The sequence below is a fragment of the Inquilinus limosus genome (genome assembly GCF_002195995.1).
GTDB lineage: Bacteria > Pseudomonadota > Alphaproteobacteria > DSM-16000 > Inquilinaceae > Inquilinus > Inquilinus limosus_C.
The window spans coordinates 1-57,671 of record NZ_NHON01000020.1; the positions used below are offsets into that span (position 1 = coordinate 1).

Below are 57,671 nucleotides of genomic sequence, written 5' to 3' on the forward strand. Positions count from 1 at the left end.
CGTTCAGGCCTGGGGCGGGGTGCGGTAGTAGGGCGGCACCTCCGACCGGTCGATCTCGAGCACGATCACCTGCGGCCGCCGGTACGCCTCGGCCTGGCTGATCGCCTTGGTCAGCGCGGCCCGCAGCCCCTGCGGGTCCTGCACGGTGTAGGTGGTCGCGCCCAGCCCGGTGGCGAAGGCGACCAGATCCGGGGCACCGAGCTTGTAATAGTCGGTCCAGGATGGCACCGGCGGCGTCGGGAAGAAATGCGCGTTGCCCTGGCTGACCATGGCCAGGTCGTTGTTGTCCATGACGATCCAGATCGCGCCGATGCCGTAGCGCGCGGCGGTCGACACCTCGCTGCCATGCATCAGGAAGGCGCCGTCGCCGGTGATGGCGATGCAGGCCCGGTCCGGCGCGCCGAGCTTGCCGCCGACCACGGCGCAGGTGCCGAAGCCGAGCGGGCCGGTGTCGAGCGACAGGTGCAGCTGGGTCGGCGGGTCGATCGCCAGGTCGTTCAGGGTCCAGCCGACGCAGTTGGCGCAGTCGATGAAGATGTGGCTGCCCTTCGGCACCACCTCGTTGATCACCCGCATCGCCGATTGCGGCAGGATCGGGGTGGCCTGGGACTCGCGCTTTTCCGGGTCATACCACGGCGCGTGGTTGTCGCGGATCCAGCTGACATACTTCTTCCGCTCGGCCACCGCCGCCTCGTCCGGCTGGCGCAGCGCCGCCAGCGCGCACAGGTCGTCGATGAACTGGCCGAGCTCGCAGACGATGCCGAGCTCGATCGGATAGGCGCGGCCGATCACCGACTGGTCGGCATCGACCTGGATGAAGGGTCCGTTCGGCAGCAGGGCGGTGTTCCAGTTGCTGGTGGCCAGGTTGCCCAGCACCGACCCCATCACCATCAGCGCGTCATAGGCCGGGCCGCCGCCGGCGGCGGCGATGTACAGGCTGGGCCAGATGCAGCCGGCCATGCCGTAGTTGCGCAGCGACAGCGGATGGTTTTCCGGGAACAGCGCCTTGCCGTCGGGCGAGGTCATCACCGGGATGCCGAAGCGCTCGACGAAGGCGGTGAACTTCTCCAGGCGCTCACCCTGCAAGGCGAAGCGGTTGCCGTTGCCCAGCATGATCAGCGGCCGCTTCGCCGCCAGCAGCCGGTCCAGCGCCTGGTTGGTGCGGGCGATGTCGGCGGCCTTCGGCACGGTGCGGTAATGCTCCCAGCTGGTCGGGAACGGCACGGGCTTGCTGGGCGGCTCGTTCGAGACGTCGACCGGCAGGCTGATATGGGTGGCGCGGAACGGGATCGACAGCGCGTCGCGCAGCGCCTGGGTGAACAGGGTGCCGAAATCGTCCGGGCTTGCGATCATGGCGCTGTACTGCACCGAGGCCTGGTAGACGGCGTCGACATTGAGCGTGCCGTCGATGCCCTGCTGCAGATAGCCCTTGCCGAAATAGTTCTCGGCCACCTCGCCGGTGATGGTCAGGACGGCGGAATGGTCGGCCTGGGCGTTCATCGCCCCGGTCAGGGCGTTGACCGCGCCGGGGCCGGTGGTGGCCAGGACCACGCCCAGCCCCCCGGTCACCCGGTGCAGCCCGTCCGCCATGTAGGCGGCGCCGGTCTCATGCCGGCAGACGATGTAGGTGAACTCCTCCTCGCGCAGCCGCAGCTCGTTGAGAAGGTACATGATGCCGCCGCCGGGGATGCCGAACAGGTAGCGGACATTCTCCAGCTTCAGGTAGTCCAGCAGCAGCTGCGACACCGTCCGGTCGGTCACTGTGCGGTAGTAGGTCGTGCTCTGCTGCAGCATGCTCGGGGTCTCTCGGCGGCGGGCGGTGGGGGAGGCGTTCAGGCGGCGGAGGCCAGGCTGTCATCCGGGGCGGCCAGGCCGAAATGCGCGGTCAGCATCATCTCGGCGGTCTGCAGCGCGCCCTCGACCCAGCCCTGATAGGTCGAATAGGATTCGCCGCAGATATAGACCTCCTCATCGGCCACCGGCTTGACGATGCGCGGCATCACCGCCGCGGTGTCGACGCCGATGTTCCAGGAATGCCAGCCGCCGCCATAGGGGTCGTCGCCCCAGTCGCGGAAGGCGGCGACATAGGGCTCGGGCGCGTCCGCCACCCCGTGCACCTCCATCAGCTGGCGGTGCGCCTCGGCCACCATCAGAGCGCTGACATCGTAGATATCGGGCAGCCGCGGCAGGCCGGCGACGAAGGGGTTGGCCTTGCCTTCGAAACGGGGACCGCTGTCGCGCACCCCCTCCCAATAATCGACCGAGATGCCGTCGGTATAGGCCGCGACCAGCAGCGAGTTGGTGTTGCGCGGGTCGCCGCCGGGCATCTCGCCCTCGGTCTCGAAATAGTAGATCTGGCGCAGCGGCAGGTCGGTGACGGAATCGCCGGATGTCAGGCCCAGCTTGTGCCACCAGGGCTCGGGGTAGCCCAGAGCGAATTTGTACAGCGCCTGGCCGGTGACGGTGGCCAGCAGCTCGGCCACGCCCGGCCTGGCGAAGAACTCGCTCGGGCCGGCGCGGTCCAGCGGATGCTCGGCGACGCGGTCCAGCGACCGGCGCGGCATCGCCAGGATCAGGCGGCGGGCCAGCAGCACATGGTCATGGCCCAGGCCGTGATCATGGATGGTCAGGGCGTACAGCCCGTCCTCGCGCCGGCTGAAGGCGATCAGCTCGCGCAGCAGGTGGACGCGGCCGCCGGCGGCCTCGAACTCGTCGCACAGGCGGCGGGGCAGGGCCTCGTAGCCCTCCGGCAGGTGGACATAGGGCGTCTGCGTCGCCGGGATCGACCAGTCTTCCATGTACCAGGGGATGGCCTCGGCGGCGTTCCAGTTGGTCAGCACCGTGTTGAAGCCGCCGCCGGCCAAAGCGAGGTTGTAGGCCTCGACGCTCAGCAGGTTCAGCAGCACCTGCCAGAAGCCGTGATTGCGCAGCGGGAAGCCGTTCAGCGTGGCCTTGGCGCAGGCGGCGCGCAGCTCCTCGCTGCTCATCTTGGTGGCGCCGGGGATGATCGTCTCGATCGCCTGCACCACCAGCGCCGAAGGCGACTGGCCCTTCTCCTGCTCGGTCAGCCAGTACGGCACCTCCTCGGGCTTGGAGTAGTCGCCGACCGGGAAGCGGTGGGCGCGCAGATAGGCCAGGTTCTCCGGGCCGCCCATCGGGAACTTGACGGTCTGGAAGCCCAGCTTCTGCACCAGCCCCATGACCAGCAGCTGCGAGGTCATGATCCGCATGCCGCCCAGCTCGGCCGGCACATGCGGCATGCCGGGCAGGCGCACGGTGTCGAGGCGGCCGCCGATCCGCTCGCTCATCTCGAACAGGTGGATGCCGGCCGCCGGTATCTTCGAATCCGGCGCGGTGGCCAGCCGCCAGGCGCTGTACACGCCGCCCATGCCGCCGCCGATGATGGCACAGTCGATGACGCCCTCGGGTTCCGCACCCATGATCGTCCCTCCGTCTGCAAGGATGGTTGCCCGGCCGTGTTGCGGCCGCGTCAGATGCTCACGATCTGGTCGACCGCCTCGAGCGAGGCGATCAGCGATCCCTGGATCCAGGCCTGGTCCAGCGAGCAGTGCTCGCCGGCGAAGAAGACCCGGCCCTCCGGCTTCTTGCCGTCGAGGAAGATGGTGCCGAGCTGGCCCGGCAGCAGGAAGGCGAAGGCCCCCGCCGACCATTTGTGCGACTGCCAGCAGATCGACGCGGAATCGACCACCAGATTGTCGTCCAGGATCTCCGGGTGGAAGCGGGCGATGCCGCGGCGCACGGCCTCGACCTGCGCCGCCGGCTCCATCAGCCCCAGGCGCAGCGCGTCCGACCCCCAGCAATAGGCGCCGAGCAGCGCGCCCGGCATCGAGGCATCGGCGTCTGGCGCCGGGCCGGTGCGCTCGTCATGCGCCGGGCCGGTGTGCGGGTTCGACCAGGGCCGCGGCGGCAGCGGGCCGCGCTCGACCTTCAGATGGTCCATCGGATAGTAGGTCTGGCGCTGCAGCCCGTCGGAGATCGAGCCGCCGCCATAGATGCCGTAGCGGGACTCCCAGAAGCGCTCGCGGCAGTCGAGGATGACCTTGCTCGACGCGGCATAGGCCATCTGGCTGATCGACAGGCGCTTGGCATAGCTGAAGCCGTCCAGCGCCATCCGGCGCATGACGCCGAAGGGCAGGGTGCACAGCACGTAATCGGCGGTCAGCGTCTGCGGCCCCTCCGGCCCGGCATAGCCGATCTCGACGCTGGTCTCGGAGGTCAAGCGGATGCGGGTGACCTCGTGCTGCAGCAGCACGGTGCCCGGCTTCAGCATCCCCGCCAGCGTGTCGGGCAGCTGGCTCATGCCGCCCTGCAGCGTGGTCAGGTTGTTGCCGGTGCCGACGATCGTGTCGCGGATGAACATCGTCACCGCCTTCTCGAACCAGACGGCGAGGCTGGTATAGGCGCCGACCAGCTGCTTGACCTGCTGCGGCAGCACCGTGTCGAGGAAGGCGCCCAGCGACAGGCTGTCGAGATAGCGCAGCCGGTCGGTGGTCATCTCGCCCTTGAACAGGCTGTCCAGCTCGAACGGGGTCAGCGGCGCGATGGCGTTCTCCAGCACCCAGCCGAAGATGGCGCCGCCGGGGTCCTGCGGATAGGCGCCGTCGGGGGTAGGGGGCGTCTCCGGCAGGCCGTAGCGCGGATAGATCCGGCTACGGCTCTCGCTCATCCGGCAGACCACCTCGTGGATGTCGAGGAAGTTCTGGTCGACGCTGTTGACGAACGGGATCAGCTTCCCCGCCAGCCCGGCCTGGTCGATGTAATGGTGGGTGTAGTCATGCGTGGCGGGGACCCGCATCGCCCCCAGCTCGTTGTAGCTGCCGTCCTGGAAATGGTGGGTCAGGATGCGGCCGCCGATGCGCTCGCTGCCCTCGAGGATGGTGACGCCGTGGCCGAGCTGCTGCAGCTCATAGGCCGCCACCAGGCCGGCGATGCCGGCGCCGAGGATCACCACCTGCTTGGCGCCGTGCCCGGCATTGTCGCGGCGGATCCGCTGCAGCATCTCGCCGATCGGCACATGCGGGTAGGTCGCCTGCTGCTCGGACATGTTCGCCTCCTCGCCGGTCGTATGGGCTGGATCGGATCCGCCCCGTTCAAAAGGATTTTAGGAAAAACTATCGAATCCTGGTCCGACCCATGGCTGTTTCCTGCCACGATGACACCCCGGATGCCGAATCCTCTCACTTCGTGTAGCATCTTGTGCGGCGCGGGATGTAAACCAGATTTGAACGGCCGTTCGCATTCATCCGGGTGGCGCCTCGACAAGGAACGGCCATGGGGCAGGGCAGGGTTGTTGATGAGCATTCGGACGACGGACGGGCCGGGCGGCGTCGGCAGACGCGATCGCCTGATCGTGGTGGAGGACGATCCGGTCACGCGCTCGATGATCGCGCGCTACTTCGCCGATGAGGGGTTCGATGTCGAGGAGGCCGCGACCGGCGCCGAATGCCGCCGCGCCCTGAAGCGGGCCCCGGCCGACCTGCTGTTCATCGACATCCAGCTGCCGGACGGCGACGGCTTCGATCTGGCCCGCGAGATCCGGTCGGCCAGCGCAGTCGGCATCATCTTCGTCACCCAGAAGGACAGCGAGGTCGACCGCATCGTCGGGCTCGAGCTGGCCGGCGACGACTACGTCACCAAGCCGGTGAAGCTGCGCGAGCTGCTGGCCCGGTCCCGGGCGCTGCTCCGCCGCCGCGGGCTGGAGCGCGACGCCGCCCGCCACAGCAACACCGTGATCACCTTCGAATCCTGGCTGCTGGACCAGACGCGGCGCGAGCTGACCACCCGGGACGGCACGCCGGTGCGCGTGACCCGGGGCGAGTTCGACCTGCTGGCGGCGCTGGTCCAGGCCAATGGCCGGCCGCTCAGCCGCGACTATCTGGTCGAGGTGGTCAGCAACCGCGACACCGAGGTCGGCGACCGCACGGTCGACGCGCTGGTCGCCCGGCTGCGCCGCAAGCTGCAGGCCCCCGCCGGCGGGCCGCCGGTGATCGTGACCGTGACCGGCGTCGGCTACAAGCTGGGCGTCCGCACCGACGCGCGCGGCTGAGCCGCCGGCCGCCGGATCTCCGCCATCAGGGCGTCGATCGAGCCCCGGCGCAGCGGCGCCAGCTCGGTCGCCATCTCCGCCAGCCGGTCGATCGGCATGTCGCCATTCGCGCCGGCCTCGATCGCGCTGGCCTGCCGGGCCAGGCGGATCAGGCCCAGCGCGCCGGCGGAGCTGCTGAGGCGATGGGCCAGCCGCGCCATGTCGCGGCGATCGCCGGTCCCGGCCGCCGCGTCGATCGCGCGGACCAGCGGCCGCGACACCCGCTGGAACATCAGCGCCAGCCGCGCCAGCTCGCCGGTGCCGAGGATCTCCTGGCGCTCGGTGAAGAATTCCTCGTCCACCAGGGCCGCCGGGTCGGCCGACGGCGCCGGCGGCTCGACCGGCGATCGGGCTTCCGAGATCGCGGCCAGCATGCGCTGCAGCACCGCCAGCTGCAGCGGCTTGCCCAGGATCCGCTCGATGCCCGCCAGGGCGCAGCGCTGCCGGCTGCCGTCGGTCAGGTCCGCGGTCAGCGCCAGGATCTGGGGCGGCTCGCGGTCGCCCGGCAGCGCCCGGATCCGCCGTGTCGCCTCCAGCCCGTCCATGCCGGGCATGTGCAGGTCCATCATGACGACATCGAAGCCACCGGCCGCCGCCGCCTCGATCGCCGCCTGGCCGCTGTCGGCCAGGATCACGCGATGGCCCAGCCGGCCCAGCAGCCCGGCGGCCACGGCGCGGTTGATCGGGTCGTCATCGACGACCAGGACCGACAGCACGGGCCCTGCCGCGACCGGCGCGGCCGCCTGCGGCTGCGCCGTGCCCGGCATCACCGGTACGGCCAGGCGGAAGGTGCTGCCGGCGCCCGGCGTGCTGTCCACCGTCAGGGTGCCGCCCAGCAGGTCGATGATCCGACGGCAGATCGCCAGCCCCAGCCCGGTGCCGCCGTAGCGGCGCGCGATCGAGGAATCGGCCTGGATGAAGTCGCCGAAGATCCGCTCATGCATCTCGGGCGCGATGCCGATGCCGCTGTCCGCCACCGCCATGCGCAGGGTCGATCGCGGCATCGCCCCGGCCATCGGCTCCAGCCCGACGGTCACTGTGATGCCGCCGTCGGCGGTGAACTTGACGGCGTTGCTCAGCAGGTTGATCAGCACGCGGCCGAGCCGGCGCGGGTCGCTGTGCAGGATCGCCTCCGGCGGCGCGTCGATCGACAGGGTCAGCGACAGCCCCTTCGCCGCGACCTGCGGGCGGATCAGCTCGACCGCGTCGGCGACCAGCCGGCGCAGATCGAAATCGTGCAGGTCCAGCGATTCCTGGCTGTTCTCGAGCCGGGCGTAGTCGAGGATGCCGTCGATCAGGTCCAGCAGCGACCGGCCCGATTCCTCGGCGATCTCCAGATAGCGGCGCTGCTCCTCGGGCAAGGGGTCGCGGTCAAGGATCTGCAGCATTCCCAGCACGCCGTTCATCGGCGTCCGGATCTCGTGGCTGACGACCGCAAGGAATCGCGATTTCGCCTCGTTGGCGATCTCGGCGGCGCGGCGGGCCCGCCGCGCCTCGCGCTCCTTGGCCACGGCGCGCTTGCGGGCGGTGTCGAGCTCCGCCGTGCGCTCGCTCACCTTCTGCTCGAGTCCTTCATTGGCCAGCAGCAGATCGGTGCGCGCGCCGTCCAGCGCCGTGAACAGCCGGGCATTCGCCAGGGCGATCGCCGCCTGCGCCGCCAGGACCTGAACCACCTCGAGCCGGCGCGGGCTGAAGACGCCGGCGGCCAGGTTGTTCTCGAGATAGATCAGGCCGTCGACCTGGCCGCGCTCGTCCAGCGGCGCGCACAGGATCGATGCCACGCGATGGGTGCGGATATAGGGATCGCGCAAGAACTCGGGTGAATGCTGGGCATTGTCCAGCACCAGCGCCTCGCGGGTGCGCAGCACGTAGGACAGCACCGACTGGGGCACGGCATCGCTGTCCTCCAGCCGGCCCGATCCGTCGCCGTTGAGCAGCGAGACCTCACGGTTCCGCCCGACCGCCTCGACATGCAGCCCGTCGTCGCGCCGCAGCACCAGGACGCCGTAGGAGGCGCCGGCGCTGTCCTGGATCGCGCCGAGGACCCGCTGCACCAGCTGGCGCAGCTCGATCTCGCCGGAGATCGAATGGGCGGCGCGCAGCACGGCCCGGAAGTCGATGTCGTCCTCGCCGGTCGAGCTGCCGGATTCGCGTAGCGAGGCGCGTCCCGGGCGCGACCGCACCGCCAGGCGCGGGAACTCCTCCTCCAGCGCCGCGACCTTGGCGGCCGCCCCCCAATAGCCGTACAGCGTCGCCGCCTCGCGCAGATGGGCCATGCCGGACACCTCGTTGCCCAGGCCCAGGCAGAAGCGTCCGGCCTGTTCGTTGGCCAGCGCGGCGTGGTGGGTCAGCTTGCTGGCCTCGGCCCGGCGGATGGCGTCGCCATAGAGGCGCAACGCGTCGCCGGCCCGGCCCTCGACGCGCGCCAGCTCCGCCTCGACCAGCTGGTGCAGGGCGCCGAAATTGTGCGGGTTCTGCTCGCTCCAGCCGCGCAGCCGGTCGCGCAACGCCGCGAAGCCCTCATCCCGGCCACTATCCTGTGCCACCGTCGCCAGCAGCAGGAAGGCGACGCCGTCGGCCTCGACCGCCACGCCGGCGACCGCGGGCAGGCTGGCCGCCGTCGGGCCGACGAGCTGCCGGACCAGGTCGGCATCGCGGAACAGCAGGGCCAGCTGCAGCCGGCGGATCAGGTAGTTGCCGCGGGCGACGAGGTCCATCGCATCCAGCCAGGCCTCCTCTTCCGCATCGCTGCGCACCCGGTCGCGGGCCAGGCTGGTCGATGCCGCCGACGTACCCATCAGCGCCGCGGCGAAATCGATCTGCATCCGGCAATGCTCGGCCGCCGTCCGGTTCTTCTCACCGATCAGCCGCAGATGCTCCTCGCCGATGCGGGCGACCTCGGCCAGCCCGCCGCCGCTGCCCAGCAGGTGGATGACATAGGCGGCGGCGTGATAGGCGCCGAACTGGATGTCGCCCATCTCGAAGCCGGCGCGGATGCCGTCGAGGTTGAGCTGCAGCGCGCCGTCCAGCGGGTGCAGCCAGTGCCGCAGGAAATAGGTGTAGACGAAGGTCGTGCTGGCCGTCAGCGGGTGGCCGAGCTTGGCATCCAGGGCGACGGCGGTGCGGGCGAAGGCGTCCGCCGTGACGCTGTCACCGGTCATCCCCCGCAGGGTCAGAGCCAGGGTGACGATGATCCCGGGCGCCAGCGTGTCGCCGCCATGCTGCAGCATCAGATTGGCGTTGCGCAGCGCCATCAGCGCGAACAGCGCCGGCTGCAGCGTGTTGTGCGCGTCCGGCGCCAGGCGGAACAGGATCTGCATCGCCGCCGCCAGGCGCCGGTCCTGCAGGGGCGGCAGGTCCAGCAGCATTTCGGCCGGGCGCCCGGCCATCAGCCGCTGGAATTCGGCGAATTCGGCGCCGACGGCCTCCCCCTGGCACTCCGCCGTCTCCGGCAGATCGATCCCGACCAGCCGCAGCGCCCGGCGGCCGACCTCGATCGCCTCGTTCTCCATCAGCCGGGCGTCGAGCGACACCAGCTGCAGCATGGCCAGCTGAAGCCGGTGCTCGTCGTCCCTGAGCCGCGCGGCCAGTCCCTCGACCTCGCGATCGAAGGCGGCGTGGTCCTGGGTCAGCATCCGGCATTCGGCCAGCAGCAGCGCCGCCTCGGCCATGTCGGCGTAGCGGGTGTCCCAATGGCCGGGATCGGTCAGGCCCAGCCCGGTCTCGGCATAGTCGCGCGCCGGCCCGAAGGCGGCGGCGGCGCGCGCCTGCCGGGCGGCGATCAGGTTGATCTCGGCGCAGCGCGACCGCAACTCCGGATCGTCCTCCAGGGATCCCGCGGCGTTCAGGTGGCGGGCGATGGCGAAGGCGGCGCCCGGCAGCTCATCGGGCGCCGTCCGCTCCAGCAGCAGCCATGCGATGCGGCGGTGCAGCCCGGCGGGATCGTCGGCGAGACGATAGGCCGCCTCGCGGATCCGGTCGTGGGCGAAGGCGAAGCCGCCCTCGCGCGCCGTCATCAGCCCCTCCGCCACGGCGCCGTCGAGAATGGCGCGCAGCGGCGGTCCGTCGAAGCCGAGGACGGCGCCCAGCACATCGGCATCGACCTGCATGCCGAGGCAGGCGCTGGTGGTCACCACGCGCCGCAGCCCCTCCGGCAGATGGCCGATGCGGTCGGCCAGGAAGCCGACCACGTTGTCGGTGGCCTGCACCGCCGCGATCCGGCCCAGGTCCCAGCGGCCGGTCGGGCCGATCGCCCCGGTCTCGCGCAGATGGTCCAGCAGCTGCCGCGCGAACAGCGGGTTGCCCAGCGTCTTGGCATGCACCAGGGCGGCCGCGGCGGCCATGTCGCCGGGCTCTCCGCGATAGGCCGTGGCCAGCATCGCCTCGATGTCCTCCGGCGCCAGCGGCTGCAGGTCGATGCGGAGCACCCCGCCGAGCTGCGCGTCGAGCGCGCGGAGCGTGTCGTGCAGCGCCTGCCCGGGATCGGCCTCCCCGTCGCGGCAGGTGCCGATCAGCAGCAGCCCGCCGGACGGCACGGCGCGGCAGATCGGGCCCAGCAGCTCCAGGCTCGCGACGTCGGCCCATTGCAGATCGTCGACCAGCAGCACCAGCGGGTGGTCGGGCGTGGCGAAGACGGCGACCAGATCCTGCACCGCCTGCGTCAGCCGGTTGCCGGCCTCGGCCGGGGCCAGCGGGGCGGCCGGCGGCTGCGGGCCGATCAGCCGGTCGAGGCCCGGCACCAGCTCGGCCAGCGCGCCGGCGCTGCGGCCCAGCCGGTCCAGCAGGGCCGTGCGCCAGGCGGCGACCATGGCATCGGGCTCGGTCAGCACGCTGCGGACCAGCCCGGCGAAGGCCTGGGTCAGGCCGAGATAGGGCACGTCGCGCTGCTGCTGCTCGAACTTGCCGGCGGCGAAGTGGCCGCCGGCCTGGGCCACGCGATCGCGGATCCCGGCGGCCAGCGCGGTCTTGCCGATGCCGGGCGCACCCGTGACCAGCACGGCGCCGCTGCGGCCGTCCCGTGCCACGTCGAACGCCTCCTCCAGGATGGAGAGCGGGGCCGCCCGGCCGTACAGGATCGAATCGCCGAAGGCATCGCCGTCGTCGCCGGCCGTGAGGGCGAAGGCGGCGATGCGCCCGCCCCCCGCGCCCGTGGGCTCGAAGCCGGCGCGGCAGCGCCCCAGATCCTCCGCGAGGTCGGCGGCATTGCGGTAGCGCGCCGTCGCGTCCTTCATCAGCAGCGCTGCGACGATCTCGCCCAGCACCGGGGGGAAGCCGGGCAGCAGCTCGTCCAGCGGCACGGGGCGCAGGGCCAGATGGGCGTGCAGGAGGTCGAGCCGCTCCTCGCCCAGGAAGGGCGGCCGGTCCGCGAACAGCTGGTACAGGATGGCGCCGAGCGAATAGAGATCGGCGCGATGATCGACCGGCCGGTTCATCCGGCCTGTGCGCTCCGGGGCGACGGCGGTCAGGTCCAGCACGGTCGGCAGGGCCTCGGCCGGGGCGGACTCGCCGCGGCCCAGCGCCAGGGCTCCACCGAAATCGATGTAGTTGATCCGGCCGTCCTTCGGGTTGAGGACGATGTTGTGGGTGGACAGGTCGCCATGCAGGACGCCGCGCTCATGCACATGCGCCAGGCCGCGCGCCAGGGCCTCGGCGACCGCGATCCGGCCGGCCAGATCCGGCGGGGCGGTGGCGATCCACTCGGACAGGGTGATCCCGCCGATATCCTCGAGCACCAGGGCCGGCCCGTCCGGCCCGTCGGGCCAGACCCCGACCGGCCGGACCACGAGGGTGGAGTCGAAGCGCGACAGGATATCGTGCTCATGGCGCAGCCGGTCGACCAGGCCGACCGCCGTCTCCCCCATCATCTCCTTCAGGACGACGGGGCGGCCGTCCTCGAGGACGGCGCGGATCACGGTGGTCGTGGAGGTGCGGTGAATGACCTCGCGGCGGCGAAGGCGATATGGCTCGTCCGGCACGGCTGCATCTCCCCGGGGCAGGCCCGGCGCTGTCCCTCGGCCACCCCTATAGCAGCTAGCCCCGGCAACGTCCCACGGTCCGTGGCCCCCGACGCCGGGCCGCTGTGAACGGCCGTTCATCGCCCGTCGCAACTTTGTGACGATAGGAATGTTATTTATTCACCTGTTCGGTCATTCAAGAATGACTCCTGTTCCCCGAAGCGTTCCATCTGGACATGGCTGCACGCCGGCGCTTCCCGGTGCCGGTCCGCGACCCGGCGCGCGTCGCATTTCGCTGGAGGCTCCGCGGCATCGGTGCCAATCTGGTGGCATAGTCCACCGTATTTCGATGACGCCATGAACCCGCCGCGGCCTCCGGCCAACGACAATCCCCATCCCGAAGATCTCTGCCGGCTGCGGACGAGCGAAGTGAAGCGCCGGTTCGTCGCGAAGATCGCCTGCGCCGCGCGCGAAGGGCAGCCGCCGCTGCGCTTCGAGCCCGTGCCTGCGTCGGACTGGTACGCCCTGCAGCGGGACTAGGCAGGCCGGGACGTCCGGCCGCGGCTACAGTGGCGGCGTGGCCAGCGCGTCCTGCAGCGCCGTGAGAAAGGCCTGCGCGGCGAGCGACAGCGGCCGTCGCTGCGATACGATCATGCCGATCGAGACCGGGATGCGTGGCTCGAAGGGCCGCACCGCGATGCCGGGCGCCGCCGCCGCGTCCCAGACCGAATACTCGTCGACCAGGGCCAGGCCGCGGCCGCGCTCGACCAGCTTGCGCACCACATGGCTGTGATTGGCCGAGAGCGGGTTGCGGACCTGCACGCCCTCATCGGCCAGCGTCTTGGCGATCGCGGCGCCGAAGGGCAGCGTCCTGGGATAGGTGATCAGCGGCATCCCCGCTAGGTCCGCGGCCCTGATCCCGGGCCGGCGGGCCAGCGGATGCGCCGCCGGCAGGATGCAGACCATCGACCCGGTGCGCAGCGTCCGCGCCGTCAGGTCCACCTCCTGGCTCGGATGGTGGACCAGGCCGAGATCGTAGTTCCCGCGGCTGACGAAGGAATGGATCTTGTCGGAATCGACGACGTCGATCTGCACGGCGACATCCGGATGGCGGGTGTTGAACGCCTCGGCCACCAGCGGCAGCAGGGCCACGCCGAACGTGGCCAGCGTGGCGACCTGGACGAAGCCGCTCCTCAGCCGCGCCAGGTCGCCCGACAGCGTCTCGATGAAGGCCAACTCCTCCATCAGCCGGGCCGCATGGGCGAACAGGATCTCGGCCTCCGGCGTCGGCTGCAGCCGTCCGCCGTTGCGCTGGAACAGCGAGATGCCGATCGCCCCCTCCAGCTGCTTCAGCGACTTGCTGGCATTCGGCTGGGTCGTGCCCAGGATCTCGGCCGCTTCCGTGACCGAGCCGGTCTTCATGAACACCATCAGCGTCTCGAGGTGCCGGATCTTGATCCTGTGCATGCGCAGCCCCCGTCAGGCGCTCATTCCAATTCGGAATGGAAAGCTCGAATAAATGAATTTTCCATGACGGCGTAGAGCTGCCTAGCATTCCTTTGAAATTCAGGCGCGGGCCGGGAATTCGTGCCGGAAAACGGCACGCTGACGGTCCTGCGGACAGGGAAGGCTTCGGTTCACGACGGCGGGAGACGCGCCATGGCATGGGGTTGCGCGTGCAGAGTATCGGTCGGCCGGACCGCCGGGGCGGGCGCCGATGTCGCCGCCGGTTGATCCGGTCGCCTCCGACCCGGCCCTGCCGGGCAGGGTCGACGTGGTCGTGATCGGCGGCGGGATCATCGGTGCCGCGACCGCGCTGTTCCTGGCCGAGAAGGGGCTGTCGGTCGCGCTCTGCGAGAAGGGCCGCATCGGCGGCGAGCAGTCCAGCCGCAACTGGGGCTGGTGCCGCAAGATGGGCCGCGACCCCTCCGAGCTGCCGCTGGCGATCGAAAGCCTGCGCCTGTGGGAGGGCATGAACGCCAGGACCGAGGCCGAGACCGGCTTCCGCAAGGCCGGGATCTTCTATCTCTGCGAGACGCCGCAGGACATCGCCCAGCACGAGGCGTGGCTGGAGCATGCCCGCGAGTTCCAGCTCGACTCCCGGCTGATCGACGGCGACGAGATCGCCCGGCTTCTGCCCGGCGCCTCGCGGCGCTGGCCGGCCGCCCTCTACACCCCGAGCGACGGCCGGGCCGAGCCGCAGAAGGCCGCTCCCGCCATCGCCGAGGCGGCGCGCCGGCGCGGTGCCGCGGTGCTGACCGGCTGCGCCGTGCGTGGCGTCGAGACCAAGGCCGGCCGGATCGCCGGCGTGGTGACGGAGAAGGGCCCGATCGCCTGCCAGGCCGTTGTGCTGGCCGGCGGCGCCTGGTCACGGCTGTTCTGCGGCAACATGGATCTGGCCTTTCCGCAGCTGAAGATCCTCGGCTGCGTCATGCGCACCGCGCCGCTCGAAGGCGGGCCGGAGGAGGCGGTGGGCGCCGCCAACTTCGCCTTCCGCAAGCGGCTCGACGGCGGCTACACCATCGCCCAGCGCAACGCCAATCTGGCGCCGATCGTGCCGGACAGCTTCCGGCTGCTCTTCGACTTCCTGCCGGCGCTGCGCCAGCAGCGGCACGAGCTGCGGCTGCGCATCGGCCGCCGCTTCATCGAGGAATGGCGCCTGCCGCGCCGCTGGGCGCTGGACCGGGCCACGCCGTTCGAGCAGGTGCGGGTGCTGGACCCGGTGCCCGATGACGGCATCCTCGACGAGGGCCGCGCCAACCTGGTCAAGGCCTTCCCCGCCTTCGAACGCATGGTGGTGCAGCAGCGCTGGGCCGGTCTGGTCGATGTGACGCCCGACGCCGTGCCGGTGATCTCCGCGGTCGACGCCATGCCCGGCTTCTTCATCGCCAGCGGCTTTTCCGGCCACGGCTTCGGCATCGGTCCCGGCGCCGGCCGGCTGATGGCCGACCTGGTGGCCGGCGACACCCCGGTCGTCGACCCGACGCCGTTCCGCTACGCGCGCTTCGCCAAGGCCCCCTCCCGGGCCGCGGCCTAGGCGGCGCGCGATGGTTCTTCGTTTTCCGGTTTCGTGAGGTCACCTCGCATGGCTTGGCGCATTGGCGTGGATTCCGGGGGGACGTTCACCGACGTCTGCCTGTTCGACGATGAGAGCGGGCGGCTCGACGTCTGGAAGGTCTCCTCGACCCCGGACGACCCGTCCCGCGGCATCGTCCAGGGGGTGGAGGAGGGGGCGGCCCGGGTCGGCGCCGCGCCGGGCGAGATCGGCTATTTCGGCCATGGCACCACGGTCGGGACCAACGCCCTGATCCAGCATCGCGGCGTCCGCACCGGCCTCCTGACCACCGACGGCTTCCGCGACCTGCTGGAGATCGGCCGGCAGAAGCGCCCGGACCTCTATGACCTGCAGGCCGACAAGCCGGAGACGCTGGTCAGCCGCGACCTGCGCATCGACATCCCGGAGCGCGTCTGCCACGACGGCTCGGTCGAGGTCCCGGTCGACGAGGCGGCGCTGCGCCGGGCGGCGCGCGAGCTGCGCGCGGCGGGGGTCGAGGCGGTGGCGGTCAGCTTCCTCTACGGCTTCGTCCGCAGCGAGCATGAGGAGACGGCGCTGCGCATCCTGGCCGAGGAGTTCCCGGAGGCCTTCGCCTGCGCCTCCCACGGCGTGGCGCCGGAGTTCCGCGAGTATGAGCGGGTCTCGACCACCGTGGTGAACGCCTATCTCGGCCCGGTGATGCGCGGTTATATCGAGCGGCTGGGACAGCGCCTGTCCGAGATCGGGGTCAAGGCCGCGCCGCGGCTGACCCAGTCCAATGGCGGCGTCATCAGCTTCGAGACCGCGGCGCGGTTGCCGGTGCGCACCGTCCTGTCCGGCCCCAGCACCGGCGTGGTCGCGGCCCAGGCGATCGGGGCGGTCGCCGGCTTCCCCGACCTGATCACCTTCGACATGGGCGGCACCAGCACCGATGTCGCGCTGCTGGCCGGCGGCCAGTGCCGCCTGGCGGGCGAGGCGGTGGTGCACGGCTATCCGATCAAGGCGCCGATGCTGGACATCCACACGGTCGGGGCCGGCGGCGGCTCGATCGCGTATGTCGACAGCGGCGGGCTGCTCAAGGTCGGGCCGCGCAGCGCCGGGGCCTGGCCCGGGCCCGTCTGCTATGGCCATGGCAATGACGAGCCGGCGGTGACCGACGCCAATGTCGTGCTGCAGACGCTGAACCCGGTGTCGCTGCTGGGCGGCCGCATGGCGGTGCGCCGCGACCTGGCCGAGGCCGCGATCGGCCGGCTGGCGCAGCGTCTGGGCCTCGGGCTGATGGAGACGGCGCAGGGCATCCTGACCGTGGTCACCGCCAACATGGCCAAGGCGATCCGCGTCATCAGCGTGCAGCGGGGCCACGACCCGCGCGACTACACGCTGATGGCCTTCGGCGGCGCCGGCCCGCTGCACGCCGCCCGCCTGGCCAAGGAGCTCGACATCAGCCGCATCCTGGTGCCGCAGACGCCGGGCATCCTGTGCGCCATGGGCCTCTTGCTGACCGACCTGCGCGCCGATTTCGCCGCCACCCGCCTGACCACGCTGGAGGCGGCGGCGCTGCCCGCGGTCGAGGCCGCCTTCGACGGGCTGCTGGTCCGGGCCGAGGAGTGGTTCGGGCAGGAAGCGGTGCCGCAGGCCGCCCGGCGCGTCACCCGCACGGTCGACATGCGCTATGCCGGCCAGAACTACGAGCTGCCGGTGGCGCTGCCGGACGGGCCGGTGACCCCGGCGACGCTGGAGGCCCTGGCCGCCGGCTTCGCCCGGGCGCATGAGCGGCAATACGGCTTCGTCGCCGCCGGCGAGCCGGTGCAGCTGGTCACCTTCCGGGTCGAGGCCGCGGGAATCGTCACCAAGGCGAGCTTCCAGCCGCAGCCCGATGCCGGGCCGGAGGCCGGGCACGCCGTCGCCGGTTCGCGCGAGGTCTGGCTGCCGGAGGCGGGGGGCTGGGTGTTCTGCCCGGTCTACGACCGCGCCCAACTCAAGCCCGGCAACCGCATCGCCGGGCCGGCCGTGGTCGAGCAGATGGACAGCACCACCGTCATCCTCCCGGGCATGACGGCCCATGTCGAACCCTACCTGAACCTGGTCCTGGAGGTCCGATGAGCGTCGCCGTCCCCGAGCGCCGCGAGGCCGCGCTCGACCCGATCACGGTCGAGGTCATCGGCAGCGCCTTCGCCTCGATCGCGGAGGAGATGGGGGAGGCGCTGGTCCGGGCCAGCTACTCGACCAACATCAAGGAGCGGCGCGACTGCTCCACCGCGCTGTTCGACCTGGCCGGCAACACGCTGTGCCAGGCCGAGCACATCCCGATGCATCTCGGCAGCTTCATCGGCATCATCCCGCACATCCTGAAGCGCCACCCGCCGGACCGGATGCGGCCGGGCGACGTGTTCATCGGCAATGACGCCTATGAGGGCGGCGGCACGCATCTGCCCGACATCGTGCTGGCCGAGCCGATCTTCGTCGACGGCCGGATGGTGGCCTGGGCGGTCAACACCGCCCACCACGCCGACTTCGCCGATCGCGGCCACGCCCATATCTACCAGGAAGGGATCCGGATCCCGCCGATCCGCCTGTACCGCGCCGGTGAGCTGCAGGCCGATGTGCAGGAGCTGGTGCTGCTGAACTGCCAGGTGCCGCGCGAGCGGCTGTCCGACCTCAGGGCGCAGATGGCAGCCAACCGGCTGGGCGTGCAGCGGATGACGGCGCTGTGCGGCAAATACGGCGTCGACACCGTGCTCGCGGCCGGCGCCGCGCTGCAGGACTATGCCGAGCGCAAGATGCGCGCCGGCATCGCCGCGATCCCGGACGGCACCTACCGCTTCGCCGACCGCTTCGACAATCCGGAACTGGACGGCGAGCTTGACGTCTCGGTCGAGATCACCGTGGCCGGCGAGGAGATGCGGCTGCATTTCGACAGCCCGCCGCAGGTCCGGGGCGGCCTCAACGTCGTCTACACGGCGCTGCTGTCGACGGTCTATTACGCGGTGAAGACGGTGGTCGACCCGACCATCCTGCCCAATGCCGGGCTGGCGCGGCCGCTGACGGTGACGGCGCCGGAGGGCACCGTCCTCAACTGCATCCATCCGGCGGCGGTGAACGGACGGGTGGCGACCTGCCAGCGCATCGCCGACCTGATCCATGGCGCCCTGGCCCAGGCGGTGCCCGAGCGGCTGACCGCGGCCGGCAACGGCTCCTGCGCCTCCGCCACCTTCATGGGGCGCGACCCGAAGACCGGCGGCCTGTGGGTCTATCTCGAGACCATCGGCGGCGGCAGCGGCGCCCGCGCCGGGAAGGACGGGCTGGACGGCGTCCATGTCCACATGACCAACACCTCGAACCTGCCGGCCGAGGCGCTGGAGCTGGAATATCCGCTGACCCTGCTGCGCTACGAGCTGGTCGACGGCTCCGGCGGCGCCGGGACGCAACGCGGCGGCATGGGGCTGCGCCGGGTCTACCGGGCCGAGGCCGACTGCCGTGTGCATATCGACGGCTCGCGCCTGCGCTCCGCCCCCTGGGGGCTGGAGGGCGGGCTGCCGGGCGGCCGCGGCGGCTTCGTCTTCGGCCCCGGCGTCGCCCCGTTCGACCACGGCAATGGCGACCTGAAGCGCGGCGACGTGATCGAGATCGTGACGCCCGGCGCCGGCGGCTACGGCCCGCCGGCCGGGCGGGCAAGCGAGGCGGTCCGCCGCGATGTCGCCGAAGGACGGATCGACCGGGAGACGGCGCGGAGGGTCTACGGCGCCCAGCTTTGAAACCATGACAACAAGCAGGGAGAGGTCATCATGCTGCTGTCCCGTCGCTCATTGCTCGCCACCGGGCTCGCCGCCGGCGCCGTGCTGCCGGTGCTGCGCCTGCCGGCCCGGGCCCAGGCGGCGTCGGAGACGCTGCGCTTCGGCCTCTCCAGCTATCCGCCGAACCTGCAGCCCTGGATCAATTCCGGCGGCGCGGCGGGGTCGGTCTCGGCGCTGCTGCATCGCGGCCTGCTGTCCTACGCCGCCGATGGCAGCCTGCAGGGCGAGCTGGCCGAAAGCTGGCAGCCGGACGGCGACAAGGCCTGGGTGTTCCGCCTGCGCCAGGCCCTCTTCCACAACGGCGACCCGGTCACCGCCGCAGACGTCCAATGGAACATCGAGCAGGTCGCCGGCGAGAAATCGACCGCCTATCTGCGCACCCAGCTGCAGGGGGTGGAGCGGGTCGAGACGCCGGACGATCGCACCGTGCGCCTGGTGATGAAGCAGCCGACCGTCTGCGTGCCGCACTGGTTCGCCAACTACTACATGCCGATCGTGGCCAAGGGGTCGACCGCCGATGACCCGCTGGGCATCGGCGCCGGGCCCTTCGTGCTCCAGGGGCAGGAGCGCGGCGTGTCGCTCGACCTCGTCGCCTTCGACAAGTACTACAAGCCGGGCCTGCCGAAGCTGAAGGCGGTCAAGATCATCGCCTATCCGGACGAGACCCTGCGGGTGGCGGCGCTGCAGGCCGGCGATGTCGATCTGATCGACTATGTCCCGTGGCAGTCGATGCAGTCGATCGAGGCCGACCCGAACCTGAAGCTGGACAACCAGCTTGGCCCCTTCATGTACCTGACCTTCAACGGCCGCAGCGGCCCCTTCGCCGATCCGCGCATCCGCCGGGCGGTGGCGCTCGGCATCAAGCGTGAGGAGATCGTGCAGGCCGCCTTCTTCGGCCGCGGCGCGCCGCTGGAGGGGCTGCCCTTCGCCCCGGAGACGCCGTATTACGACGAAGCGGCGGCGCATGGCTGGCGCTACGACAAGGACAAGGCCAAGGCGCTGCTGGCCGAGGCCGGCGTTGCCGACGGCTTCTCCTGCACCCTGCTGTCGACCGCCCAATACGGCATGCACAAGAACACGGCCGAGGTGGTCCAGCAGAACCTGGCCGAACTCGGCATCCAGGTCGAGCTCAACATGCCGGACTGGCCGACCCGGGTCAGCCTGGGCAATCGCGGCCAGTATGAGTTCGCGGTGATGGGCACGGCGATGGAGAGCCCGGATCCGGAAAGCCTGTCGTCCTTCGTCGATTCCTCGCTGTCGCCGTCCTATATCCGCAGCGCCGGCATCACCGTGCCCGGGCTGAACGAGCTGCTGGCGGCGGGGCGGGGCGAGTTCGACATCGCCAGGCGCAAGGAGATCTATGCGAAGGCGGGCCAGCTGGTGCTGGACCAGGCGCCGATGGTGACGCTGGCCTACCGGGCCCAGGGCTTCGCCATGCGGAAGGCGCTGCAGGGCTTCCGCAACCTGCCGGGGGGCCTCAGCTTCTATTCCCTCAGCACCGCGGATCAGTCGTTCTTCGCCTGAAGGCGGGGCCGCCTGACGTCGGAAACAGCGGCAGCCGGGGCGAGATCACGGCATCCCGAGAATCGCGCGGGCCTGAGGTCCTGAGGCGAGCGGCCGGCCTGCCGCCCCGGCAAGGTCCGCGATAGCGGCGACACGCTCGGCGTTGTCGCGCGCGATCCGGCCGTCCGCGTGCCACAGAGAGTTCTCGAACCCGACGCGGACATGGCCGCCGAGCGCGATGGACCCGGCCAGGGCGGCGGTCTCGCCGCGCCCGAAAGCGCAGACCGACCATACGGCGCTGGCGTCGAGCCGGTGGCGCTGGAGGCCATGCAGGAAGACATCGAGGTCCTCCGCCCGGCTCTCCTGGTCCGGCGCATAGCGGCCGAGGACGAAGAGGAGCCGTGGCCGCGCGACGTCCCCCAGGTCTCCCCGTTCATGCAGCACGGCGAAGCGGTCGAGATCGGCCCCATCATAGAGGATGTGCTGGACGGCGACGCCTTCACCGGCCGCCCAGGAGAAGAAGGCCGATGCCGCCGCGTCCCCGTCGCCGAGAATCTCACGCAGCCCGACCGAAACGGCGGCCGGGCGCAGCGTGCGCACCAGCTCCATCTGCTCCGACGGCGAATAGCGGCCGACCGCCTCCGTGGTGACCTGGACCAGCATCCGGCCGTCCGTGCGGTCCCGGATCGCCGCGATCGCCTCCGCGTAGCGGCCGGCGTCGAGCACATGCGCGCCGGCCTCGTCGCGGACATGGACGTGCATGGCGGCGGCGCCGGCGGCGATGCAGGCCGCGGCGGCGTCGGCCAGTTCCGCGGCCGTCATCGGCAGCGCCGGGTGATCCGCCCTGGTGCGGCGCGCACCGTTCGGCGCGACCATGATGAGCAGGGGATCCGTCGTCATGTCTCACCTCGATCTTTGTCTCGCCGGCGCGCCCAGCCTATGGTCATCGCAAAGGGAGGCCAGGGCATCATGACCGACGCAGCAGAAAAGCCATCGCCATTCGCCACCGCGGCCGAGCTGTCTGCGGCGCTTCGGGGGGGCGGCACCACATCGGCCGCCATCATCCGGCGCGCGCTCGACCGGGCGGCCGCGCATGAGCCGGCGCTGCACGCCTTCGTGGAGATCTTCGGCGAAGCTGCGCTTGCGGCCGCTGAGGCCGCCGATGACCGCAGGTCCAGGGGCGCCCCGCTCGGCCCGCTCGATGGCATTCCCTTCGCAGTGAAGGACCTCTTCCACATCGAGGGCCATCCCACATCGGCCGGATCGAAGGCCCTCGCCGCGGCTCCCGCGGCGGCCACCGCGAATGCCGTGCGGCGCCTGTGCGCGGCGGGGATGATCCCGCTGGGCAAGGTCCACACCGTCGAGTTCGCCTTTGGCGGCTGGGGCACGAACCCGGTCCTGGGGACGCCGCTGAACCCGCGCGACCGGGCTGTCCCACGCGCCCCCGGCGGCTCCTCCAGCGGGTCCGGGGTGGCGGTTGCCGCGGGGCTGGTGCCGGCCGCGCTCGGCACCGACACCGGCGGGTCGGTGCGCAACCCCTCTGCCATGTGCGGCGTCGTCGGGCTGAAGACCTCCGTCGGTCTGATCGGGCGGGGTGGGCTGCTGCCGCTCGCCACCTCCTTCGACAGCGTCGGCCCGCTCACCCGCTCGGTCGAGGACGCGGCGCTGCTGCTGTCCGCCCTGCAGGGCCGGGATCCGGACGACCCTGACACCTTCGGGGTCACGGGGCCGGACCCGTTGCGCCATCTCGGCGATGGCGTCGCCGGCCTGCATCTGCGCGTCCCGTCGGAGCGGGATCTCGGCACGGTCGAGGCCGATGTGCTCCGGCTGTTCCGGGCGGCCGTCCAGCAATTGGCCACCCTCGGCGCCGAGGTCGAGGAGCGGGCGATGCCGCGCCGGCCCGAGGATTACATGGCGACGACCGGCGACATGATGGCGGCGGAGTCCTGGCACCATCTGCGCGAGCATGTGGAGCCCGAGACCAGCATCGTCCATCCGGCGGTCAGGGCGCGGATCCTTCGCGGCCGGACGATCGACGGCGCGCGCTATCAGGAGCTTCTGGTGGCGCGGCGGGCGGCGCAGATCGAGCTGCACCGCTATCTCGACGGCGCCGACGCGCTGCTGACGCCGACGGCGCCGATCTTCGCGCCGCCGCTGGAGGCGATCGACGAGACCCAGACCCCGCTCGGCACCTTCACGCGCATGGTCAATCTGATGGACATGGCGGCGCTGAGCGTGCCGGTCGGCCTCGCCGGCGGCCTGCCCGCGTCGCTGCAGATCGTGGCGCGCCGCTTCGACGACGCCGTCGCGCTTCGGATCGGCCGCGCGCTCGAGGTTGCGCGCGGCGGCCTGTTCGAGCCTCCGGCCGGGTTCGAGGCACCGTAGGCCGCGGGATCGGCGGCCGTCATTCGCCGCTGGCGTAGAGCCAGCGCGCGACCAGCGCGTCGGTGTCGCTGCCGAAATCCTCGCGCGCGCCTTCGGAGAACACCGCACCGGTCTTCACCACATAGACATAGTCGGTAACGGCCAGCGCGGCGCGGATGTCCTGGTCGACCAGCAGCACGGCCTTGCCCAGGCCATGGGCGAGATCGCGCACGATCTCGTAGATGGTCTCGCTGGTCTGCGGATCCACGCCGGCGGTCGGCTCGTCGATCAGGTACACGGAGGGCTCGGCCATCAGGCTGCGGGCGATCTCGACCTGCCGCTGCTGGCCGCCCGAAAGCTGCCCCGCCGGCTGGTTGCGCTTCTCGCGGACCACGGGGAAGCGCTCATAGGCCCGCTCCAGCCGCTCGGCCAGGACGGCCTTCTTCGGCCGGGCGTGCCAGAGGCCGAGCTTCAGGTTGGATTCGACGGTCAGGTACGGAAACAGGCTCGGCCGCTGGGGCAGATAGGCCAGGCCGAGGCCGAGCATCCGGAAGGGCGGGCTGGCGGTGATCTCGCCGCCATTCATCAGCACCCGGCCGGCGCGCGGCTTCAGGAAGCCGAACAGGGCCTTGAGCAGGGTGGACTTGCCGGTCCCGTTCGGCCCGACGACGCAGGAGATGCGCCCGGCCCAGGCCTTGGCGGAGATGTCGCGCAGGATGTCGATGTCGCGGGTGTAGCCGGCGACGAGGCTCTCGCAGGCCAGCAGCGCCGGCGCATCGTGCCAGCGCGGGGCGGGAAGGGGGGCGGGACGGGATGTTTCTGGCATCGCGCCGCTCATCGGTGGGCCCGCGTGCCGGTATAGGCCCGGACGACGTCGGGGTTCCGCAGCACCTCGGCGACGCCGCCATCGGCGATCTTGCGGCCGCGGGCCATGACCATGACGCGGGTCACCACGGATTGGATGGCCTCCAGATTGTGGTCGACGACCACGATGGTGTGGCCGTCGCGATTGAGGGCCTTGATGTGGTCGATGATCTGCTCCAGCAGCCGCGGGTGGACGCCGGCGAAGGGCTCGTCGAGCAGCAGCAGCCGCGGCTTCAGCATCAGCGCGCGGCCGAGCTCCAGCAGCTTCTGCTGGCCACCCGACAGCGCCCGCGCATACTGGTCCGCCAGGGGACCGAGCTTCAGGAACTGCAGCACGCCGCGCGCCCGCTCCTCCGCCGCGGCCCGCCGCTCGCCGGGGTCGGACAGCGCCGGCACGATCAGGTTCTCCATCACCGTCATGCGGCGGAACAGCCGCGGCACCTGGAACGTCCGGGCGACGCCGCGCTGGGCGAAGCGATGCGCCGGCGCGCCCGCCATGTCGTGCTCTCCGACCCGGATGGCGCCGCCGCTGGGCCTGAGCGCGCCCGTCACCATGTTGATGGTCGTGGTCTTGCCGGAGCCGTTGGGCCCGATCAGCCCGACGATCTCGCCCCGCCCGAGCCCGAAGGACAGGCCCTCGACGGCGTGGATGCCGCCGAAATGCTTGGACAGATCGCCGACGGAGAAGAAGGGCGCGCCGTCCTCAGCCATCGCCGGGCTCCCCCATGGCTGATACCGCCGGGCGCGGCTGCGGCCGGCGGCGTCCCAGCTGCTCCAGCGCCGGGAACAGGCCGTTCTGCGCGAAGCGCTGCACCAGGATCAGCGCCAGCCCCATCAGCACGAACCGCCATTCGCCGTAGGAGCGCAGCGATTCCGACAGCAGGAACACCACCGCGGCGCCGATCACTGCCCCCGTCAGGCTCTCGATCCCGCCGATCACGGCCATGGCGATGACCAGCCCCATCTCCGGCAGGATCGCGATGTTCGGGGTCAGGATGCCGATGAAATGGCCGTAATAGATGCCGGCGATGGCGGCGATGACGCTGGTGACGACGAAGACCAGGATCTTGTACCGCGTCGTGTCGACGCCGCTGGCGCGGGCGGCGCCCTCGTCCTCGCGGATGGCGCGCAGGAACAGCCCGACCCGCGTGGCGAGGAGGGCGTTCATGGCGCCGACCGCCAGGACGACGAGGGCGAGGCCGAGATAGTAGTAGGGCATGTCCGACCGGCCCGGGAACAGGCCGGGGACCGGCAGGCCCTGCATGCCGCGGGTGATCCCCTCTTCGGCGACCAGCACCAGCCGGAAGATCTCGGAGATCGCCAGGGTGAACAGGGCGAGATAGGGCCCGGACAGCCGCAGCACGAGGGCGCCGATCAGCGCGCCGACCACCGCGGCCAGCAGGATCGCGGCCAGGATGGCGAGCGCCAGCGGCAGCCCCAGCTGACCGGCGCAGAGGGCAGAGGCATAGCCGCCGAGTGCCGCGAAGGCGACATGGGCGAAGGAGAACTGCCCGGCATAGCCGGCCAGCAGCGCCCAGCTCGCGGCCAGCAGCGCGTAGTACCAGGCGATGGCGCCGACATGGATCCAGTAGGGCCCGGCCAGCAGCGGCAGGATCAGGGCGATGGCGAGGAGCAGGATCTGGCTCCCCTGCGTGAAGGAGGGTCGCAGCATCGGCCGCCTCCTATTCCAGCCGCAGATGCGACCGCCCGAACAGCCCGGTCGGCCGGAGGAGCAGGGTGACGACGAGCAGCAGCGCGCCGAAGGCCTGGGTGTAGGCCAGCGCCCGGTTCGGGTCGGGCAGGTAGCCGACGCCGAGCCCCTGGACGAGGCCGAGCAGGATGCCGCCGGCGATGCTGCCGCCGACCGAGCCCATGCCGCCGAGCACGATGATGATGAAGGCCTGCACCGCCGGCAGGTCGCCCATCGACGGCGACAGCGCGAAGATCGGGGCGATCAGCGCGCCGGCGCCGCCGGCCAGCGCCGAGCCCAGGCCGAAGGCGACGGTGTACATCCGGCGCGGGTCGATGCCGATGACGGCGGCCGACTCCCGGCTCTGGCTGACCGCGTCGAGCGCCTGGCCCAGCGCGGTGCGCTTCAGGAAGGCGGTGAGGCCGGCGAGCAGGATGACGGCGACGATCGCCGCGATCAGCCGGTCATAGGGCAGGATCAGCGGCCCGAGGATCAGCACGCCGGCCATGAAGGGGGGCGGCGACTTGGCGAAGGGCCCGAACACCACCAGGCCGAGATTGCTCAGCAGGATGGTCAGGCCGAAGGTGACGATGATGGCGTATTCGTCCTTCCGCTCCACCTTGTCGGTGTACATCGGCGCGATCACCAGCCGCTCGAAGACGACGCCGAAGAGGAAGAGGGCGATCATGGCGCCGGCCACCCCGGCCAGCGACGGCAGGCCCAGCGCCGAGATCAGGTAGTAGGACGCGTAGCCGCCCAGCATGTAGAGCGAGCCGTGGCCGAAATTGACGACCTTCAGCACGGAGAAGACCAGCGTCAGCCCCGACGCCACGAGGGCGAAGATGAGGCCGATGACCAGGCCGTTGACGGCGAGGAGGAGGAAATAGCTCATGGTCCGGTCGCAGCCGCAGGTCGATGGGACGGATCGGGCGAATTGAGGGCCGGCAGCCTCGGGCCGCCGGCCGCTCCGATCACTTGCCGGGCAGGATCTTGTCCGTGGTGGCCCAGGCCTTCGGATAGACGATGGCCGCGTCCTCCGGCGACTGGTTCTCCTCGGTGTACTGGATGATGGTGAAGGGGACGTCCTTGAACTGGTGGAAGGCCCAGTCCGGCGTCTTGTCGGTCGGGAAGGTGTAGGTGGCGTTCACGCCCTCGTACCTGATCTCCTCCAGCGCCTTGACGATGGCGGCGCGGTCGGCGGAGCCGGCCTTCCTGATCGCCTCGATGACGACGCCGAGCGTGTCATAGGCCTCCAGCGCGACGCCGGTGGGCGCCCGGTTGTAGCGCTCGGTGAACGCCTTGACGAACTCCTTCGCCTTGTCGTTCCACTGCGACTTCGGTTGCGCGACATTGACGATCAGCAGGTTCTTGGCGCAGGGGCCGACGACCTCCCACACCTCCTTCTGCAGCAGGCCGGACGACCCGATCAGGGCCGTCTCGGCGGTCGGCGCCAGGCCGAGCTGGCAGGCCTGCTTGACCAGCTGGTACTGCGCCTGGCCGGCGATCACCATCTGGATGACGTCGGGCCGCGGGCTCTGGCTCATCAGGCGCAGCAGCGCCGGGGTGAAGTCCTGCTGGTTCAGGTCGACCGTCGCCATCGTGTAGGGCACGCCCTTGGCCTTCAGCTCCCCGGCGATGACCTGGGCCCCGCCCTGCCCGAAATCGGTGTTCTCGGCGACGATGGCGATGTTCTTGAAGCCCTGCTCGACCGTCCAGTCGGCCGCCTTGACGTAGACCAGCGAGTTGGCCGGCGCGAGGCGGAACACCTCCGGATACTGCTTGGCCGTGATGGCGTCGGCCCAGACATCGGTGCCGACCCAGGGCACGCCGTATTTGTGCGCCTCCTCGATCTCGGCGAGGGCGACCGAGGAGTGGAACTCGCCGATGATCGCCGAAACGTTGTCCTTGGTGATCAGGCGCACCGCGGCGGCGCTGCCTTCCGCCGGCTGGCCCTTGGTGTCCTCGTAGGTGACCTCGATCTGGCGGCCCAGCACGCCGCCAGCCTTGTTGATCTGGTCGACCTCGAGCTGGACGGCCCATTGCATCTCCTGGCCGCCGGAATAGTTGCCGGGCGGGGACAACGGCCCGACCCAGCCGATGGCGATCGGGTCCTCGGCCATCGCCGGTCCTGCGGCAAAGGCCAGCGCCGCCAGCGTCAGCGCGGTGCCGAGATGAAGATGCGGATGACGGTTCATCGAGCTCTCCCTGCTTCTTTGGCCTCTGTTTAGATGAAACGTTACACTCATTTTTTCAGTTTTGAAATGTTCATTGCAGCGGCCGGGCGGCGGGCGTAAGTTCCGGTCCATGTCGGAACCGGCCTTCCGTTCGCGCCTCCTGGAGGCCTATCAGGCGATGCCGCGCCAGCTGCGCGCCGCGGCGCAATGGGTGCTCGACCATCCGCGCGACGTGGCGCTGCTGACGATGCGGGAGCAGGCGCGCCGGGCCGGCGTGACCCCCGCCTCGATGACGCGGCTGGCGCAGCGCATGGGGCTCGACGGCTATGAGGATCTGCGCGCCCTCCATGCCGAAAGCCTGCGGTGGGGGGAGACGGAATTCTCCGACAAGGCCGGGGTCCTCGTCGAACGGCGCCGGCAAGGCGGCGACGGCGCCCTGGCCTTCGACCTGATGGAGACGCTGGAGCGTCACCTGGCGGCCCTCTGCCGGCCGGCAGCGATCGAGGACGTGACCAGGGCTGCCGCGGTGCTCGCCGCGGCGGGGCGCGTCCATGTGCTCGGCTACCGCTCCAGCTACACGGTGGCCTGCCATTTCGCCTATGTGTACGGGCTTGCCGGCGGTGCGGTCCGCCTGCTCGACGGTCCCGGCGGAACCGGGCCGGACGCCTTGCGGGAGGCGAAGCAGGGCGATGCCCTGCTCGCCGTCAGCGTGAAGCCGTACACCCGCGCGGCGGTCGAGCTCGCGGATTACGCGCTGGCGCGCGGGCTCGACATCGTGGCGATCACGGACAGCGTGGTGTCGCCGCTGGTGGCCCGGGCGCGCGCCGCCATCATCGTTCCGACCGAAAGCCCGTCCTTCTTCCACACCATGGCGCCGGCCTTCGCGGTCGCCGAGGCGCTGGCCGCCATCCTCGCGGCCACGGCCGGCGACGAGGCCCTCGCCGCCGTGCGGGCGATGGAACGCCAGTTCAGGGCCCTTTCCACCCACATCTAGGCTTGGCCGATGCCATGACCCGCATCCTGCACCGATCGATCAAGGGCAAGCTTCCCGTCGCCGTCGGCGGCAAGGGCATCGAGCTGTTCGACAGCGAGGGCCGCCGCTATATCGACGCGTCCGGCGGCGCCGCCGTGTCCTGCCTCGGCCACGGCCATCCGGACGTGATCGCCGCCATGCACGCCCAGCTCGACAAACTCGCCTACGCCCATACGGGCTTCTTCACCACCGAGGTGGCCGAGCGGCTGGCCGACCGGCTGGTTGCCGACGCCCCGGCGGGCATCGGCCATGTCTATCTCGTCAGCGGCGGCTCCGAGGCCGTCGAGGCCGCGCTGAAGATGGCGCGGCAATACTTCGTCGAAAAGGGCGAGCCGCAGCGCCGCCACGTCATCGCCCGCCGGCAGAGCTATCACGGCAACACGCTCGGCGCGCTCGCCGCCGGCGGCAATGAATGGCGGCGCAGCCAGTTCAAGCCGCTGCTGGTCGAGACGCACCATATCGATCCGTGCTTCGCCTATCGCTTCCAGCAGCCCGGGGAATCCGACGCCGACTATGCGGCGCGCGCCGCGCAGGCGCTGGAGGACAAGATCCTGGAGCTCGGCGGGGACGAGGTCATCGCCTTCGTCGCCGAGACGGTGGTGGGGGCCACGGCCGGCGCCGTGCCGCCGGTCGCGGATTACCTGAGACGCATCCGCGCCATCTGCGACCGCTACGGCGTGCTGCTCATCCTCGACGAGGTGATGTGCGGCATGGGGCGCACGGGCACGCTGCATGCCTGCGAGCAGGATGGCGTCGCCCCGGACCTGATGGTGATCGCCAAGGGCCTCGGCGGCGGCTACCAGCCGATCGGCGCGGTGCTGCTGTCGGACAGGATCTTCGAGGCCTTCGCCAGCGGCTCCGGCTTCTTCCAGCACGGCCACACCTATATGGGCCATCCGATGGCGGCCGCGGCCGGCCTGGCCGTGCAGGAGGTGATCCGCCGCGAGAACCTGCTGGCGAATGTCAGGCAGATGGGCGGGCATCTGGCGCGGCGTCTGGCCGAGCGCTTCGGCAACCACCACCATGTCGGCGATGTCCGCGGTCGCGGCCTGTTCCAGGCGATCGAGCTGGTCGCCAACCGCGGCACCAGGGAGCCGTTCGATCCCGGGCTCAAGCTCCATGCGCGGATCAAGCAGGCGGCGATGGCCAACGGCCTGATGGTCTATCCGATGGGCGGAACGATCGACGGCCGGCGTGGCGACCACGTGCTGATCGCGCCGCCCTTCATCTCGACCGCCGATGACATCGACGAGATCGTGGAGCGGCTGGGCAACGCCGTCGACACGGCCATGTCCGGAATGCCGGCGGGGTGAGCGCCGGCTGACCCGGACGGCTCAGGCGTTGCCGCCGCGCAGGGCGGCGATCACCGCATCCGTCACCTCGGCCGTGCCCGCCGTGCCGCCGAGGTCCGGGCTCAGATGCTCCCGCCGCTCGGTCACCGTCTCGATGGCGGCCATCAGGCGGCGGGCGGCGGCGCCCTCGCCGAGATGGTCGAGCATCAGGCTGGCCGTCCAGAAGCAGCCCAGCGGGTTGGCGATGCCCTTGCCCATGATGTCGAAGGCCGAGCCGTGGATCGGCTCGAACATCGACGGGCGCTTGCGCGACGGGTCGATATTGGCGGTCGACCCGATGCCGAGCGACCCGCCCAGCGCGGCCGCCAGGTCCGACAGGATGTCGGCATGCAGGTTGGTGGCCAGCACCGTGTCGATCGAGCCGGGCTTGTTGACCATGCGCTGGGTCATGGCATCGACCAGCATCCAGTCGACGGTCAGGCCGGGATAGTCGCGGATGACGTCCTTCACCACCTCGTCCCAGAACACCATGCCGTGGCGCTGGGCGTTGGATTTGGTGACCACCGTCAGCAGCCGCCGGGGGCGGGACGAGGCGAGGTCACAGGCGAAGCGGGCGATGCGTTCGACCCCGGCGCGGGTGAACACGGCGACATCCATGCCGACCTCGATCGGCAGGCCACGATGGGCCCGGCCGCCGACCCCGGCATATTCGCCCTCGCTGTTCTCGCGCACGATCACCCAGTCGATCTGCCGCCCCAGCTCCGGCCGCAGCGGGCCGGTCAGGCCGGGCAGCAGCCGCGTCGGCCGGACATTGGCGTATTGGTCGAAGCCCTGGCAGATCGCCAGGCGCAGGCCCCACAGGGTGATGTCGTCGGGCAGGTCCGGGTCGCCGACCGCGCCGAAATAGATCGCGTCGAAGCCTTCCAGCCGCGCCAGCCCGTCCGCCGGCATCATCCGGCTGTTGCGGCGATAATAGTCCGAGCCCCAGTCGAACCGCTCGAAGGCGAAGGACAGGCCGGGCTCGACCTCGGCCAGCGCCTGCAGCACGCGGACGCCGGCCTCGACCACCTCGACGCCGATCCCGTCGCCGCCCAGGACGGCAATTCTATGCGAGGACATGGTCGGTCTCCGTCTCGATGGCGCTCACGATGGCGTCGGTCATGCCGGCGGTGCCGGCGGTGCCGCGGATATCGCCGGTCCGCGTCTCCGGCCTGGCCAGCGCCGCGACCGTGGCCCTGCCCATCAGCGCGGCAGCGGCCACGGCCTCGGCGACGCCGCGGTCGCGACCCAGCCAGTCCAGCATCATGCGCGTCGATTCGATCATCGCGAAAGGGTTGGCGATGCCTCGCCCGGCGATGTCGGGGGCGGAGCCGTGCGCCGCCTGGGCCATGGCGATGGCACCCTCGCCGATGCACAGCCCCGGCGCCATGCCCAGCCCGCCCACCAGCCCGGCCGCCTCGTCGGTCAGGATGTCGCCGAACATGTTGGTGGTCACCACCACGTCGAAGGTCTGCGGGTCGCGCAGCAGCCGCATGGCGAAGGTGTCGACGATCACCTCGTCCACCGTCACGTCCGGGAAGGCCTCGGCGGCGCGGTGGCATTCCTCGACGAACATGCCACAGCCCAGCTTGAACACCGTGTTCTTGTGCACCAGGGTCAGCTTGCGGCGGCGGCTCCGCGCGATCTCCAGCGCCGCCCGGGCGACGCGATAGCTGCCCTGCCGCGTGATCACCCGCACCGAGATGGTGGTGTCCTCGGTCGGCCGGAACTCGCCCGAGCCGGCGACGACGTTGCGGTCGGGCTGGAACCCTTCGTTGTTCTCGCGGACGATGACCAGGTCGACATCGTCGAACAGCGCCCCCAGGCCGGGATAGGAACGGGTCGGCCGGACATTGGCGAACAGGCCGAAATGCTTGCGCAGGATCGGGTGCGGGTTGATGGCGCCCGGCGCCTTCGGATAGGCGCGATGGCCGATCGGGCCGAGGATGAAGCCGTCCATCGCGGCCAGCGCCTCCAGCGTGCCGTCCGGCATGGTCGACCCATGCGTGTCCAGCGCCCGGCGGCCGATCGGCAGCGGCCGCCAGTCGATGTCGAGCCCGGCGCGGGCGGCGGCGGCGCGCGCCACCCGGACCGAGGCCGGCACGATCTCGAGGCCGATATCGTCGCCGTCGAGGATGCCGATGGTGAGGTGTGCCATTCCCGTGTCCCGCCCCGGTCAGCCAGCCCGCGCGACCAGGCCCATCAGCCGCTCGATCGAGGGCTGCCGCTCCAACTCGCGCACCAGGTCCACCACCTCATCCGCCGCGGCCCGGGCCAGGCCGGCATGGGCGGCGTTGTCGCGGAACTTGGCGGCGACCTCGTCATAGCTCATCGGGTTGGCCGGGCTGCCCTTGCCGAAATCGGCCTCGCCATGGATCTTGCCCCCATCGCGCAGGGTGATGTCGATGATCGTGGTCATCTTGTGATACCCCGCCCGCTCGGCCCGCTCATCGACCACGAAGTCGACCTTCCCGATCATCGCCCGGACATCGTCGCGCCGGGTCGTCTCGTCGGTGAATTCCGACAGGCCGGCCTTGCCGTCCAGCAGCAGGATGGCCATGCAGAATTCCATCGAGAACTTGGCCTGCAACTCATCCTGCGGGCGGTGATGGATCAGGGCGTTGGGCATGTTGGAGTTGGTGCCGACGCGCACATGCTCGACATCGGCGGCCTTGATGCCGTGCTTGCGGATCAGCCGCGCCATCTCGGTCATGCCCGGATGGGTCAGCGACCCCGAGGGGTGCGGCTTGATCGAGATGCCGGGGGCGGCGAAGGTCCAGGGCGCCCCGAGGCGGGACTGGATCGCCCCGGCATCATAGCCGCCGCCGGCGGCCTGGAAGAAGCCGCGCGGTGCTTCCAGGATCTTGTCCGTGGCGGTCCAGCCGGAGGCGGCGAGCTGGGCGGCGACGATGCCGCTTTCCGACGACCGGCCGGCGTGGAACGGCTTGGTCATCGTGCCGAAATTCTCGCGCAGCCCGGCCGACTGGCTGCCGGCGACCGACAGCGCCCGGGCCGTCGCCTCGGCATCGAGCCGCAGCAGCGAGGCGGCGGCCGCCGCGGCGGCGAAGGTGCCGCAGGTGGCGGTGGCGTGGAACCCGGTCTGGTAGTGGCGGGGGGCGATCGCCTCGGCGATCTTGCACTCCACCTCCACCCCCAGGTGATAGGCCAGCATCACCGCGCCGCCGGAGGCCCCGGTCTGCTCGCCCATGGCCAGCGCGGCGGGCAGGGCAGGGGCGGTGGGGTGGGTCAGCAGGCCGTAGACCCGGTCGGTGGCGACCGCCAGCTGGGTGTCGTCATAGTCGTCGGCATGGATGCCGACGCCGTTGGCGAAGGCCGCGAAGCGCGGGGCGACTTTGCGGCCGGCCCCGATCACCGTCGCCGCGCCGGGCTGCAGCCCGAGCTCGTCCAGATGCTGCCGGACGAGCTCGCCGCTGCGGGCCACGGATCCGGACAGGGCCAGGCCCAGCCCGTCGAGGATGGATTTCTTCCCCAGCGCGACCACGTCGTCCGGAAGATCGGCCAGCCTGGTGTCGGAAACGAAGCCGGCCACGTAGTTCGTGAGACCGGTCTGAACGGCGTTGCCCATCGATCTTCCCCGTCGTTGAGAGCGATCCCGCACGGCCTTCGGTCTGGCCGGTGGATGGGACCTGCACGGAATTAGGCGGGTGGCGTTGGTAAACTGTCAACGATTTTCTGTTGGCAAAAAAGCTCCATCCAATTCGTTGAGAACCTATGCCTTTCCGTCATGGCGAGCCCCGAAGGGGCGCGGCCATCCAGCGGCACCGCTCTCTGGATGGCCACGGCGCTGCGCGCCTCGCCATGACGGCAGGGCTTGCTGAATTCTCCTGATCGTCGCGGGGGCGGCGAGGGCCGGCCGGTGCCGGCCGTCAGCCTTCCGGCGGGTGGCGATGGACCAGCTCCGCCGCCCGGCGCGTGCGCGACATGCCGTTGATGATATGCGCGTATCCGGCGGCGAAGGCCCGTTGCTGGTCGCGCGCCGCCACCGCGTCGAAGATCGCCCGGTGCTCGGCGTTGGAGACGTCGAGCACATCGCCGCTGGCCAAAGCGCGGTAGCGCTGGATGTGCAGCTCGCGCGCCAGGCCGAGATAGATCTGCGCCAGCCGGGCGTTGCCGGAGGCGCGCGCCAGCTCGGAGTGGAACTGCAGGTTGACCGGGTAGTAGTGGCTGACCTCGCCGGCGGCGGCGAGTCCGTCCATCCGGTCCACCAGCTCGCGCAGCTTGGCGATCTCGGCGTCGCTGACGCGCATGGCGGCGCACATGGCGAGCGAGGCGAAGACGCAGGCGCGGGCCTCGGAGACGTCGCGCGCCTCGTCGCTGCTCAGCTCCCGCACGAAGAAGCCGCGATTCGGGATGATCTGGATCAGGCCCATCGCGGCCAGGGCGCTGCAGGCCTCGCGGATCGGTCCGCGGCTGACCTTCAGGCGCTGCGCCAGGGCGTTCTCGTTGATCCGTTCGTTCGGGGTGAACTCGCCCTCGACGATCATCCGCTCGATCTCGGTCTGCACGACATTCGTCAGCGACCGGGTGCGCAGGAAATCGATCGGCGAGAATCCCGGCGTGTTGTCGGTGTCCGTCATGGGTCTGAAGTCCGTTCAATGCCGTTCAGGCCATGTCGCCCGGCCGCGGCGCGGCGGTCTGCAATCTCCACCGTGCCGATCTCCCCCAACCGCTGCGACGACGACATCATCACCGTATAGCCATAACGGAGGCGAGCCCCCGGTTGTCAAGCGGGCCGACCGCGACCGTCCTGGCGCAGGACCCGCTCCCCATGTCAGTTCACCCTTGGCTTCGCCCCGCCCAGCACGGGCAGCTTGTTGGCGATGAGGACGACGGTGAAGGACACCACCAGCAGCAGGATGCCCAGCACGGCGATGGCCCCGTAATCGCCGCTCTCGTTGAGATCATAGATGATGACCGACACCAGCTTGGTCTGCGCCGTGGTCAGCAGGATGGTGGCCGACAGCTCCCGGATGGTGCCGATGAAGACGAAGCACCAGGCGGCGACGACGGTGGTGCGCAGCAGCGGCGCCGTGATCTGCCACAGGCTGCGCAGCCGGGTGGCGCCGAGGATGCGGCTGGCCTCCTCCAGCTCGGGATGGACACCCCGGATGGCGGCGGAGAGCTGCTGGTAGCCCGACGGCAGCTCGATCGTCAGGAAGGCGATCAGCAGGATCCACAGCGTGCCGTACAGCCGCAGCGCCGGATTGGCATAGGCCAGGAACAGCCCGACGCCGAGCACGATGCCGGGAACCGCGATCGGCGCCGTCGCCAGGACGCCGAGCAGCGACGCGCCGGGCACGGCGCGTCGCGCGACCAGGTAGGAAACGACCAGCGCCATGCCGGTCGCCAGGGTCGCCGTGGCCAGGCCGAGGATCAGCGTGTTCCAGATCGCCAGGCGGGTGGCGGACAGGTCGAACAGCACGAACTCGAAATTGTGCAGGGTCAGCGCGTCCCAGCTCAGCGGCTCGGACAGGTTGTGGGTCAGCGCCACCTTGAGCAAAGCGAGATAGGGGAAGACGATGGTGACGCACAGGATCAGCAGCACATAGGCGCCGGCGAGCCATTTCCAGCGGCCCAGCCTGGTGCGGCGTGGCGTGCCGCTCTTGCCGCCGACCACGGTGTAGCCGCGCCGGCCGAGCAGCCATTTCTGCAGCCACAGCAGCAGCATGGTGACGACCAGCAGCGGCACGGCGCTGGCCGCGGCGAGGTCGAGGCGCGGCGGGAACTGGAAGTAGCTCCAGATCTTCGTGGTCAGGACATGGAAACCCGCCGGCAAGGCGAGGATGGCGGGGGAGCCGAACATGGTGAAGGCCTGAACGATCGCGATCAGCGCCCCGGCCAGGATCGCGGGCAGCACCATCGGCAGGGTCACGCGCCGCAGCGTCGTCCCCGGCCGGCCGCCCAGGATCGCCGACGCCTCCTCCAGGTCCGACGGCACCTTGTCGAGCGCGTTGGCCACGAGGGTGAAGACGAAGGGAAAGGAATAGCAGGTGATGGCGAAGACCAGGCCTGGGAAGGTGTAGATGTTGAACAGCACCTCCGACGGGTCGAGGTCGAAGGCCCAGCGATAGATGTTGTTGAGGATGCCGCTGTTGGGCGCGGCCAGCATCGCCCAGGCGATGGCGCCGAGGAAGGGCGGCGTGACGAAGGACGCGGTCACCAGGCTGCGGATCAGGCGCTGTCCCGGCATGTCGGTGCGCGCGACCAGCCAGGCCAGCGGTGTGGCCACGAGGCAGGAGAACAGGCCGACGCAGGCGGCCATGGCCATCGCGATCAGGAAGGCGCGGTGGATGGTGGCGTCGGACAGCAGGCGGCCGAAATTCGCCAGGGTCAGCGACCCCGACCGGTTGGTGACCGCGTAATAGACCAGCCAGCCGAGGGGGAACAGCACCAGCAGGCACAGGATCGCGGCCAGCAGCAGGAACAGCGGCGTCGACAGGTCGAAGCGGCGAGGCGGCCGGCGGCCGGCGGAATCGGCAGGCAGGGCAGTGCTGGTCACCTGGTCACCTTCGGGCTCGATCCACGGGTGTTCGGGCGGGGCGGGCAATCGGCGGGCAGGGAAGCGAGCGCTACACTCTCCGCTGTCATCCTCGGGCTTGACCCGAGGATCCAGGGGCTTTCAAGAGCGGCTCTTCGTGGCCCCTGGATTGCCGGGTCAAGCCCGGCAATGACAGACGAGACGTGGGTTCCCTTGCGGCTGGCGCCTGGCCGGCCTCAGGTCCCGAAATACTCCTCGTATTTCTGCTTGATGTCCTCGATGGCGTCGCGGACATCGGCCGGGTCGGACTCGATCAGCTTGATCTGCGACAGCGGCGTGCGCCCGGCCTTCTCCGTCACGTCGGGGCGGACCGACCGCAGGCCGCCGACATCGACGTTCAACTGCTGTGCCTGCTGCGAGAACATGAAGGAGTAGAACAGCTTTGCCGCGTTCGGATGGGGCGGATAGGCCAGGATCGCCGCATTGCCGAAGGCGATCGAGGTCCCCTCCGGCGGGTAGATCGGCTTGATCGGCACGCCTCGGTCCTGAAGGATGAAGACGTTGTACTCGTTGCCGTCGGCCTGGATCGGCCGCTCGCCCTGGGACAGCACCTTCGGCGGCTCGGTCGAGGACTGGACCTGCATCACCTCCTGGTGCCCCAGCTTCTCGAAATAGTCGAAGCCGAGAAGCTGGCTCAGCGCATAGGTCGCGGTCATCACGTTGCCGCTGTATCCGGGGTGCGACTTGACCAGCTTGCCCTTGTATTTGGGGTCCAGCAGGTCGGTCCAGGTCTTCGGCACATCCTCCGGCTTCACCAGGTCGGTGCGATAGGCCATCACCGTCAGCGTGGCGCGGAACGCGGCGTACTGGCCGTCCGGGTCCTTGTCATCGGCACCCCAGAGCTTGGCGACATCCTCCGGCACCGCCGGCGTCAGCCAGTTCTGGTCCTTCAGGGTCAGGAAGTTCGAGGCGTCCGACGTCTCGATGACGTCGGCATTGTGGATGCCGGCCGAGTATTCCTGGCCGATGCGCTGGAACACCCGTTCGGAGCCGGCGCGCTCGACCTGGACCTTCAGGCCGGGATATTTGGCCTCGAAGGCGGCGCCCAGCTTCTCGGCCACCTGGACGTCGGTCGAGGTGTAGTAGACGACCGTGCCTTCCTTGGTCGCCGCGGCGACAAGGTCGGGGGTCACCTGGTAGGGCTCGGGTGCTGCCGCCCAGCCCGGGCCGCTGCAGCCGATGGCGACGAACAGGGTAACGGCCGCAATTCTTGCGTTCGACATTGTTTCCTCCCTTATCGTGCGAGTGCCCTGCACCGCTCGGGCGGGCAGTGGAGCCAGACCTCCTGGTGCTGCGGGATGGCGACGCCGACCGGGGCGATGGCCCGCACCACCTCGCCGCCCGGCAGGCCGACCAGATAGTCCCGGTGCGAGCCGAGATAGACCTGGCGCATCACCGTGCCGGCCACCCAGTTGCCGGCCTGGCCGTTCGGCCGCTCGGTCGCGAGATGGACGTCGTGGTGCCGCACCGAGACGGCGGTCGGGCCGTCCGCGGCGAAATCGCCGCTGCCGCAGCGCAGGACCAGCCCACCGCCGCAATCGACGGCATCGTCGCCGACGCGCCGGCCCTTGAAGATGTTGGTGCCGCCGATGAACTGGGCGACGAATTCCGACCGCGGCCGCTCATAGATGTCTTCCGGCGATCCCGCCTGCTCGACATGGCCCTGGTTCATCACCACGATGATGTCGGCGGCGGTCATCGCCTCGGTCTGGTCATGGGTCACATAGACCGTGGTGTAGCGGTACTCGTCGTGCAGGCGGCGGATCTCGAACCGCATCTCCTCCCGCAGATTGGCGTCCAGGTTGGACAGCGGCTCGTCCAGCAGCAGCGTCTCCGGCTCCACCACCAGGGCCCGGGCCAGCGACACGCGCTGCTGCTGCCCGCCCGACAGCTCGCCGGGATAGCGCTCCGCCAGCGTGTCCAGCCTGGTCGCCTGCAGGATGCGGTTCGTCCGTGCCTGGATGTCGGCCTTGCTCGCCCGCCGCAGCCGCAGGCCGTAGGCGACGTTCTCGAACACGGTCATATGGGGCCAGAGCGCATAGCTCTGGAAGATCATCGACATGTTGCGGGCCTCGGGCGGCGCGCTGGCGGCCGGGGAGGAGACGACGCGCCCGCCGACCCGGATCTGCCCGGCGGAGGGTTCCGCGAACCCGGCGACCAGCCGCAGCGTCGTGGTCTTGCCGCAGCCGGACGGGCCGAGCAGGCAGACCAGCTTTCCCTTGTCGATGGCGAGGTCGACGCCGTTGACGACCGTCAGGTCGCCATACCGTTTCGTCAGCCCGTCGAGTTCCACGAAAGGCATGAATCCTCCCAGCCGCTTTTGCGGGTCGCACGCGTCTGCCCAAGGATGGGGTGTTTTTGTTTTCAGAAGATTGTCGACAGTTAACCAAAGATGTCAACGGAAAACCGGCTTGACCGGGCTCGGCGCTTCGAAGGTGAGCGAAGTCGGAGACAGCGGGGCCCGGCCGGACGGCCGGACCTCCGCTGCCGGCAGGCTAGAGGGCGGCCGCGACCGCCTGGCCGCATTCAACCGTGGTCGCAGTGCCGCCCAGGTCGCGGGTGCGCAGCGACGGCTGCGCCAGCACGGTCTCGATCGCCGAGACGATCGCCGCCGATGCCTCGGCTTGCCCGAGATGGTCGAGCAGCATGGCGGCGGACCAGATCTGCCCGATCGGGTTGGCGATACCCTGGCCGGCGATGTCCGGCGCCGAGCCGTGCACGGGCTCGAACAGGGACGGGAAGTTGCGCTCGGGGTTGATGTTGGCGCTCGGCGCGATGCCGATGGTCCCGGTGCAGGCGGGGCCGAGATCCGACAGGATGTCGCCGAACAGGTTGGAGGCGACGACCACGTCGAACCAGTCCGGATGCAGCACGAACTGCGCCGTCAGGATGTCGATGTGGTACTTGTCCCAGCGCACCTCGGGATAGGCCTTGGCCATCTCCACCACCCGCTCGTCCCAATAGGGCATGGTGATCGAGATGCCGTTGGACTTGGTCGCCGAGGTCAGGTGCTTGCGCTTGCCCTTGGCCGCCAGCTCGAAGGCGAATTTGAGCACCCGGTCGACGCCGGTGCGGGTCATCACCGTTTCCTGGATCACCACCTCCCGCTCGGTGCCGGGGAACATGCGGCCGCCGATCGAGGAATACTCGCCCTCGGTGTTCTCGCGCACCACCCAGAAGTCGATGTCGCCCGGGCCGCGGCCGGCCAGCGGGCAGGGCACGCCCGGCATCAGGCGCACGGGCCGCAGGTTCACATACTGGTCGAATTCCCGCCGGAACTGGATCAGCGACCCCCACAGCGAGACGTGGTCGGGGACGCCGGCCGGCCAGCCGACCGCGCCGAAGAAGATCGCGTCATGCGACCCGATCCGCGCCTTCCAGTCGTCCGGCATCATTTGGCCGTGCTGGGCGTAATGGTCGTAGGAGGCGAAGTCGAACCAGTCGAGCGACAGGCCGATGCCGAAGCGGGCGGCCGCCTTCTCCAGCACCCGCACGCCCTCGGGCACGACCTCCTTGCCGATGCCGTCCCCGGGGATGACGGCGATGCGGAAACTGTTCGATGGCGTCATGGATCGCTTCCCAGTCGGCGGGCCGGTCAGGCCGCGGTTTCGGTCACCTGCAACCCCTTGCGGCGCGCCAGCTGCGCCGCCAGCCGGACCGCCGCCTCCAGCGCGCCGGTGGTGGCGACGCCCTGGCCGACGATGTCGAAGGCGGTCCCGTGCGCCGGGGTGGTGAACACCGTATCGAGCCCCGCGGTCACCGTCACGCCGCGGCTGAAGCCGCGCAGTTTTGTCGCGATCTGCCCCTGGTCGTGATACATCGCGACCACGCTGTCATAGTCGCCGGCGAAGGCCTTGATGTAGACCGTGTCGGACGGGAAGGGGCCCTTGCAGTCGATGCCGGTCGCCGCGGCGGCCTTCACCGCCGGGGCGATCACGTCGATCTCGTCGCGCCCGAACAGCCCGTTCTCCCCGGCATGGGGGTTCAGCGCGGCGACGGCGATGCGCGGTTTGGCGATGCCGGCCCGCTTCATCGTGTGGTCGACCAGTTCGATCGCCTGGATGATGCTGCGGTGGTTGATCTGCTCGACCGCGGTGCGCAGCGGCACATGCGAGGTGACGCGCGACATCCACTGGCCGTCCAGCACGTTCATCTCCGAGAAATAGCCCTTGTGGCCCAGGAGATGGGCGAACAGCTTGTGCTCGTCCGGGAAGCGCCAGCCGCCGGCATGCAGGGCGGCCTTGTTCAGGGGCGCGAAGGTGATGGCGTCCAGCCCGCCCTTCAGCGCCAGCCGCACCGCGGCGGCCAGCGTGTCGCCCGTCAGCCGGCCCGACTCGGCCGAGACCGCGGCGCGCGGGAACGCCGCCGGGTCGATGTTGCCGAGATCGATCAGCGGGACGCCCGGGCTGTTCCAGTCGATCCGCCCCGCATCCGCCACCGGCCGGATCGACAGCGCGACGCCTGCGTCACGGGCGCCCATCTCCAGCACCCGGCGGTCGCCGAGGACGACGATCCGGGCGGCATCGGCGAGCCGGCCGTCGGAGACGACGCGCGCCACCAGCTCCGGGCCGATGCCGGTGGCATCGCCCATCAGCAGGGCCAGGCGGGGGGCGGCTGCGCTTGAGTCCGTCATGGTGCGTTTCCTCGGCTCTGGCCGGCATTGGCGGCCGGGCGACGCTGTCGCTCCCGGGGGCCGTTGCCGGTGATCGTGCTCCCGGCTCAGGGAAAGTCAACTGAAAATTGTTGACAGTTTGCAATTCGAGGAAAAGGGTACAGCCACCATTCGCGGGAGGAAGAGCATGGTTTCCGAGACACCGGTCGCCGTCGCGCCGATGCCGCCCCTGGCGACCGGCCACGGATCGCTGATGGAGGGCTTCACCTATCGGCGGATCAAGACCGGCGGCGCCGAGATCAACACCGCCGTCGCGGGCGACGGGCCGCCGCTGCTGCTGATCCACGGCAATCCGCTGACCCATGTCAGCTGGCATCGCATCGCGCCGTCGCTGGCGAAGACCTTCACGGTGGTGGCGATCGACCTGCGCGGCTATGGCGACAGCGCCAAGCCGGATGGCGGGCCGGACCATGCGGCCTACAGCTTCCGGGCGATGGGCGAGGACGCGTTCGAGGTGATGACCGCGCTCGGCTTCGACCGCTTCGCCCTCGCCGGGCACGACCGGGGGGCGCGGGTCGGCTTCCGCATGGCGATCGACCGGCCGGACCGGGTCACCCGGTTCTGCGCGCTCGACATCATCCCGACCCATCACCTGCTGACCAATGTCACGCTCGGCTGGGGGCTCGAGAGCTATCACTGGTTCTTCATGGCGCAGAAGGCGCCGTTCCCGGAGAAGCTGATCTGCGCCGACCTCGACTATTACATCCAGTACAAGCTCAACAAGAAGGGCGTCGGCCTGCAGATCTTCACGCCCGAGGCCTTCAGGGAATATGCGCGCTGCACCACGCCGGAGCAGATCCATGCGGTGTGCGAGGACTACCGCGCGACCGTGACCCTCGACCTGGCGATGGACATGGCGGATTTCGGCAAGCGGCGGATCCGGTGCCCGGTCATGGTGCTCTGGGGCAGCAACAGCCATGTCGGGCGCCACCTGAAGCCGATCGAGGCCTGGACGCCCTGGGCGCCGGATCTGCGCGGCTGGGCCATCCCGACCGGGCACTACCCGGCGGAGCATCGCCCGGACCTGGTCTATGAGAGCTTCTGGTCGTTCTTCACCGGCGCGGAACCCAGGCCCTATTCATCGGACAGCGACGCCATGGCCCGGGCGGCGCTCTGAGGATTCGGGGGCAGCCCGGAGGCTGCGGGTTCGCGGATCTGGCGGATAGGGCGGCGGGCCCGGCTCTCCCCTCCGCCCGCTGCCTCGACGGCAGCCGGATCGGCGCGGCCGGCAGTGCGGCCGCGCCGGGCCAGCCGCATGGGAATGAGCCGGCCCGCGCCTCCCCGGAACGGGCCTTCAGCCGACCCTGACGCTCATCCCGCCATCGACCATCATGACCGAGCCGACCATGAAGCTGGCGCGGTCCGACGACAGGAAGGCGACGACCTCGGCGATCTCCTCGGCGCCCGCCGCGCGGCCGATCGGCGCCTTGCGGCCGTGGTCGGCCAGGAATTCCGGGCCATTGTCCATCTTGCCCGTCCAGATGTCGGTCACCACGTCGCCGGAGCCGATCGCATTGACACGGATGCCGTGCCCGATCGCCTCCAGGGCCAGGGTGCGTGTCAGCTGCACGAGGGCTCCCTTCGAGGCGGTGTAGGCCGCGATCTGCGGAAAGGCGAAATAGGCGGCGTAGGAGGCGATGTTGACGATTGCGCCGCTGCGGTTGGGGATCATCGCCTTCATCGCCTCCCGCGCGTGGAGGAACGCGCCGGTGACGTTCACCGACATGATCGCGTCCCATTCCTCCCGCGTCATGTCGACCACGAGCTTGCCCATGATCCGCGCCGCGTTGTTGACCAGGATGTCCAGCCTGCCGAAGGTGTCCACGGCGAGCGCGACCGCTTTCGCGGCGCTGTCCTCCTGCGATATGTCGGCCACCATCGGCACGACGCCCGGCCTGGCGAGGCGCTCGACCTCGGGGTTGATGTCTTCGGCAATCACCTTGGCGCCGCGGGCGTGCAGAAGCTCCGCGATGGCGCGCCCGATGCCGCTGGCCGCGCCGGTGACGATTGCGACCTTTCCTTCGACTTCGGTGGCGGGTGTGCTGGTCATGACCTGTCTCCTTGCTTGATCACAACGGCGACGGAGAGGCGTCCGCTGCCGTGCCCAGAAGCTAGGAGGGCGCGACACCCGGGTTAATCCGCGGTATCCCGAAAGGGTTCTTCAGGTTGAGCGACATAAACCGGGCAGCATCCGGACGAGCCGAATGAGAGCCAGCGGAAACAATGACCTTCGGGCCTTCGTGGCCGTCGCGGAGCAGGCCAGCTTCTCGAAGGCCGCGGAGAAGCTCGGCCTGTCGCCGTCGTCGCTCAGCCAGATCATCCGGACATTGGAGGAGCGCCTCGGCGTCCGGCTGCTGCAGCGCACGACCCGCAGCGTGGCGCTGACCGCGGCCGGCGAGCGGCTGCTGCTGCGCGTCCGCCCCGCGCTCGACGAGCTCGACGCCGCCATCCGCGACACCGGCCATTTCCGTGACCGGCCGGCCGGGCTCGTGCGCATCCGCTGCCTGAGGCTGGCCTTCCGCACCTATGTCGAGCCGATCCTCGCCTCGTTCCATGAAGCCTATCCGGACATCTCGCTCGACATCCTGGTCGACGACGGCATCGTCGATCTCGTGGCCGGCGGCTTCGACCTCGGGTTCACGCTCGGCGAGGTGCTGGAGAAGGACATGGTCGGCGTGAAGCTCGGGCCCGAGATCCGGCAGATCGCGGTAGCCGCGCCGAGCTACATCGCCAGGCATGGCCGGCCGGCAACGCCCAAGGACCTGCATTCCCACACATGCATCCGCTGGCGATGGCCGGGCCGCAGCGCGCCATACAACTGGGAATTCTTCGGCGACGGCGCCTGGTTCGAGGTCGAGGTCGACGGCCCGCTGATCGTCAGCGAGCAGGGAATGGCCATCGATGCGGCCGTCCAGGGGATCGGCATTGCGTTCTGGGTCGAGCATGCCCTGCAGCCGCTGATCGACGACGGGAGGCTGGTTCCGCTGCTGCGCGACTATTCGGCGCCGTTTCCCGGCCTTCATCTCTGCTATCCGCAGCAGCGCCAGATGGCGCCGGCGCTGCGGGCGTTCATCGACTTCGTCAAGGCGAGCGTTGCGAAGGCGTGAGAGTGGGCGGACTCCGGAAGCCGCTGTTCGGCTTCGGTGGCTGCTTCGATATTCCGTTCGATGCTTTCAATCAGAACGGTGGATGAGGCATCTTCGTCGACGCGATAGGTATGGAGTCCTGATTTTTGCACGGCCGGAACAATGATCTCTTTGTATTGTCGATCATATTTTCCGTTATCAAAAGGTTGAATGATAAAACACTTTCGCATACTGGGCTCCAGATAACGCCCCGCCGAGTCGTACTTTAAAGTGATTTAAAGAATGGAAACTTATGCTGCTTTTGATGGCTTTGGTACCGGGCGGCCTTGTTCCTCAGCGGCTTCGATCCAACTGATGATTGCATCAAGGACGTTGGTAATTGCCTCCTGCGGTGTCTGTCCGTCGGACATGCAGCCAGGCAGGTCTGGAACTTCTGCGACAAAGCCACCGCCGTCTTCCTCATCCAGCGGACGCACCGTGAGTAGGTAGTCGGTCGGCTTCACACCGAATCCCTCAAAGCCTCAGGCTGTCGATCAACTCGATCAGTTTCTTAATATAGATCGGCTTGATCGGTCTGCGAACCGGTATCGTCAGGATTTCCGGTCGATTGTGAGCCGAAACTTTGGCATGGCTGCCGCGCGTGGGCATGGAAAAGTCGAGGCCGTGCTGTCGGCACACGGCCTCGACCTCTGCAATTCGCCGATCACGCGAATTGGCACGCAGGGATTCGAGAAGCTTATCCGCGCGCGCCATCCGTTCTTAGAGTTCCTGGACTTTCTTCCGCTTTCTTAACTGCACCCCGTCGTCCCGCCGCAGGTGTCGCATTTCAGGCAGGTGCCGTTCCGCACCAGGGTCATGTTCTGGCATTCGGGGCAGGGATCGCCCTCATAGCCCTTGGCCCGCGCCTCGCGGATCTTGGCCAGGCGGACATCCGCCGTGCCGTTCAGCGCCGCGCTGCGCAGCGGGACCGGTTCCGGCGCCGGCGCCAGGGCGGTGGCGCCCTCGGTGTGCAGCGCCGTCGCCGCCTCGCTCACCAGCTCCTGCATCTCCGTGACCCGGGCCACCGCGACGTCGCGGACGTTGCCGCCCTCGAACACCCGGAAGTTGCCGCGGACGAAGCCGGTCGACGCGACCTTGCGGATCGGCGTCGCCTCGGCCACCGCCGGGGTCTTGCCGTCATCCTTGGTCACGCCCTTGCCGACCGTGTCCGGCGTCAGGTCGTCCGGCGTCGCATGCGCCAGGTCGCTGCGGTCGAGGTAGGAGACCGCCAGCTCGCGGAAGATGTAGTCGATGATCGAGGTCGCCATCTTGATGGCGTCGTTGCCCTGCACCGGGCCCGAGGGCTCGAACCGGGTGAAGGTGAAGGCCTCGACGAACTCCTCCAGCGGCACGCCGTATTGCAGGCCGATCGAGACGGCGATGGCGAAGTTGTTCATCAGGCTGCGGAAGGCGGCGCCTTCCTTGTGCATGTCGATGAAGATCTCGCCCAGCCGCCCGTCATCGTATTCGCCGGTGCGGAGATAGACCTTGTGGCCGCCGACGATCGCCTTCTGGGTGTAGCCCTTGCGGCGATGCGGCAGCTTCCCGCGGATGCCGGTCTTGTCGACGATCCGCTCGATCACCCGCTCGACGATCCGCTCCGCCACCATCGGGGCGCGGGCGCCGGCCGGCGCGTCGATGATGCGCTCGACCAGGCTCTCCTCCTCGTCCTCGGCGTCGTCGTCGAGCAGCGAGGCATTGAGCGGCTGGCTCAGCTTCGAGCCGTCGCGGTAGAGGGCGTTGGCCTTGAGGCAGAGCTGCCAGGACAGGAGATAGGCGTCCTTGCAGTCCTCGACCGTCGCCGCATTCGGCATGTTGATGGTCTTGGAGATGGCGCCCGAGATGAAGGGCTGCGCCGCCGCCATCATGCGGATGTGGCTCTCGACCGACAGGAAGCGCTTGCCGATGCGGCCGCAGGGGTTGGCGCAGTCGAACACCGGCAGATGCTCGTCCTTCAGTTCCGGCGCGCCCTCGAGCGTCATGGCGCCGCAGCACCAGGTGTTCGCCGCCTCGATCTCGGCCCTGGAGAAGCCGAGGAAGGCCAGCAGGTCGAAGGTCACATCGTCCAGCGCCGCCGCCGGCACCTTCAGCGTCCCGGTCAGGAACTCGTCGCCGAGGGTGTAGCGGTTGAACACGAACTTGATGTCGAAGGCCGATTTCAGGCCGAGCTCGACCGCGTCGATCGCGGCCTGGGTGAAGCCCTTCGCCTTCAGCGCGGCCCAGCCCACCGCCGGCGAGGTCTCCAGCGTGCCGTGGCCGACGGCGTAGCGGATGATCGCCTCGATCTGGTCGTCGCTGTAGCCGAGGACGCGCAGCGCCTCCGGCACCACCCGGTTGATGATCTTGAAGTAGCCGCCGCCGGCCAGTTTCTTGAACTTCACCAGGGCGAAGTCGGGCTCGATGCCGGTGGTGTCGCAATCCATCACCAGGCCGATCGTGCCGGTCGGCGCGATCACGGTCGCCTGGGCGTTGCGATAGCCGAAGCTCTCGCCGAGGCCGAGCGCGCGGTCCCAGGCGCGGCGGGCCGCGGCCACCAGCTCCTGGTCCGGGCAGGCATCGGCTTCCAGCGGCACCGGTGCGATCGACAGGCCCTCATAGCCGTCGGCCTCGCCATAGGCGGCGCGGCGGTGGTTGCGGATCACGCGCAGCATGTGCGGCGCGTTCTTGGCGTAGCCGGGGAAGGGGCCGACCGCCTTGGCCATCTCGGCCGAGGTGGCGTAGGCGACGCCGGTCATCAGCGCGGTGATCGCGCCGCAGATCTCGCGGCCCTCGACGCTGTCATAGGACAGGCCGGACGCCATCAGCAGGCCGCCGATATTGGCGTAGCCCAGGCCGAGGGTGCGGAACTCGTAGGACAGGCGGGCGATCTCGCGGCTCGGGAACTGCGCCATCATCACCGCGATCTCGAGGGTGATGGTCCACAGCCGGCAGCCATGCTCGAAGGCCGGCACGTCGAACGACCCGTCGGCGCGGCGGAAGGTCATCAGGTTCAGGGACGCCAGGTTGCAGGCCGTGTCGTCCAGGAACATGTATTCCGAGCACGGGTTCGAGGCGTTGATCCGCCCCGATTCCGGGCAGGTGTGCCACTCGTTGATGGTGGTGTCGAACTGCAGCCCGGGATCGGCCGAGGCCCAGGCGGCGTGGCCGATCTTCTCCCACAGGTCGCGGGCCTTCAGCGTCTTCGCCACCTTGCCGTCGATGCGCCGGATCAGCTGCCACTCGCCATCCTGCTGCACCGCCTCGAGGAAGGTGTTGGTCAGGCGGACCGAGTTGTTCGAGTTCTGGCCGGAGACGGTCAGGTAGGCGTCCGAATCCCAGTCGGTGTCGTAGACCCGGAACTCGATGCCGGTGTAGCCCTGGCGCGCGAAATGGATGACGCGCTGGACATAGTTCTCCGGCAGCATCGCCTTGCGGGCGCCGAGGATGGCGCGCTTCAGCGCCTTGTTCTGCTTCGGATCGAAGCGGTCGCCGGTCTCGGCGTCGGAGGTGCCGTGGCACGCCTCCATCACCTCGTTCAGGTGCTTGCGGGCGAGCTTCGAGCCGGCGACCAGGGCCGCGACCTTCTGCTCCTCGACCACCTTCCAGTCGATATAGGTCTCGATGTCCGGGTGGTCGATGTCGACCGTCACCATCTTGGCGGCGCGTCGGGTGGTGCCGCCGGACTTGATGGCGCCGGCGGCGCGGTCGCCGATCTTGAGGAAGCTCATCAGGCCGGAGGAGCGGCCGCCGCCGGACAGGCGCTCGCCCTCGCCGCGCAGCTTGGAGAAGTTGGAGCCGGTGCCGGAGCCGTATTTGAACAGGCGGGCCTCGCGGACCCACAGGTCCATGATGCCGCCCTCATTCACCAGGTCGTCGGCGACCGACTGGATGAAGCAGGCATGCGGCTGCGGCCGCTCATAGGCGCTGTCGGACAGGCGCGGCTCGCCGGTCTTCTCGTCGACATACCAGTGGCCCTGGGCCGGGCCGTCGATGCCATAGGCCCAGTGCAGGCCGGTGTTGAACCATTGCGGGCTGTTCGGCGCGGCCATCTGCTGCGCCAGCATGAAGCGCATCTCGTCGAAATAGGCGCGGGCGTCGGCGGCCGAATCGAACAGGCCGCCCTTCCAGCCCCAATAGGCCCAGGTGCCGGCCAGCCGGTCGAACACCTGGCTCGCCGTGCGCTCGCTGCCCATACGCTCGGATTCGGGCAGCTCGGCCAGGGCCTTCTCGTCGGGGATGCTGCGCCACAGGAACTCGGGCACGCCCTTCTCGCGGACGCGCTTCAGCCGGGCCGGGACGCCGGCCTTGCGGAAGTACTTCTGGGCCAGGATGTCGGACGCGACCTGGCTCCACTCCGCCGGCACCTCGATGTCGGTCTGGCGGAACACCACCGAGCCGTCCGGATTGCGGATCTCGCTGGTCGCCGACCGGAACTCGATCCCTTCATAGGCGTCGTGCCCCTCGGCCGTGAAACGCCGTTCGATCCGCATGGCCCCCGATCCTCCTTCGTCCGTCGCGCCGCCGCGACCCCCGTCTGATGCCCAATCGGGGACCGCAATCCCCGCGCCGAACTCCACCGGCGACTCGCATCGGCAAGCCGCCACAGATCAGTCAAGGAACCGTCATCCTAAATCAAAAACAAGTATTGTAATTCAGAATTTTGCTCTCTCTGTGGATAACTCAGTGGAAAGATCAGTGAATTTCCAGTGAAGAACTTGCGGATACTTTCCGTGAGCCGCGGAACTCCGCGATTCCCGGAGCCGGGGGCGGAGTCGCATCCGACAGAATCGGGACCGGATCGCCTCTTGTGGCTGGCCCTATCCGTGGGTGGTTCACCGTACCAAGCCCCCACATATTGTGTCAGTTCCGTGGCGTGCGCAAGCGCGGATTTGCGCAACCACAGGTCATTCCGCATGCGGATTCAGCATGGAAATCTGAGGCTTGCCGGAGAATCCTTAGGTTTCAGGGAAGCCGATGAGGAGGTCGGGCAGGCCTTCCTCGTTGTCGGAGCCGTCGCCCTCGCTGAGGATCCGGCCGCCATGCGAGCCGTAGAAGGCGCGGGCGCGGGCGTTGTGGGCGAAGCAGTAGAGCCGCAGGCCGGGGCTGTCGCGCCGGGCCCAGGCCAGCAGCACGGTGCCGATGCCGAGGCGGTGGTGGTCGGGGTGGATGTAGAGCTGGTCCAGCCAGCCATTGTGGAGCGCGGCATAGCCCACGGGCACGCCGTCGCGGCAGGCGATCACCACCCGCGACAGCCGGATGGTGCGCAGCAGGAAGCGGCGGACGGAGGTGCGGCTGTGCAGGTTCGGGATCGCGGCCGACTCGCGGGCCCGGCGGTGGATCGCCGCCAGGGTCCCGGCATCGGCATCCGTGGCCGGCCGCAGCGTCAGCCCGGCCGGTCCGCTCTCGCTTGGGCTCGGGTCGTCCAAGGGGCCCCGCCGAGTCTGACCGAAGATGGCGCGACCATGCGGGCAGGGCCTCAGGGCGTCAAGGCCGGGGCGTCAAGGCCGGGGGTGTCGGGACTCGGACGTCGAGGGCGGGGTCAGCGCCCGCTCTGGATATAGCGGCGGCTGAGATCGCCGGCGGCGGCGACATACCAGGACTCGGCGCTGGCCTGGCCGTCGGCCGCGACGCGGCGCCGGTATTCGGGCATCAGGCTGCCGGCCTGGCCGCCGAGCTCGCGGCCCGCGGCGACGTACCAGGCCTCGGCGGCGGCCTTGCCGTCGGTCGCGACCCGGCGATTGGCCTCCACCAGCAGCGGCGCCATCACCGCGTCCATCACCCGATCCTCGAGCGAGGCGGAAGCCGCCGTTCCGGCGCCGGCCGCATCTCTCTGCCGCCTCTCCTCGTCGCGCTGGCGAGTCTGGCGGTTCATGTCGTCGTAGATGCCCTGGGTGATGTTGCTCTGGATGGTGGAGTTCAACATCTGCGTCGCGCATTCGACGCATTGGGCCCGCGCCGGCGGCGATGCCGCCAAGGCGAGCAAGGCCGTGGCGCCCAGGATTCCGTAACGCGTCCCCGTCATCTCGTCCCTCCCGGCCGGTCACCACAGGGTCGTCCCGAGCCCGATGATCGCCGCCGACAATGGCGAAATGACGGCCGGGCGTCGGATCGAATTCCTGCTGAACCTGTTTAGAACTCCCAACACCGTCATTGCTTCGCTGCGCTCGCAATGACGGTGAGGGCTGGGCATCGTGACAGCCGGTGCGCTATCCGCCGATCCGCTCCAGCAGGGCGCGGCCGCGGGGCGACAGGCGGTAGCCGACCTCCAGGCTCTCGGTCAGGCCCAGCGCCTTCAGCTTGCGGACATCGGCCTTGAACGAGGCGGTGTCGCGGCCGAAGCGGGCGGCGAGATCCGGCGCCCGGGTGGCCGGACACTCAGCCACCTCCGTCCGGAGCCGGCCGCGAGCCGAGATCCTGGCAGAAGCGCAGCAGATAGCCGTCCGGGTCCTGCACGACGAACTGGCGCTGGCCGAGAAGCAGGGAGTCGCGACGGTACCAGCGCTCCTCCAGCGGCAGCAGCAGCGGTGCCCCCGCCGCCAGCACCGCGGCATGGAGCGGGCCGAGATCCGCGGCCGCGATCTGCAGGTTGACGCCGCGGCCATAGGGCGGCTCCAGCGGCCCGGCCAGCCAGGTGCGTGCCGGATCGGCCGGCTGCTCCAGCATCAGGGCCGCGCCCTCGCGCACCAGATAGGCGAAGCGCTCCTCCGGCCGGTCATACAGCAGGGCGAAGCCGAGCACGCCGGTGTAAAAGCGGCGGCTGCGGCCGATCTCCGAGACATAGAGCTCCGGCACGAGCGGCGAGGACGGCATGGCAGGCACCGGCAGTGTTCCGAGGGGCACAGCCTAGCCGAAACAAGGATCGATGTTTCCCGGGAATAAACCCGGCCGGCCTGTGATCTCCCCCAGCGGACGATCCCGTCCGCACAGGAGATTCCGTCATGATGGGTGGCGACAAGGACGAACGGCCGGACGGCATGGACCGCCGCGGCGCCCTGACGTGCATGGTCTGGGCCGGCACCGGCGTGCTGTGGGGGCTGAGCGGCGGCGTGCCGCGCTCGCTCGGCATCGTCGGCGAGGCGATGGCGGCGGAGCCGTCGGGCTTCACCTTCCTGCAGCTCAGCGACAGCCATGTCGGCTTCGACAAGCCGGCGAATCCGAACGCGCTCGGGACCCTGCAGGAGGCGGTGACGCGCATCGGCACCCTGCAGAAGAAGCCCGAATTCCTGATCCACACGGGTGACATCAGCCATCTGTCGAAGCCGAAGGAGTTCGACGACGCCGACCAGGTGATCGGCGGCGCCGGCCTGCCGGTGCACTATGTCCCCGGCGAGCACGACCTGCTCGATGACGAGATGGGCAAGGCCTATCTCGACCGCTACGGCCGCGGCAGCAAGGGCGCCGGCTGGTACAGCTTCGACTCCGACGGCGTGCACTTCATCGGCCTGGTCAACGTCGTCAACCTCAAAGCCGGCGGCCTCGGCAATCTCGGGGACGAGCAGCTCGAATGGCTCGAGGACGACCTGCGCGGCAAGTCGGCCAGCACGCCGATCGTCGTCTTCGCCCATATCCCGCTCTGGCTCGTCTACCAGGATTGGGGCTGGGGGACGGAGGACGGCGCCAAGGCCCTGTCCTACCTGAAGCGCTTCGGCTCGGTCACCGTCCTGAACGGCCATATCCACCAGATCATCCAGAAGGTCGAGGGCAACGTCGTCTTCCACACCGCCATGTCGACCGCCTTCCCCCAGCCGGCGCCGGGCACCGCGCCCTCGGCCGGCCCGATGAAGGTGCCGGACGACCAGCTGCGCAAGGTGCTCGGGACCACCAGCATCGAGGTCCGGCACGGCAGCAAGCACCTCGCGCTGACTGACTCGCCGCTCGCGTCCTGAGCGGATTTTCCCGACATCCGGAGATCGAGAATGAACTTCCTGTTTCCCCGGCGCGCCGCCGCCGGGGTTGCCCTCGCCCTGCTGGTCGGCCTGGGCGCTGCCCAGGCCGCGCCGCAGCCGGTCACCATCAAGATCGACAACTTCACCTTCAGCCCGGCCGAGATCACCGTGCCGGTCGGAACCACCGTCACCTGGACCAATGGCGACGACATCCCGCACACGGTCGTGGCCACGGACAAAAGCTTCCGCTCCAAGGCCCTCGACACCGGTGACAGCTTCACCACCACCCTGGCGAAGCCCGGCACGGTCCAGTATTTCTGCAGCCTGCATCCGCATATGACCGGGCGGATCACCGTGACGCCGTGACCCGCCTCCACCTGATCAGGCCGCTCGACGCCGCGGCGGGGCGGGAGGATGCTCGGCTTCGGGGCGGGTCGCGTCGCGCGGCCCGTCCCGGCGGGGAGACACCGATGCGCGGGACAAAGGATGCGGCGACGCGGTTCCGGGAGACGGTGCTGCCCTGCTTGGACGACGCCTACACCCTGGCCCGCTACCTGACCCGCAGCGCGGCGGATGCGGACGACCTGGTGCAGGAGGCCTTCGCCCGGGCCTTGCGCTATTTCGACGGCTTCAGCGGCGGCGACCCGCGGCCCTGGCTGCTGGCGATCCTGCGCAACTGCTTCTATGCCTGGCTGCGGGCGCGGCGCGCGCAGCAGGGCGAGCCGCTGCCGGACCCGGAGGAGGCGGCGGCCGAGGCCACCGCCGACCCCTGGGGCCAGACGCCGGAGGATCCGGAGGCGGCCTTGATCCGGATCGACGAGGCGGCGGTGGTGCGCGCCCTGGTCGAGGCGCTGCCGGAACCGTTCCGCGAGGTGCTGGTGCTGCGGGAGATGAGCGACCTGTCCTATCAGCAGATCGCCGAGGTGACGGAGGTGCCGATCGGCACGGTGATGTCGCGGCTGGCCCGGGCCCGGCTGCTGGTGAAGCGCGCCTGGCTGGCCCGCCAGGAGGAGGAGGCGCCATGAGCTGCCCCGACAAATCGGTCCTGCTGCACGGCATGCTGGACGGCGAGTTGGATGTCGTCGGCGCCCTGGCCTTCGAGGCGCATCTGAAGGAATGCCCCGCCTGCGCCGCGGAGTACCGGCGGCAGCAGGCCATCCGCGCGGCGCTGCGCCGGCCGGAGATGCGCGACCGCGCCCCCGACGCGCTGCGCCGCAAGCTCGAGGCGGCGCTGCAGTCCCCTGCGGTGCCCTGGTGGCGGCGCCTGCTCGGCGACTGGCGCCTGGGTGGGGCCCTGGGCGGGGTGGGCGCGGCGGCGCTGGCCATGGCGCTGCTGCTGGTGCTGGTCCTGCCGCGCGGCGGCGACGACCTGGCCCGGCAGCTGGTCGACAGCCATGTCCGGTCGCTGCTGGCCGAGCACCTGGTCGACGTGCCGTCCTCCGACCGCCACACGGTCAAGCCCTGGTTCGTCGGCAAGATCGACGCCGCCCCGCCGGTGGTCGACCTTGCGGCGCAGGGCTTCCCGCTGGCGGGCGGGCGGCTCGACTATCTCGACCGCCGGGTGGTGGCGGCGCTGGTCTACCGCCATGGTGGCGGGCACGTCGTCAACCTGTTCGTCTGGCCGAACCCGGGCGCCGCCGACAGTGCCCCGGCGGCGGAGACGGAGGAGGGGTACCGCCTGCTGCACTGGGTGCGGTCGGGACTGGAGTTCTGGGCGGTGGCCGATATCGACCTGTCCGAGCTGCAGGCCTTCCAGGCGGCGTATCAGCAGGGCGCGGCGGCGCAGGGTGCGGCGCAGCCGGTCCAGCCCTAGACACTGAAGAGCTAGTCTTTCAGATCGGCCCTCCGGCCTCTTTTCGTCATGGCGAGGCGCGAAGCGCCGTGGCCATCCAGGGGCCGATCTGAAAGACTAGCTCTTCAGTGTCTAGGGCATTCGGGTCGCTGGTACGAGGCCTTCACAGCTCCAGCTTCATGCCCTCATGGCTGGCGACGAAGCCGAGCCGGGCATAGAAGCGGTGGGCGTCGGGCCGGCGCTTGTCGGTGGTCAGCTGCACCAGGGCGCAGCCGCGCGAACGGGCCCGGGCGATGGCCCATTCCATCATCGCCCGGCCGGCGCCCCGGCCCCGCAGCGCCGAGTCGATGCGCACGGATTCGATCTGCGCCCGCCAGGCGCCGCGGCGTGACAGGCCGGGTATGAAGCTGAGCTGGAAGCAGCCGACCACCCGCCCGTCCAGTTCGGCCACCACCATCTCGTGGTTCGGGTCGGCGGCGATCGCGGCGAAGGCGGCCTGGTAGGGCGCCTCGACCGCCGCCTCGCGGTTCTTGCCCAGCGGGTCGTCCGCCAGCAGCCGCAGGATCGCGGGCAGGTCGCCGGCCTCCGCCGGCCGCATCGTCACATCCATCATCCGCTCCGGAATTCCGTCATTCGCGAGATCGGCTTATCGTGAGGCCGTGCCTTTTACGAGTGCCCCGGCCGCCGAGCATTGATGTCACATGAACGATAGTCCAGGGCGGAGCCCAGGCGCCCCCGTCCTTCCCGGCAGCGTCGCCCTGCTGCGCCGGGTCATCGACCAGGCGGCGGTCAGCATGGCGATCGCGGGGGCGGACGGACGCTGCCTGTATGTCAACGCCGCCTTCTGCGCCATGTTCGGCTACCGCGCCGAGGAGTGCATCGGCCGCACCGTCGACGACATCGTCCATCCCGACGACCGCGCGGCGGTGCAGGCCGGCCTCGAGGCGCTGCGGCGTGGGGACATCGAGACCCCGCGGGCCGAGCGGCGCTACGTCCGGAAGACCGGCGAGGTCTTCTGGGGCATGGTCACCGCCTCCGCCCTGCGCGATGCGGCCGGCGCCCCGCCGGGTCATTACCTGCTGCAGATCATCGACATCGGACCGCAGAAGCAGGCTGAGGCGGCGCTCAGCGCGTCCGAGGAACGCTGGAACCACGCCCTGCAGGGGTCCCGCCAGGTGGTCTGGGACTTCCACGTGCCGACCGGCATGGTCTGGGTATCGCCGCAATGGCAGGAGCTGCTGGGCCTGCCGGAGGAGGAGCGGGTCCACCACATCAGCCTGTGGCTGAGCAAGATGCATCCCGACGACCGCGACCGGGTGGCCGAGGCGACCGAGCGGGTGCGAAGCCGGGGCGACGCCGAGTTCGACGCGGTCTACCGGCTTCGGCACCACGTCACCGGGCGATGGATCTCGGTGCTCAGCCGCGGCCGGGTGGTCGAGCGCGCCGCCGATGGCAGCATCCAGCGGATGATCGGCACGATCGTCGATATCTCCCGCGAGAAGGAGATCGAGGCGCAGCTGGCCGAGGTGACCGAACGGCTGCAGGTCGCGATCGAGGCCGGCGGGGTCGGCATCTACGAGCTGGATTTCGCCACCGGCCGCTACCGTTGGGACGAGCGGATGCACGGCCTGTACGGCCTGCCCTGGGGCGGCTTTGACGGCACGCTGGACGGGTGGCTGCGGCTGATCCATCCCGACGACATCCCGCATGCGATGCGGCAATACGAGATCGCGCTGCAGGAGACCTCGCTCTACCAGGCCGATTACCGGATCCTGCACCGCCTCTCGGGCGGGATCCGGCATGTCCGCTCGCTGGCCCGGGTGATCCGGGCCTCCGACGGCACGCCGCTGCGCGCGGTCGGCACCAACTGGGACATCACCGACCACAAGCAGGCGGAGGCCCGCCAATCCGCCCTGAACGAGCGGCTGGAGGTCGCGCTGGACGCCGGCGGGGTCGGCATCTTCGAGGTCGATTTCACCACCGGCGAACGCCTCTGGGACGATCGGACCTACGAGCTGCACGGGACGACGCGGGACGGCTTTGACCGCACGCCCGACGGCTTCCGCCATCTGCTGCCGCCGGAGGATGTGGTGCGGGTCACCGACATCCATGAGGCCGCGGAACGCGATCAGGTCCCGCAGTACCGCGTCGATTACCGGGTCCTGCACCAGGCCTCGGGCACGACCCGCCATATCCGCGCTTCGATCCGGCTGACCTACGCGCCCGACGGCACCCTGCTGCGTGGCCTGGGCGCCTGCTGGGACATCACCGAGGATGTCGAGCGCAGCAGGCAGCTGCGCGAGACCCTGGCGCTGCTGCAGGCAGTGATGAACGGGACGCCCGACCTGATCTACGTCAAGGACCTCCACAGCCGCTATCTGTTGGTCAACCCTGCGGTCGAGACGGTCATGGCCCGGGCCGGGATCGAGATCATCGGCCGGTCCGATGCCGAGATCTTCCCGCCCGAGACCGCGCGGGCGCTGGTCGAGAACGACCGCCGCGTGCTCGAGGGCGGCGAGGCCCTCACCACCGAGGAGACCGCGGTGGTCGCCGGAACCGCCCGGACCTACTCCTCGGCGAAGGTGCCGCTGCGGGACGAGCGCGGCGTCATCATCGGCCTGATCGGCACCTCGCGCGACCTGACCGAGGTGAAGTCGGCCGAGGCCGCCCTGCGCCGCAGCGAGGCGCGCTGGCAGTTCGCGCTCGACGGCGCCGGCGACGGCATCTGGGACTGGGATATCGACACCGGCCGCGTCTTCTACTCGCCGCAGTGGAAGGCGATGCTGGGCTATCGGGATGACGAGGTCGGAGTCACCGTCGGCGACTGGTCGGAACGGGTGCATCCGGAGGATCTGCCGCGCTGCTGGGCGATCATCAACGATCACCTGGCCGGCCGGTCGCCCGATTTCGTGCTCGAGCACCGGATGCGGACCAGGGACGGCTCCTGGCGCTGGATCCTCGACCGCGGCAAGGTCGTCGAGCGCGATGGGGACCGCCGGGCGCGGCGCATCATCGGCACCCACACCGACATCACCGAGCGCAAGCAGGGCGAGGATGCGATCCGTGCGCTGAACCAGCGCCTGCAACTGGCGATCGAGGGGGCCGGAGCGGGTATCTTCGAGCTCGACTTCGCGGCCGGGCACTACAGCTGGGACGACCAGATGCATGCGCTCTACGAAGTCGCGCCGGGCGACTATGACGGGACGCTGGAGGCGTGGCTCGGCTATCTTCATCCCGACGATGTGCCGCGGGTGATGCGCGGCTATGACGAGGCCGTCGAGCGCACCTCGCTGTTCAGCATGGATTTCCGCATCCGGCGGCAGCGGTCCGGCGCCATCCGCCACATCCGGTCGCTGGCGCGGGTGATCCGCCATCCCGACGGCCGGCCGAACCATGCGGTCGGGATGAACTGGGACATCACCGACCATGTCGAGCTGGCCGAGGCGCTGTTCGAGGAGAAGGAGCGGCTGCGGGTCACGCTGCACTCGATCGGCGACGCGGTGGTCTCGACCGACTCGCTGGCCCGCGTCACCTTCATGAACCCGGCCGCCGAGCAGATGACCGGCTGGTCGGCGGAGGAGGCGATGGGCCGCCCCCTGTACCAGGTCTTCCGCCTGATCGACGAGGCTGGCCACGCCGTGCCCGACCCCGTCGAATCCTGCCTGGCCCGGATGCAGCCCTACTATCTCGACACAGACGTCATCCTGCTGGCGCGGGGCGGGGAGCGGCGCCACATCCGGGATTCGGCGGCGCCGGTGCGCACCGCCTCGGGCGAGGTGATCGGCGCGGTGCTGGTGTTCCAGGACGTCAC

45 protein-coding genes (1 of these 45 running past the window's edge) are annotated in these 57,671 nt (G+C 69.9%); 16 read left to right on the top strand and 29 right to left on the bottom strand.

The genetic code is table 11. The features are described 5' to 3' along the window. Window positions 1–3 precede the first annotated feature (3 nt). Genes BWR60_RS12955 through BWR60_RS12965 form a run of 3 tightly spaced genes read right to left on the bottom strand, consistent with a single transcriptional unit; the run spans window position 4 to window position 5,065 of the window. The gene (locus BWR60_RS12955; protein ID WP_088151444.1) at window positions 4–1,794 is read right to left on the bottom strand and encodes a thiamine pyrophosphate-binding protein; all 1,791 of its coding nucleotides are present in this window, start codon (window positions 1,792–1,794) and stop codon (window positions 4–6) included. Between the two features lie 38 nt (window positions 1,795–1,832). Continuing rightward, on the bottom strand, window positions 1,833–3,440 hold the full coding sequence (locus tag BWR60_RS12960) for a flavin monoamine oxidase family protein (RefSeq protein WP_088151445.1): 1,608 nt from the start codon (window positions 3,438–3,440) through the stop codon (window positions 1,833–1,835). A gap of 50 nt (window positions 3,441–3,490) precedes the next feature. Next, window positions 3,491–5,065, bottom strand: a complete 1,575-nt coding sequence (locus tag BWR60_RS12965) for a flavin monoamine oxidase family protein (RefSeq protein ID WP_088151446.1) — start codon at window positions 5,063–5,065, stop codon at window positions 3,491–3,493. 249 nt (window positions 5,066–5,314) lie between these two features. Between BWR60_RS12965 and BWR60_RS12970 the strand changes: the two genes are divergently transcribed. Next, window positions 5,315–6,067 carry a response regulator gene (locus tag BWR60_RS12970; RefSeq protein WP_088151447.1) on the top strand — a complete coding sequence of 251 codons (753 nt, stop codon included), beginning with the start codon at window positions 5,315–5,317 and terminating at the stop codon, window positions 6,065–6,067. On the opposite strand, the gene BWR60_RS12975 is transcribed toward BWR60_RS12970, so the two are convergent. Then, window positions 6,031–12,081, bottom strand: a complete 6,051-nt coding sequence (locus tag BWR60_RS12975; protein ID WP_179221745.1) for an AAA family ATPase — start codon at window positions 12,079–12,081, stop codon at window positions 6,031–6,033. The genes BWR60_RS12970 and BWR60_RS12975 overlap by 37 nt on opposite strands. Before the next feature lie 336 nt (window positions 12,082–12,417). Between BWR60_RS12975 and BWR60_RS12980 the strand changes: the two genes are divergently transcribed. Then, window positions 12,418–12,600, top strand: coding sequence for a hypothetical protein (locus BWR60_RS12980; RefSeq protein WP_088151449.1), 183 nt, complete (start codon window positions 12,418–12,420; stop codon window positions 12,598–12,600). Window positions 12,601–12,624: 24 nt separating this feature from the next. Here BWR60_RS12980 and BWR60_RS12985 read toward each other — a convergent pair whose 3' ends face one another. Beyond that, window positions 12,625–13,527 (bottom strand): LysR family transcriptional regulator, encoded by a 903-nt coding sequence (locus BWR60_RS12985; RefSeq protein ID WP_088151450.1) that lies wholly within the window; start codon window positions 13,525–13,527, stop codon window positions 12,625–12,627. Between the two features lie 250 nt (window positions 13,528–13,777). On the opposite strand from BWR60_RS12985, the gene BWR60_RS12990 reads away from it, so the two are divergent. The 4 genes from BWR60_RS12990 to BWR60_RS13005 are packed head-to-tail and all read left to right on the top strand — an operon-like array spanning window position 13,778 to window position 20,412. Beyond that, complete coding sequence (locus BWR60_RS12990) at window positions 13,778–15,097, top strand: NAD(P)/FAD-dependent oxidoreductase (protein WP_088151451.1); 1,320 nt, start codon at window positions 13,778–13,780, stop codon at window positions 15,095–15,097. 48 nt (window positions 15,098–15,145) lie between these two features. Beyond that, window positions 15,146–17,197: a hydantoinase/oxoprolinase family protein gene (locus BWR60_RS12995; protein ID WP_088151452.1), complete on the top strand. Its 2,052-nt coding sequence runs from the start codon at window positions 15,146–15,148 to the stop codon at window positions 17,195–17,197. Further along, complete coding sequence (locus BWR60_RS13000) at window positions 17,194–18,849, top strand: hydantoinase B/oxoprolinase family protein (protein WP_088151453.1); 1,656 nt, start codon at window positions 17,194–17,196, stop codon at window positions 18,847–18,849. The genes BWR60_RS12995 and BWR60_RS13000 overlap by 4 nt, the downstream gene beginning before the upstream one ends. A gap of 30 nt (window positions 18,850–18,879) precedes the next feature. Continuing rightward, on the top strand, window positions 18,880–20,412 hold the full coding sequence (locus tag BWR60_RS13005) for an ABC transporter substrate-binding protein (RefSeq protein ID WP_088151454.1): 1,533 nt from the start codon (window positions 18,880–18,882) through the stop codon (window positions 20,410–20,412). 45 nt (window positions 20,413–20,457) lie between these two features. Here BWR60_RS13005 and BWR60_RS13010 read toward each other — a convergent pair whose 3' ends face one another. Next, entirely contained in the window at window positions 20,458–21,291 is an 834-nt protein-coding gene (locus BWR60_RS13010) for a 3-keto-5-aminohexanoate cleavage protein (RefSeq protein WP_088151455.1), read from the bottom strand. A 69-nt stretch (window positions 21,292–21,360) separates the two neighbouring features. Here BWR60_RS13010 and BWR60_RS13015 point away from each other — a divergent pair, with 69 nt between their 5' ends. Then, window positions 21,361–22,776, top strand: a complete 1,416-nt coding sequence (locus BWR60_RS13015) for an amidase (protein ID WP_179221746.1) — start codon at window positions 21,361–21,363, stop codon at window positions 22,774–22,776. 19 nt (window positions 22,777–22,795) lie between these two features. Here BWR60_RS13015 and BWR60_RS13020 read toward each other — a convergent pair whose 3' ends face one another. The 5 genes from BWR60_RS13020 to BWR60_RS13040 form a co-directional block, all read right to left on the bottom strand. Next, complete coding sequence (locus BWR60_RS13020) at window positions 22,796–23,581, bottom strand: ABC transporter ATP-binding protein (protein ID WP_179221747.1); 786 nt, start codon at window positions 23,579–23,581, stop codon at window positions 22,796–22,798. 8 nt (window positions 23,582–23,589) lie between these two features. Beyond that, window positions 23,590–24,330: an ABC transporter ATP-binding protein gene (locus tag BWR60_RS13025; protein ID WP_088151500.1), complete on the bottom strand. Its 741-nt coding sequence runs from the start codon at window positions 24,328–24,330 to the stop codon at window positions 23,590–23,592. Further along, window positions 24,323–25,291 carry a branched-chain amino acid ABC transporter permease gene (locus BWR60_RS13030; RefSeq protein ID WP_088151458.1) on the bottom strand — a complete coding sequence of 323 codons (969 nt, stop codon included), beginning with the start codon at window positions 25,289–25,291 and terminating at the stop codon, window positions 24,323–24,325. Before BWR60_RS13030 ends, BWR60_RS13025 begins: the two co-directional genes overlap by 8 nt. A gap of 10 nt (window positions 25,292–25,301) precedes the next feature. Next, complete coding sequence (locus BWR60_RS13035; protein ID WP_088151459.1) at window positions 25,302–26,201, bottom strand: branched-chain amino acid ABC transporter permease; 900 nt, start codon at window positions 26,199–26,201, stop codon at window positions 25,302–25,304. 79 nt (window positions 26,202–26,280) lie between these two features. Continuing rightward, window positions 26,281–27,504 carry an ABC transporter substrate-binding protein gene (locus BWR60_RS13040; protein ID WP_179221748.1) on the bottom strand — a complete coding sequence of 408 codons (1,224 nt, stop codon included), beginning with the start codon at window positions 27,502–27,504 and terminating at the stop codon, window positions 26,281–26,283. A gap of 109 nt (window positions 27,505–27,613) precedes the next feature. Here BWR60_RS13040 and BWR60_RS13045 point away from each other — a divergent pair, with 109 nt between their 5' ends. Together BWR60_RS13045 and BWR60_RS13050 are read left to right on the top strand one after the other, a co-directional pair. Continuing rightward, window positions 27,614–28,477 carry a MurR/RpiR family transcriptional regulator gene (locus BWR60_RS13045; RefSeq protein ID WP_088151501.1) on the top strand — a complete coding sequence of 288 codons (864 nt, stop codon included), beginning with the start codon at window positions 27,614–27,616 and terminating at the stop codon, window positions 28,475–28,477. A gap of 14 nt (window positions 28,478–28,491) precedes the next feature. Beyond that, complete coding sequence (locus tag BWR60_RS13050; protein ID WP_088151502.1) at window positions 28,492–29,829, top strand: aspartate aminotransferase family protein; 1,338 nt, start codon at window positions 28,492–28,494, stop codon at window positions 29,827–29,829. Between the two features lie 21 nt (window positions 29,830–29,850). On the opposite strand, the gene BWR60_RS13055 is transcribed toward BWR60_RS13050, so the two are convergent. The 9 genes from BWR60_RS13055 to BWR60_RS13095 all read right to left on the bottom strand — a co-directional run bounded on the left by BWR60_RS13055 (window position 29,851) and on the right by BWR60_RS13095 (window position 41,039). Further along, the gene (locus BWR60_RS13055) at window positions 29,851–30,927 is read right to left on the bottom strand and encodes a tartrate dehydrogenase (RefSeq protein WP_088151461.1); all 1,077 of its coding nucleotides are present in this window, start codon (window positions 30,925–30,927) and stop codon (window positions 29,851–29,853) included. Further along, complete coding sequence (locus BWR60_RS13060) at window positions 30,914–32,005, bottom strand: isocitrate/isopropylmalate dehydrogenase family protein (RefSeq protein ID WP_088151462.1); 1,092 nt, start codon at window positions 32,003–32,005, stop codon at window positions 30,914–30,916. Before BWR60_RS13060 ends, BWR60_RS13055 begins: the two co-directional genes overlap by 14 nt. Before the next feature lie 18 nt (window positions 32,006–32,023). Further along, complete coding sequence (locus tag BWR60_RS13065; protein WP_088151463.1) at window positions 32,024–33,433, bottom strand: MmgE/PrpD family protein; 1,410 nt, start codon at window positions 33,431–33,433, stop codon at window positions 32,024–32,026. Window positions 33,434–33,734: 301 nt separating this feature from the next. Next, on the bottom strand, window positions 33,735–34,445 hold the full coding sequence (locus tag BWR60_RS13070) for an FCD domain-containing protein (protein WP_088151464.1): 711 nt from the start codon (window positions 34,443–34,445) through the stop codon (window positions 33,735–33,737). A gap of 194 nt (window positions 34,446–34,639) precedes the next feature. After that, complete coding sequence (locus BWR60_RS13075; RefSeq protein WP_179221749.1) at window positions 34,640–36,367, bottom strand: ABC transporter permease; 1,728 nt, start codon at window positions 36,365–36,367, stop codon at window positions 34,640–34,642. Window positions 36,368–36,582: 215 nt separating this feature from the next. After that, window positions 36,583–37,629 carry an ABC transporter substrate-binding protein gene (locus tag BWR60_RS13080; protein ID WP_088151465.1) on the bottom strand — a complete coding sequence of 349 codons (1,047 nt, stop codon included), beginning with the start codon at window positions 37,627–37,629 and terminating at the stop codon, window positions 36,583–36,585. A gap of 11 nt (window positions 37,630–37,640) precedes the next feature. Then, on the bottom strand, window positions 37,641–38,708 hold the full coding sequence (locus tag BWR60_RS13085; protein WP_088151466.1) for an ABC transporter ATP-binding protein: 1,068 nt from the start codon (window positions 38,706–38,708) through the stop codon (window positions 37,641–37,643). A gap of 193 nt (window positions 38,709–38,901) precedes the next feature. After that, window positions 38,902–39,975, bottom strand: coding sequence for a tartrate dehydrogenase (locus BWR60_RS13090; protein WP_088151467.1), 1,074 nt, complete (start codon window positions 39,973–39,975; stop codon window positions 38,902–38,904). Between the two features lie 26 nt (window positions 39,976–40,001). Then, on the bottom strand, window positions 40,002–41,039 hold the full coding sequence (locus tag BWR60_RS13095) for a PdxA family dehydrogenase (protein WP_088151468.1): 1,038 nt from the start codon (window positions 41,037–41,039) through the stop codon (window positions 40,002–40,004). Window positions 41,040–41,205: 166 nt separating this feature from the next. Between BWR60_RS13095 and BWR60_RS13100 the strand changes: the two genes are divergently transcribed. Further along, window positions 41,206–42,195 (top strand): alpha/beta fold hydrolase, encoded by a 990-nt coding sequence (locus tag BWR60_RS13100; protein WP_218823475.1) that lies wholly within the window; start codon window positions 41,206–41,208, stop codon window positions 42,193–42,195. Between the two features lie 177 nt (window positions 42,196–42,372). Here BWR60_RS13100 and BWR60_RS13105 read toward each other — a convergent pair whose 3' ends face one another. Then, on the bottom strand, window positions 42,373–43,128 hold the full coding sequence (locus BWR60_RS13105) for an SDR family NAD(P)-dependent oxidoreductase (protein WP_088151469.1): 756 nt from the start codon (window positions 43,126–43,128) through the stop codon (window positions 42,373–42,375). A gap of 154 nt (window positions 43,129–43,282) precedes the next feature. Here BWR60_RS13105 and BWR60_RS13110 point away from each other — a divergent pair, with 154 nt between their 5' ends. Further along, entirely contained in the window at window positions 43,283–44,185 is a 903-nt protein-coding gene (locus tag BWR60_RS13110) for a LysR family transcriptional regulator (RefSeq protein WP_088151470.1), read from the top strand. A gap of 269 nt (window positions 44,186–44,454) precedes the next feature. Here BWR60_RS13110 and BWR60_RS13115 read toward each other — a convergent pair whose 3' ends face one another. From BWR60_RS13115 to BWR60_RS13140, 7 genes are all read right to left on the bottom strand, one after another. Beyond that, complete coding sequence (locus BWR60_RS13115; RefSeq protein ID WP_088151471.1) at window positions 44,455–44,667, bottom strand: type II toxin-antitoxin system HicB family antitoxin; 213 nt, start codon at window positions 44,665–44,667, stop codon at window positions 44,455–44,457. Between the two features lie 10 nt (window positions 44,668–44,677). Next, window positions 44,678–44,917 carry a hypothetical protein gene (locus BWR60_RS13120; RefSeq protein WP_088151472.1) on the bottom strand — a complete coding sequence of 80 codons (240 nt, stop codon included), beginning with the start codon at window positions 44,915–44,917 and terminating at the stop codon, window positions 44,678–44,680. A 35-nt stretch (window positions 44,918–44,952) separates the two neighbouring features. Beyond that, the gene (locus BWR60_RS13125) at window positions 44,953–48,672 is read right to left on the bottom strand and encodes a vitamin B12-dependent ribonucleotide reductase (RefSeq protein ID WP_088151473.1); all 3,720 of its coding nucleotides are present in this window, start codon (window positions 48,670–48,672) and stop codon (window positions 44,953–44,955) included. Between the two features lie 465 nt (window positions 48,673–49,137). Then, window positions 49,138–49,608: a GNAT family N-acetyltransferase gene (locus BWR60_RS13130; protein WP_179221750.1), complete on the bottom strand. Its 471-nt coding sequence runs from the start codon at window positions 49,606–49,608 to the stop codon at window positions 49,138–49,140. Between the two features lie 113 nt (window positions 49,609–49,721). After that, window positions 49,722–50,204, bottom strand: a complete 483-nt coding sequence (locus tag BWR60_RS13135; protein WP_144445613.1) for a hypothetical protein — start codon at window positions 50,202–50,204, stop codon at window positions 49,722–49,724. 184 nt (window positions 50,205–50,388) lie between these two features. Beyond that, entirely contained in the window at window positions 50,389–50,565 is a 177-nt protein-coding gene (locus tag BWR60_RS37020; RefSeq protein ID WP_179221744.1) for a hypothetical protein, read from the bottom strand. Next, entirely contained in the window at window positions 50,558–50,992 is a 435-nt protein-coding gene (locus BWR60_RS13140) for a bleomycin resistance protein (RefSeq protein WP_088151476.1), read from the bottom strand. The genes BWR60_RS37020 and BWR60_RS13140 overlap by 8 nt, the downstream gene beginning before the upstream one ends. Window positions 50,993–51,120: 128 nt before the next feature. Here BWR60_RS13140 and BWR60_RS13145 point away from each other — a divergent pair, with 128 nt between their 5' ends. From BWR60_RS13145 to BWR60_RS13160, 4 genes are all read left to right on the top strand, one after another. Continuing rightward, window positions 51,121–52,068, top strand: coding sequence for a metallophosphoesterase family protein (locus BWR60_RS13145; protein ID WP_088151477.1), 948 nt, complete (start codon window positions 51,121–51,123; stop codon window positions 52,066–52,068). A 30-nt stretch (window positions 52,069–52,098) separates the two neighbouring features. Next, complete coding sequence (locus tag BWR60_RS13150; RefSeq protein ID WP_088151478.1) at window positions 52,099–52,434, top strand: cupredoxin domain-containing protein; 336 nt, start codon at window positions 52,099–52,101, stop codon at window positions 52,432–52,434. 104 nt (window positions 52,435–52,538) lie between these two features. Continuing rightward, entirely contained in the window at window positions 52,539–53,093 is a 555-nt protein-coding gene (locus BWR60_RS13155) for a sigma-70 family RNA polymerase sigma factor (protein ID WP_088151479.1), read from the top strand. After that, window positions 53,090–53,881 carry an anti-sigma factor family protein gene (locus BWR60_RS13160; RefSeq protein WP_088151480.1) on the top strand — a complete coding sequence of 264 codons (792 nt, stop codon included), beginning with the start codon at window positions 53,090–53,092 and terminating at the stop codon, window positions 53,879–53,881. Before BWR60_RS13155 ends, BWR60_RS13160 begins: the two co-directional genes overlap by 4 nt. 142 nt (window positions 53,882–54,023) lie before the next feature. Here BWR60_RS13160 and BWR60_RS13165 read toward each other — a convergent pair whose 3' ends face one another. Next, window positions 54,024–54,470 (bottom strand): GNAT family N-acetyltransferase, encoded by a 447-nt coding sequence (locus BWR60_RS13165; RefSeq protein WP_343216400.1) that lies wholly within the window; start codon window positions 54,468–54,470, stop codon window positions 54,024–54,026. A 91-nt stretch (window positions 54,471–54,561) separates the two neighbouring features. On the opposite strand from BWR60_RS13165, the gene BWR60_RS13170 reads away from it, so the two are divergent. After that, window positions 54,562–57,671, top strand: the 5' portion of a protein-coding gene (locus tag BWR60_RS13170; protein ID WP_088151481.1) for a PAS domain-containing protein. Its footprint extends 1,309 nt past the window's final position; only the first 3,110 of its 4,419 coding nucleotides appear in the window; the start codon lies at window positions 54,562–54,564; the stop codon falls past the right edge of the window.

Excerpts from the sequence above, each read along its gene's own strand:
- BWR60_RS12955 (WP_088151444.1), bottom strand. The coding sequence starts at position 1,794 with ATGCTGCAGCAGAGCACGACCTACTACCGCACAGTGACCGACCGGACG.
- BWR60_RS12960 (WP_088151445.1), bottom strand. The coding sequence starts at position 3,440 with ATGGGTGCGGAACCCGAGGGCGTCATCGACTGTGCCATCATCGGCGGC.
- BWR60_RS12965 (WP_088151446.1), bottom strand. The coding sequence starts at position 5,065 with ATGTCCGAGCAGCAGGCGACCTACCCGCATGTGCCGATCGGCGAGATG.
- BWR60_RS12970 (WP_088151447.1), top strand. The coding sequence starts at position 5,315 with ATGAGCATTCGGACGACGGACGGGCCGGGCGGCGTCGGCAGACGCGAT.
- BWR60_RS12980 (WP_088151449.1), top strand. The coding sequence starts at position 12,418 with ATGAACCCGCCGCGGCCTCCGGCCAACGACAATCCCCATCCCGAAGAT.
- BWR60_RS12985 (WP_088151450.1), bottom strand. The coding sequence starts at position 13,527 with ATGCACAGGATCAAGATCCGGCACCTCGAGACGCTGATGGTGTTCATG.
- BWR60_RS12990 (WP_088151451.1), top strand. The coding sequence starts at position 13,778 with ATGTCGCCGCCGGTTGATCCGGTCGCCTCCGACCCGGCCCTGCCGGGC.
- BWR60_RS12995 (WP_088151452.1), top strand. The coding sequence starts at position 15,146 with ATGGCTTGGCGCATTGGCGTGGATTCCGGGGGGACGTTCACCGACGTC.
- BWR60_RS13000 (WP_088151453.1), top strand. The coding sequence starts at position 17,194 with ATGAGCGTCGCCGTCCCCGAGCGCCGCGAGGCCGCGCTCGACCCGATC.
- BWR60_RS13005 (WP_088151454.1), top strand. The coding sequence starts at position 18,880 with ATGCTGCTGTCCCGTCGCTCATTGCTCGCCACCGGGCTCGCCGCCGGC.
- BWR60_RS13010 (WP_088151455.1), bottom strand. The coding sequence starts at position 21,291 with ATGACGACGGATCCCCTGCTCATCATGGTCGCGCCGAACGGTGCGCGC.
- BWR60_RS13015 (WP_179221746.1), top strand. The coding sequence starts at position 21,361 with ATGACCGACGCAGCAGAAAAGCCATCGCCATTCGCCACCGCGGCCGAG.
- BWR60_RS13020 (WP_179221747.1), bottom strand. The coding sequence starts at position 23,581 with ATGCCAGAAACATCCCGTCCCGCCCCCCTTCCCGCCCCGCGCTGGCAC.
- BWR60_RS13025 (WP_088151500.1), bottom strand. The coding sequence starts at position 24,330 with ATGGCTGAGGACGGCGCGCCCTTCTTCTCCGTCGGCGATCTGTCCAAG.
- BWR60_RS13030 (WP_088151458.1), bottom strand. The coding sequence starts at position 25,291 with ATGCTGCGACCCTCCTTCACGCAGGGGAGCCAGATCCTGCTCCTCGCC.
- BWR60_RS13035 (WP_088151459.1), bottom strand. The coding sequence starts at position 26,201 with ATGAGCTATTTCCTCCTCCTCGCCGTCAACGGCCTGGTCATCGGCCTC.
- BWR60_RS13040 (WP_179221748.1), bottom strand. The coding sequence starts at position 27,504 with ATGAACCGTCATCCGCATCTTCATCTCGGCACCGCGCTGACGCTGGCG.
- BWR60_RS13045 (WP_088151501.1), top strand. The coding sequence starts at position 27,614 with ATGTCGGAACCGGCCTTCCGTTCGCGCCTCCTGGAGGCCTATCAGGCG.
- BWR60_RS13050 (WP_088151502.1), top strand. The coding sequence starts at position 28,492 with ATGACCCGCATCCTGCACCGATCGATCAAGGGCAAGCTTCCCGTCGCC.
- BWR60_RS13055 (WP_088151461.1), bottom strand. The coding sequence starts at position 30,927 with ATGTCCTCGCATAGAATTGCCGTCCTGGGCGGCGACGGGATCGGCGTC.
- BWR60_RS13060 (WP_088151462.1), bottom strand. The coding sequence starts at position 32,005 with ATGGCACACCTCACCATCGGCATCCTCGACGGCGACGATATCGGCCTC.
- BWR60_RS13065 (WP_088151463.1), bottom strand. The coding sequence starts at position 33,433 with ATGGGCAACGCCGTTCAGACCGGTCTCACGAACTACGTGGCCGGCTTC.
- BWR60_RS13070 (WP_088151464.1), bottom strand. The coding sequence starts at position 34,445 with ATGACGGACACCGACAACACGCCGGGATTCTCGCCGATCGATTTCCTG.
- BWR60_RS13080 (WP_088151465.1), bottom strand. The coding sequence starts at position 37,629 with ATGTCGAACGCAAGAATTGCGGCCGTTACCCTGTTCGTCGCCATCGGC.
- BWR60_RS13085 (WP_088151466.1), bottom strand. The coding sequence starts at position 38,708 with ATGCCTTTCGTGGAACTCGACGGGCTGACGAAACGGTATGGCGACCTG.
- BWR60_RS13090 (WP_088151467.1), bottom strand. The coding sequence starts at position 39,975 with ATGACGCCATCGAACAGTTTCCGCATCGCCGTCATCCCCGGGGACGGC.
- BWR60_RS13095 (WP_088151468.1), bottom strand. The coding sequence starts at position 41,039 with ATGACGGACTCAAGCGCAGCCGCCCCCCGCCTGGCCCTGCTGATGGGC.
- BWR60_RS13100 (WP_218823475.1), top strand. The coding sequence starts at position 41,206 with ATGGTTTCCGAGACACCGGTCGCCGTCGCGCCGATGCCGCCCCTGGCG.
- BWR60_RS13105 (WP_088151469.1), bottom strand. The coding sequence starts at position 43,128 with ATGACCAGCACACCCGCCACCGAAGTCGAAGGAAAGGTCGCAATCGTC.
- BWR60_RS13110 (WP_088151470.1), top strand. The coding sequence starts at position 43,283 with ATGAGAGCCAGCGGAAACAATGACCTTCGGGCCTTCGTGGCCGTCGCG.
- BWR60_RS13120 (WP_088151472.1), bottom strand. The coding sequence starts at position 44,917 with ATGGCGCGCGCGGATAAGCTTCTCGAATCCCTGCGTGCCAATTCGCGT.
- BWR60_RS13125 (WP_088151473.1), bottom strand. The coding sequence starts at position 48,672 with ATGCGGATCGAACGGCGTTTCACGGCCGAGGGGCACGACGCCTATGAA.
- BWR60_RS13135 (WP_144445613.1), bottom strand. The coding sequence starts at position 50,204 with ATGACGGGGACGCGTTACGGAATCCTGGGCGCCACGGCCTTGCTCGCC.
- BWR60_RS13140 (WP_088151476.1), bottom strand. The coding sequence starts at position 50,992 with ATGCCGTCCTCGCCGCTCGTGCCGGAGCTCTATGTCTCGGAGATCGGC.
- BWR60_RS13145 (WP_088151477.1), top strand. The coding sequence starts at position 51,121 with ATGATGGGTGGCGACAAGGACGAACGGCCGGACGGCATGGACCGCCGC.
- BWR60_RS13150 (WP_088151478.1), top strand. The coding sequence starts at position 52,099 with ATGAACTTCCTGTTTCCCCGGCGCGCCGCCGCCGGGGTTGCCCTCGCC.
- BWR60_RS13155 (WP_088151479.1), top strand. The coding sequence starts at position 52,539 with ATGCGCGGGACAAAGGATGCGGCGACGCGGTTCCGGGAGACGGTGCTG.
- BWR60_RS13160 (WP_088151480.1), top strand. The coding sequence starts at position 53,090 with ATGAGCTGCCCCGACAAATCGGTCCTGCTGCACGGCATGCTGGACGGC.
- BWR60_RS13165 (WP_343216400.1), bottom strand. The coding sequence starts at position 54,470 with ATGGATGTGACGATGCGGCCGGCGGAGGCCGGCGACCTGCCCGCGATC.